At 64.2% G+C, this 56,644-nt stretch carries 54 protein-coding genes and 1 tRNA gene (2 of these 55 running past the window's edge); 24 read left to right on the forward strand and 31 right to left on the reverse strand.

Annotated elements, in window-relative coordinates; genetic code table 11:
• From WG908_RS11350 to WG908_RS11375, 6 genes are all read right to left on the reverse strand, one after another.
• A protein-coding gene (locus WG908_RS11350; RefSeq protein WP_340186692.1) for a phosphoadenylyl-sulfate reductase crosses the window boundary here: on the reverse strand, positions 1-575 show its 5' portion. 211 nt of this gene lie to the left of the window's left edge; only the first 575 of its 786 coding nucleotides appear in the window; the start codon lies at positions 573-575; the stop codon falls past the left edge of the window.
• Positions 568-1,008 carry a DUF934 domain-containing protein gene (locus WG908_RS11355; protein WP_340186693.1) on the reverse strand — a complete coding sequence of 147 codons (441 nt, stop codon included), beginning with the start codon at positions 1,006-1,008 and terminating at the stop codon, positions 568-570. Before WG908_RS11355 ends, WG908_RS11350 begins: the two co-directional genes overlap by 8 nt.
• Positions 1,001-2,632, reverse strand: coding sequence for a nitrite/sulfite reductase (locus tag WG908_RS11360; protein WP_340186776.1), 1,632 nt, complete (start codon positions 2,630-2,632; stop codon positions 1,001-1,003). Before WG908_RS11360 ends, WG908_RS11355 begins: the two co-directional genes overlap by 8 nt.
• Before the next feature lie 2 nt (positions 2,633-2,634).
• Positions 2,635-2,931: a DUF2849 domain-containing protein gene (locus tag WG908_RS11365; RefSeq protein ID WP_340186694.1), complete on the reverse strand. Its 297-nt coding sequence runs from the start codon at positions 2,929-2,931 to the stop codon at positions 2,635-2,637.
• Entirely contained in the window at positions 2,928-3,716 is a 789-nt protein-coding gene (gene cobA / locus WG908_RS11370) for a uroporphyrinogen-III C-methyltransferase (RefSeq protein ID WP_340186695.1), read from the reverse strand. Before cobA ends, WG908_RS11365 begins: the two co-directional genes overlap by 4 nt.
• 87 nt (positions 3,717-3,803) lie before the next feature.
• A complete protein-coding gene (locus WG908_RS11375; RefSeq protein WP_340186696.1) occupies positions 3,804-4,364 on the reverse strand; it encodes a nuclear transport factor 2 family protein in 561 nt (186 codons plus the stop codon).
• Between the two features lie 131 nt (positions 4,365-4,495).
• Between WG908_RS11375 and WG908_RS11380 the strand changes: the two genes are divergently transcribed.
• A complete protein-coding gene (locus WG908_RS11380; RefSeq protein WP_340186697.1) occupies positions 4,496-5,197 on the forward strand; it encodes an NAD-dependent deacylase in 702 nt (233 codons plus the stop codon).
• An 8-nt stretch (positions 5,198-5,205) separates the two neighbouring features.
• Here WG908_RS11380 and WG908_RS11385 read toward each other — a convergent pair whose 3' ends face one another.
• The 4 genes from WG908_RS11385 to WG908_RS11400 form a co-directional block, all read right to left on the reverse strand.
• Positions 5,206-5,391 (reverse strand): hypothetical protein, encoded by a 186-nt coding sequence (locus tag WG908_RS11385; protein WP_340186698.1) that lies wholly within the window; start codon positions 5,389-5,391, stop codon positions 5,206-5,208.
• 96 nt (positions 5,392-5,487) lie between these two features.
• A complete protein-coding gene (locus WG908_RS11390; RefSeq protein ID WP_340186699.1) occupies positions 5,488-6,501 on the reverse strand; it encodes a FecR family protein in 1,014 nt (337 codons plus the stop codon).
• Positions 6,425-7,024 (reverse strand): sigma-70 family RNA polymerase sigma factor, encoded by a 600-nt coding sequence (locus tag WG908_RS11395; protein WP_340186700.1) that lies wholly within the window; start codon positions 7,022-7,024, stop codon positions 6,425-6,427. Before WG908_RS11395 ends, WG908_RS11390 begins: the two co-directional genes overlap by 77 nt.
• 181 nt (positions 7,025-7,205) lie before the next feature.
• The gene (locus WG908_RS11400) at positions 7,206-7,400 is read right to left on the reverse strand and encodes a hypothetical protein (protein WP_340186701.1); all 195 of its coding nucleotides are present in this window, start codon (positions 7,398-7,400) and stop codon (positions 7,206-7,208) included.
• Positions 7,401-7,533: 133 nt separating this feature from the next.
• Here WG908_RS11400 and WG908_RS11405 point away from each other — a divergent pair.
• The 5 genes from WG908_RS11405 (at position 7,534) to clpX (ending at position 12,553) form a co-directional block, all read left to right on the forward strand.
• Positions 7,534-7,618 (forward strand) — tRNA-Leu (locus tag WG908_RS11405).
• A 72-nt stretch (positions 7,619-7,690) separates the two neighbouring features.
• Positions 7,691-9,283 carry a trigger factor gene (gene tig, locus WG908_RS11410; protein WP_340186702.1) on the forward strand — a complete coding sequence of 531 codons (1,593 nt, stop codon included), beginning with the start codon at positions 7,691-7,693 and terminating at the stop codon, positions 9,281-9,283.
• A gap of 157 nt (positions 9,284-9,440) precedes the next feature.
• On the forward strand, positions 9,441-10,427 hold the full coding sequence (locus WG908_RS11415) for a glycosyltransferase family 2 protein (RefSeq protein ID WP_340186703.1): 987 nt from the start codon (positions 9,441-9,443) through the stop codon (positions 10,425-10,427).
• Between the two features lie 92 nt (positions 10,428-10,519).
• Complete coding sequence (gene clpP / locus WG908_RS11420) at positions 10,520-11,152, forward strand: ATP-dependent Clp endopeptidase proteolytic subunit ClpP (RefSeq protein ID WP_340186704.1); 633 nt, start codon at positions 10,520-10,522, stop codon at positions 11,150-11,152.
• A 132-nt stretch (positions 11,153-11,284) separates the two neighbouring features.
• A complete protein-coding gene (clpX, locus tag WG908_RS11425; protein WP_340186705.1) occupies positions 11,285-12,553 on the forward strand; it encodes an ATP-dependent Clp protease ATP-binding subunit ClpX in 1,269 nt (422 codons plus the stop codon).
• Between the two features lie 149 nt (positions 12,554-12,702).
• Here the strand turns inward: clpX and mtgA are convergent, their stop codons facing one another.
• The 6 genes from mtgA to WG908_RS11455 form a co-directional block, all read right to left on the reverse strand.
• Entirely contained in the window at positions 12,703-13,410 is a 708-nt protein-coding gene (mtgA, locus tag WG908_RS11430) for a monofunctional biosynthetic peptidoglycan transglycosylase (RefSeq protein ID WP_340186706.1), read from the reverse strand.
• Positions 13,411-13,442: 32 nt separating this feature from the next.
• The gene (locus tag WG908_RS11435; RefSeq protein ID WP_340186707.1) at positions 13,443-14,735 is read right to left on the reverse strand and encodes an MFS transporter; all 1,293 of its coding nucleotides are present in this window, start codon (positions 14,733-14,735) and stop codon (positions 13,443-13,445) included.
• A gap of 163 nt (positions 14,736-14,898) precedes the next feature.
• Complete coding sequence (locus tag WG908_RS11440; protein ID WP_340186708.1) at positions 14,899-16,161, reverse strand: alginate export family protein; 1,263 nt, start codon at positions 16,159-16,161, stop codon at positions 14,899-14,901.
• 118 nt (positions 16,162-16,279) lie between these two features.
• Positions 16,280-17,083, reverse strand: a complete 804-nt coding sequence (locus WG908_RS11445; RefSeq protein WP_340186709.1) for an ABC transporter ATP-binding protein — start codon at positions 17,081-17,083, stop codon at positions 16,280-16,282.
• 11 nt (positions 17,084-17,094) lie between these two features.
• The gene (ntrB, locus tag WG908_RS11450) at positions 17,095-18,090 is read right to left on the reverse strand and encodes a nitrate ABC transporter permease (RefSeq protein ID WP_340186710.1); all 996 of its coding nucleotides are present in this window, start codon (positions 18,088-18,090) and stop codon (positions 17,095-17,097) included.
• A 21-nt stretch (positions 18,091-18,111) separates the two neighbouring features.
• Positions 18,112-19,371: a CmpA/NrtA family ABC transporter substrate-binding protein gene (locus WG908_RS11455; protein WP_340186711.1), complete on the reverse strand. Its 1,260-nt coding sequence runs from the start codon at positions 19,369-19,371 to the stop codon at positions 18,112-18,114.
• A 447-nt stretch (positions 19,372-19,818) separates the two neighbouring features.
• On the opposite strand from WG908_RS11455, the gene WG908_RS11460 reads away from it, so the two are divergent.
• Positions 19,819-20,082, forward strand: coding sequence for a hypothetical protein (locus tag WG908_RS11460; RefSeq protein WP_340186712.1), 264 nt, complete (start codon positions 19,819-19,821; stop codon positions 20,080-20,082).
• Between the two features lie 9 nt (positions 20,083-20,091).
• On the opposite strand, the gene pgl is transcribed toward WG908_RS11460, so the two are convergent.
• From pgl to WG908_RS11495, 7 genes are all read right to left on the reverse strand, one after another.
• The gene (gene pgl, locus WG908_RS11465; RefSeq protein WP_340186713.1) at positions 20,092-20,781 is read right to left on the reverse strand and encodes a 6-phosphogluconolactonase; all 690 of its coding nucleotides are present in this window, start codon (positions 20,779-20,781) and stop codon (positions 20,092-20,094) included.
• A gap of 1 nt (position 20,782) precedes the next feature.
• Positions 20,783-21,259, reverse strand: a complete 477-nt coding sequence (locus tag WG908_RS11470) for a YbaK/EbsC family protein (RefSeq protein ID WP_340186714.1) — start codon at positions 21,257-21,259, stop codon at positions 20,783-20,785.
• Positions 21,256-22,260 carry a UDP-glucose 4-epimerase GalE gene (galE, locus tag WG908_RS11475; RefSeq protein WP_340186777.1) on the reverse strand — a complete coding sequence of 335 codons (1,005 nt, stop codon included), beginning with the start codon at positions 22,258-22,260 and terminating at the stop codon, positions 21,256-21,258. The genes WG908_RS11470 and galE overlap by 4 nt, the downstream gene beginning before the upstream one ends.
• A gap of 166 nt (positions 22,261-22,426) precedes the next feature.
• Positions 22,427-24,604 (reverse strand): 3-hydroxyacyl-CoA dehydrogenase NAD-binding domain-containing protein, encoded by a 2,178-nt coding sequence (locus WG908_RS11480; protein ID WP_340186715.1) that lies wholly within the window; start codon positions 24,602-24,604, stop codon positions 22,427-22,429.
• 48 nt (positions 24,605-24,652) lie between these two features.
• The gene (locus tag WG908_RS11485; RefSeq protein ID WP_340186716.1) at positions 24,653-25,864 is read right to left on the reverse strand and encodes an acetyl-CoA C-acetyltransferase; all 1,212 of its coding nucleotides are present in this window, start codon (positions 25,862-25,864) and stop codon (positions 24,653-24,655) included.
• A 158-nt stretch (positions 25,865-26,022) separates the two neighbouring features.
• A complete protein-coding gene (locus WG908_RS11490; protein ID WP_340186717.1) occupies positions 26,023-26,622 on the reverse strand; it encodes a nucleotidyltransferase family protein in 600 nt (199 codons plus the stop codon).
• Positions 26,612-26,845: a hypothetical protein gene (locus WG908_RS11495; RefSeq protein WP_340186784.1), complete on the reverse strand. Its 234-nt coding sequence runs from the start codon at positions 26,843-26,845 to the stop codon at positions 26,612-26,614. The genes WG908_RS11490 and WG908_RS11495 overlap by 11 nt, the downstream gene beginning before the upstream one ends.
• Here WG908_RS11495 and folE point away from each other — a divergent pair.
• The 3 genes from folE (at position 26,840) to WG908_RS11510 (ending at position 31,215) form a co-directional block, all read left to right on the forward strand.
• Positions 26,840-27,421 carry a GTP cyclohydrolase I FolE gene (gene folE / locus WG908_RS11500; protein ID WP_445326712.1) on the forward strand — a complete coding sequence of 194 codons (582 nt, stop codon included), beginning with the start codon at positions 26,840-26,842 and terminating at the stop codon, positions 27,419-27,421. The genes WG908_RS11495 and folE overlap by 6 nt on opposite strands.
• A complete protein-coding gene (locus tag WG908_RS11505; protein WP_340186719.1) occupies positions 27,418-28,254 on the forward strand; it encodes an SDR family oxidoreductase in 837 nt (278 codons plus the stop codon). Before folE ends, WG908_RS11505 begins: the two co-directional genes overlap by 4 nt.
• A gap of 78 nt (positions 28,255-28,332) precedes the next feature.
• Positions 28,333-31,215, forward strand: a complete 2,883-nt coding sequence (locus WG908_RS11510) for a M16 family metallopeptidase (RefSeq protein WP_340186720.1) — start codon at positions 28,333-28,335, stop codon at positions 31,213-31,215.
• Between the two features lie 20 nt (positions 31,216-31,235).
• Here WG908_RS11510 and WG908_RS11515 read toward each other — a convergent pair whose 3' ends face one another.
• Positions 31,236-31,670, reverse strand: a complete 435-nt coding sequence (locus WG908_RS11515) for a cupin domain-containing protein (RefSeq protein ID WP_340186721.1) — start codon at positions 31,668-31,670, stop codon at positions 31,236-31,238.
• An 82-nt stretch (positions 31,671-31,752) separates the two neighbouring features.
• On the opposite strand from WG908_RS11515, the gene rnr reads away from it, so the two are divergent.
• Together rnr and ligA are read left to right on the forward strand one after the other, a co-directional pair.
• Positions 31,753-34,074 (forward strand): ribonuclease R, encoded by a 2,322-nt coding sequence (rnr, locus tag WG908_RS11520; RefSeq protein WP_340186722.1) that lies wholly within the window; start codon positions 31,753-31,755, stop codon positions 34,072-34,074.
• A gap of 31 nt (positions 34,075-34,105) precedes the next feature.
• Entirely contained in the window at positions 34,106-36,238 is a 2,133-nt protein-coding gene (gene ligA / locus WG908_RS11525; protein WP_340186723.1) for an NAD-dependent DNA ligase LigA, read from the forward strand.
• Positions 36,239-36,246: 8 nt separating this feature from the next.
• On the opposite strand, the gene yghU is transcribed toward ligA, so the two are convergent.
• Complete coding sequence (yghU, locus tag WG908_RS11530; RefSeq protein WP_340186724.1) at positions 36,247-37,119, reverse strand: glutathione-dependent disulfide-bond oxidoreductase; 873 nt, start codon at positions 37,117-37,119, stop codon at positions 36,247-36,249.
• Between the two features lie 349 nt (positions 37,120-37,468).
• Between yghU and groES the strand changes: the two genes are divergently transcribed.
• Together groES and groL are read left to right on the forward strand one after the other, a co-directional pair.
• On the forward strand, positions 37,469-37,756 hold the full coding sequence (gene groES / locus WG908_RS11535) for a co-chaperone GroES (protein WP_340186725.1): 288 nt from the start codon (positions 37,469-37,471) through the stop codon (positions 37,754-37,756).
• Positions 37,757-37,837: 81 nt separating this feature from the next.
• The gene (gene groL / locus WG908_RS11540) at positions 37,838-39,484 is read left to right on the forward strand and encodes a chaperonin GroEL (protein WP_340186726.1); all 1,647 of its coding nucleotides are present in this window, start codon (positions 37,838-37,840) and stop codon (positions 39,482-39,484) included.
• A gap of 79 nt (positions 39,485-39,563) precedes the next feature.
• Here the strand turns inward: groL and WG908_RS11545 are convergent, their stop codons facing one another.
• Entirely contained in the window at positions 39,564-40,244 is a 681-nt protein-coding gene (locus WG908_RS11545) for a GNAT family N-acetyltransferase (RefSeq protein WP_340186727.1), read from the reverse strand.
• A 128-nt stretch (positions 40,245-40,372) separates the two neighbouring features.
• On the opposite strand from WG908_RS11545, the gene WG908_RS11550 reads away from it, so the two are divergent.
• Positions 40,373-42,334 (forward strand): putative bifunctional diguanylate cyclase/phosphodiesterase, encoded by a 1,962-nt coding sequence (locus WG908_RS11550; protein ID WP_445326713.1) that lies wholly within the window; start codon positions 40,373-40,375, stop codon positions 42,332-42,334.
• 56 nt (positions 42,335-42,390) lie between these two features.
• Here WG908_RS11550 and WG908_RS11555 read toward each other — a convergent pair whose 3' ends face one another.
• On the reverse strand, positions 42,391-43,350 hold the full coding sequence (locus tag WG908_RS11555) for a crotonase/enoyl-CoA hydratase family protein (protein WP_340186729.1): 960 nt from the start codon (positions 43,348-43,350) through the stop codon (positions 42,391-42,393).
• A gap of 236 nt (positions 43,351-43,586) precedes the next feature.
• Between WG908_RS11555 and WG908_RS11560 the strand changes: the two genes are divergently transcribed.
• Both WG908_RS11560 and tgt read left to right on the forward strand, forming a co-directional pair.
• Positions 43,587-43,766 carry a hypothetical protein gene (locus tag WG908_RS11560; RefSeq protein WP_340186730.1) on the forward strand — a complete coding sequence of 60 codons (180 nt, stop codon included), beginning with the start codon at positions 43,587-43,589 and terminating at the stop codon, positions 43,764-43,766.
• A 72-nt stretch (positions 43,767-43,838) separates the two neighbouring features.
• Complete coding sequence (tgt, locus tag WG908_RS11565) at positions 43,839-44,981, forward strand: tRNA guanosine(34) transglycosylase Tgt (protein ID WP_340186731.1); 1,143 nt, start codon at positions 43,839-43,841, stop codon at positions 44,979-44,981.
• 3 nt (positions 44,982-44,984) lie between these two features.
• Here the strand turns inward: tgt and WG908_RS11570 are convergent, their stop codons facing one another.
• Both WG908_RS11570 and WG908_RS11575 read right to left on the reverse strand, forming a co-directional pair.
• Positions 44,985-46,487 (reverse strand): sensor histidine kinase, encoded by a 1,503-nt coding sequence (locus tag WG908_RS11570; protein ID WP_340186778.1) that lies wholly within the window; start codon positions 46,485-46,487, stop codon positions 44,985-44,987.
• Between the two features lie 87 nt (positions 46,488-46,574).
• A complete protein-coding gene (locus tag WG908_RS11575; RefSeq protein WP_340186732.1) occupies positions 46,575-46,769 on the reverse strand; it encodes a NepR family anti-sigma factor in 195 nt (64 codons plus the stop codon).
• 333 nt (positions 46,770-47,102) lie between these two features.
• On the opposite strand from WG908_RS11575, the gene WG908_RS11580 reads away from it, so the two are divergent.
• The 3 genes from WG908_RS11580 to WG908_RS11590 all read left to right on the forward strand — a co-directional run bounded on the left by WG908_RS11580 (position 47,103) and on the right by WG908_RS11590 (position 48,834).
• Positions 47,103-47,897 (forward strand): response regulator, encoded by a 795-nt coding sequence (locus tag WG908_RS11580; protein WP_340186733.1) that lies wholly within the window; start codon positions 47,103-47,105, stop codon positions 47,895-47,897.
• 66 nt (positions 47,898-47,963) lie between these two features.
• The gene (locus tag WG908_RS11585) at positions 47,964-48,095 is read left to right on the forward strand and encodes a hypothetical protein (protein ID WP_340186734.1); all 132 of its coding nucleotides are present in this window, start codon (positions 47,964-47,966) and stop codon (positions 48,093-48,095) included.
• A 124-nt stretch (positions 48,096-48,219) separates the two neighbouring features.
• Positions 48,220-48,834 (forward strand): sigma-70 family RNA polymerase sigma factor, encoded by a 615-nt coding sequence (locus WG908_RS11590; protein ID WP_340186735.1) that lies wholly within the window; start codon positions 48,220-48,222, stop codon positions 48,832-48,834.
• 20 nt (positions 48,835-48,854) lie between these two features.
• Here the strand turns inward: WG908_RS11590 and WG908_RS11595 are convergent, their stop codons facing one another.
• A complete protein-coding gene (locus tag WG908_RS11595) occupies positions 48,855-49,196 on the reverse strand; it encodes a hypothetical protein (RefSeq protein WP_340186736.1) in 342 nt (113 codons plus the stop codon).
• Positions 49,197-49,324: 128 nt separating this feature from the next.
• Between WG908_RS11595 and WG908_RS11600 the strand changes: the two genes are divergently transcribed.
• Genes WG908_RS11600 through WG908_RS11615 form a run of 4 tightly spaced genes read left to right on the forward strand, consistent with a single transcriptional unit; the run spans position 49,325 to position 56,202 of the window.
• Entirely contained in the window at positions 49,325-50,713 is a 1,389-nt protein-coding gene (locus WG908_RS11600) for a TIGR03013 family XrtA/PEP-CTERM system glycosyltransferase (RefSeq protein WP_340186737.1), read from the forward strand.
• Between the two features lie 13 nt (positions 50,714-50,726).
• Positions 50,727-52,808 (forward strand): XrtA/PEP-CTERM system histidine kinase PrsK, encoded by a 2,082-nt coding sequence (prsK, locus tag WG908_RS11605; RefSeq protein WP_340186738.1) that lies wholly within the window; start codon positions 50,727-50,729, stop codon positions 52,806-52,808.
• Positions 52,808-54,169, forward strand: a complete 1,362-nt coding sequence (gene prsR / locus WG908_RS11610; protein WP_340186739.1) for a PEP-CTERM-box response regulator transcription factor — start codon at positions 52,808-52,810, stop codon at positions 54,167-54,169. The genes prsK and prsR overlap by 1 nt, the downstream gene beginning before the upstream one ends.
• A complete protein-coding gene (locus tag WG908_RS11615) occupies positions 54,169-56,202 on the forward strand; it encodes a tetratricopeptide repeat protein (protein WP_340186740.1) in 2,034 nt (677 codons plus the stop codon). Before prsR ends, WG908_RS11615 begins: the two co-directional genes overlap by 1 nt.
• A gap of 120 nt (positions 56,203-56,322) precedes the next feature.
• Here the strand turns inward: WG908_RS11615 and WG908_RS11620 are convergent, their stop codons facing one another.
• On the reverse strand, positions 56,323-56,644 hold the 3' portion of the coding sequence (locus WG908_RS11620; RefSeq protein WP_340186741.1) for a GntR family transcriptional regulator. It continues 26 nt past the right edge of the window; 322 of the gene's 348 nt are visible here — the last part of the coding sequence; its start codon lies beyond the right edge, outside the window — the gene reads right to left on this strand; its stop codon occupies positions 56,323-56,325.

Genomic DNA, 56,644 nt, shown 5'->3' on the forward strand with positions numbered 1-56,644 from the left:
AACCAGGCTTCCAGATCGGCCTTGGTCCAGTCGCCCAGCGGATTGATCTTCAACCGTCCGTCCTCGACCTCGAAGCGCGGAATATTCTGCCGGGTAATCGACTGGAACGCCTTGCGTCCCGAAATCCAGCCATCCAGGCCATGTTTGGCGCGCGCCAGCGGCTCGACCTTGCGAATCTCGCAGCAACCGTCGGGATCGTAGGACCAACGAAGGCCGGTTTCGTCCCTGGCCGCCAGCACCTGGGCATCGGGCACCACCGTACGGCTGTCGGTAAAGCCCAGCCGCGCGATCAGCATGTCGCGATAATGCAGGGTTTCGGCGAACATTTTCCGCGTATCGACGAAGATCACCGGCACGTTCGGGTCGGCCTTCGCCACCAGGTCCAGCAGCACCGCGCTTTCCGTGCCGAATGACGAAACCACCGCCACGCGCCCCGCCAGCTTTTCGGCGAACACCGCCTTGAGCATGTCGAGCGGGCCGATCCCTTCGAACCGGGCGTTGAGCGCGTCGGCATCGGCCTGGCTATAGGCGGGCCGGGCGTCGATGATGTCGATCTTGCGGGCGGCTTCAGCCATCCGCCGGCTCCGGGTGGCGCTTGGCCCAGATCGGGCTGCGGCCGTCGGTCGTCTTTTGATAGACGTCTTGATAGCGGTCCAGCGCCCGTGCGACGGCGTCGTCGTCCAGCGCCTTGTCAGGGTGAAAGCTGTCGAAGCCGCATCGGCGCATCGCCACGATCTGGTCCACCAGAACGTCACCCACCGCGCGCAATTCGCCGACATAGCCCGCTTCGCGCAGGATACGCGCGGCCGAATAGCCGCGCCCGTCGCCAAAGCCGGGGAAATTCACTTCGATCATCGAAATCCGGTCGAGATAGGGCAGCAGTTCCCGCGCGTCGTCGCTCGGCTCGATGCGAACGGCGGTGGCGTTGGACTGGCCGGTGAAGGCTTCGACCGTCACGGCCGGTTCCTGGCCGGCATCGCCATCGCGGAAGGACAGGAACTCAACCATACAGGGCCTCCTTGAACGGCTTCATTCCGATGCGGCGATAGGTGTCGAGGAACCGCTCGCCCGCTTCACGCTCGGCCACATAGATGTCGGTGACCTTTTCGATCGCGTCGACCACGCCGTCCTCGGAAAAGCCGGGGCCGGTGATCTGGCCGAGCGAGGCATCTTCCGCACCCGATCCGCCCAGCAGCAGCTGGTAATTTTCCACGCCCCGCCGGTCGACTCCCAAAATGCCGATATGCCCGGCATGATGATGGCCGCAGGCGTTGATGCAGCCCGAAATCTTGAGCTTCAGTTCGCCAAGGTCGCGCTGCCGCCGCGTGTCGGCGAAGCGCTCGGCGATCTTCTGCGCCAGCGGGATCGCGCGCGCATTGGCCAGGCTGCAATAATCGAGGCCGGGGCAAGCGATGATATCGGTGATGAGATCGAGATTGGCCTCCGCCAGCCCCACCGCATCCAGCGCCTGCCAGATGGTGTAGAGATCGGCCTTCTTCACATGCGGCAGCACCAGATTCTGCGCATGGGTGACGCGCAGTTCGCCAAAGCTGTGCCGTTCGGCGAGGTCCGCGATCAGTTCCATCTGCTCCGCCGTCGCATCGCCGGGTATGCCGCCGGCGGGCTTCAGGCTGACATTGACGATCGCATAGCCCGGCTGCTTGTGCGCGGCGACATTCTGGTCGATCCACAGCGCGAACGCGGGATCGCTGCGGTCGACGGTGTCGCTCAGCCCGTCCTCATAAGCGGGATCGGCGAAGAAGGCGCGGATGCGCGCCAGTTCCTCGCGCGGCGGGTTGAGGCCCAATGTACGCATATGCGCATATTCTTCCTCGACCTGCCGCCGATATTCGTCCGCGCCCAGCTCGTGGACCAAAATCTTGATCCGCGCCTTGTACTTGTTGTCGCGCCGGCCATAGCGGTTATAGACCCGCAGGCACGCTTCGAGATAGGCGACGATCTCGTCCTCGGCGACGAAGTCGCGGATCAGCGGCGCGACCATCGGCGTGCGCCCCATGCCGCCCCCGGCATAGACTTCCGCGCCGATCGCGCCGTCGCGCTTGACCAGCTTCAGCCCGATATCGTGCAGCCGCATCGCCGCGCGGTCATCATCCGCCGCGATCACGCAAATCTTGAACTTGCGCGGCAGGTAGGTGAATTCGGGGTGAAAGCTCGACCATTGACGCAACAGCTCCGCCCAGGGGCGCGGATCGGCCACTTCGTCGGCGGCGACCCCGGCATATTGATCGGACGAGATATTGCGGATGCAATTGCCGCTGGTCTGGATCGCATGCATTTCGACCTTGGCCAGTTCGGCCAGGATGTCGGGCGCATCCTCCAGCTTGATCCAGTTATATTGCAGGTTCTGGCGCGTGGTGAAATGGCCATAGCCCTTGTCATATCTGCGCGCGATGCCGCCCAGCACGCGCATCTGCGCCGCCGACAGCGTGCCATAGGGGATGGCGACGCGCAGCATATAGGCGTGCAGTTGCAGATAGAGGCCGTTCATCAGGCGCAACGGCTTGAACTGGTCCTCGGTCAGCGCTCCGGTCAGGCGGCGCTGCACCTGGTCGCGAAAATCCTCGACGCGGGCGTCGACGATGGCCTGGTCATAACTGTCATAACGATACATGGTCAGATCACCCACTTGCCGATGTCGGCTTCGGTTGGTTGCGCCACCAGGTCGGGCCGGACGGTCGGGCCGAGCGCGCGGATACGGTCCTTGATATGGGCCGGACGGGGGCCTTCGTCGGTCAGGGTGGCGTCGATCACATAGGCGCCGACGACATGCAACGCAGCCTCCTGCGCGCGGGCCAGCTCGTCGCCCTTGTCGCCGACATCGCTCGCTTCGGCGACCAGGCGCGACCAGCCATCGCCGGCCCACCAGATCACGTCCCCCGTCTTAAGGTCATTGCCCGTCAGAATCTTCAACCCAAAAACTCCCCAAGAACTTGCGATGTCGCCGCCCACCCGGTCAGCATATCCTGTGCCCGCGCGTGGCGGACGACGTCTCCCACCACGATCAGCGCCGGGCTTTGCACCGCTTCCCGGTCGATCATGGCGCCCAGATCGCGCAACTGCGTGCGCAGCGTCCGTGCGTCGCGCCGTGTGCCCTTTTCCAGCACCGCGACCGGAACGGATGGCGACACGCCATCGGCGATCAGCTTGTCGGCGATATCGGTCGCCGTCGCAACGCCCATGTAGATAACGAGCGTGCGGCCCTTGCCGGCAAGGCCCGACCAGTCCTGATCCTTCAATCCCTTGCACTGGCCGGCGACGAAGCTGACCGCGCTCGAATCCGCGCGATGCGTCAGCGGCAGTTGCGCCGCCGCCGCGCAGCCGATCGCCGCGCTGATGCCCGGCACGATCTCGACCGGCACGCCCGCCGCGCGGCAGGCATCCATTTCCTCGCCGCCGCGCCCGAAGATGAAGGGGTCGCCGCCCTTCAGCCGAACGACATCGCGGCCCTCCAGCGCCAGTTGCACCAGCAGCGCGTTGATCGCGTCCTGCGGCATCGAATGGCGGCTGCGCTGCTTGGCGACCGAAATCAGCTCGGCGCGGGGCTGGGCAAGCGCCAATATGTCGTCCGACACCAGCCCGTCATGGACGATGACATCCGCCCCGCCGATCAGCCGCGCCGCGCGCAGTGTCAGAAGGTCGGGATCGCCGGGGCCGGCGCCCACCAGATGGACCGTCGCGGAAAGGGGATTCGCCATGCAGTGCAGATGGCCAAGACCCACACAAACTTCAATCGAGAATGGGTTGCCCGGCGGGTAGGAAATATTTCGCCCTTTGCCGCCGCCCTATTCGTGGGCAGCGTGGTGAAATGCCGGACGTGCGGTTGGCGGGCTGTCGAACCAGTCCTTGTATATCGGGTCCTCAGCCGATCGCAGCCCCCAGTTCGACATATAGGGCACACCCGAAATATCCCAGTTGGGGGCCGTCTTTCGGACGTCCGACCAATCCCAGATACAGGTGCGCCGCAAGACCTTCCATTCGCCGTCGCGCTTTTCGCACAGGTCGCGGTAACGGCCGCCGTGAAAGAATGTGACGTCCGGCTCCGTGAATACCGCAACGCCCAGGAACATGCTTTCACGCTTCGCCCTGTTGCCCTCGATTTCGCTCAGCACGTTCGTCACATGATGATTGCACGAATGCAGCCGGCCCCGATAATCGAAGATGGCGTCCGCCCACCCGTGACCGTCGCCGACATAGCTGCCATGATCGTCGAACGAGTCCGGCCAATATGTCGATTTGATGAGGTCGATGTCCAGCCTGTCCGCCCCCCGGCAATATTGCATCATGTTTTCATACAGGCATTGCTTGTCATGCAGCGCCGCCATCTGCGCCTGGCTTATCGTCATTGCGGGAATCCTCTCTCCTGAACGGCCATGATAACGCTCCTGTCGATCGGGCGGCGGCAAATGCGCCAGGCGCAGCATCCTGTCCCTTGGACCCATTCCCGCCCCGCGCCATCTCGGCTAGAACGCCCCGCATGAACCCCGATATCCGCACCATCGTCATCCTCACCGGCGCGGGCATTTCCGCCGAAAGCGGGCTTGCCACCTTTCGCGGGCCGGATGGGCTGTGGGAGGGGCATCGGGTGGAGGATGTCTGCACGCCGCAGGCGCTGCGCCGCGATCCCGCGCTCGTCCACCGCTTCTATGACGAGCGCCGCGCCCGATTGGCGCAGGTGCGCCCCAATGCCGCGCATGAGGCGCTGGCCGCGCTCGACCGCGCCTGGCCGGGCGAGTTGCTGATCGTCACCCAGAATGTCGATGATCTGCACGAACGGGCCGGCGCCACGCGACTGATCCACATGCATGGCGAGCTTCGGTCGGCGCTGTGCGCCGCCTGCGGCGCGGCGGTCGCGTGGGAAGCCGGCCTGCCGCCCGGCAGCATCTGCCCCGGCTGCGGCCAGCCCGCGCTGCGGCCTGACATCGTGTTCTTCGGGGAAATGCCCTATGACATGGACAGGATCGAAGACGCTCTCGCCCGCGCCGACCTGTTCGTATCGGTCGGCACGTCGGGCGCGGTCTATCCCGCCGCCGGTTTCGTCCAGACCGCCCGCCATTACGGCGCCCGCACGATCGAACTCAATCTCGACCCGTCCGCCGGCAGCATCTGGTTCGATGAAAGCCGGATGGGGCCCGCAAGCCTGCTGGTGCCGGCGCTGGTCCACGAATTGCTGGCGTAGCGCGCCGCCTATTCGTGGGGCAGCAGCGCGCGGTTGAGCCGGTCGGTCACTTCGGCGATCGGTTCGGTCACGGTGACGCTGCGCCCCTCGCCAAAGCGGATGCGGGTGCCATCGGTGACGGAAGACACGAACGTGACCTGGGCAGCGTTGACTGACGTTTCCGAACGATCGGCGCCTACGAACATGACCATCATCCCGACTCTCTCCTGCCTTTTATGAACAGGCAGCTTAGCTGTTCGCGCGGAACAGGCCAATATTTTCGCTGGGGGCGCCTATGGTGCGCAATCCGCTTAAATTCCGCTGTCCTCGCCCTCGTCGCGATACAGCAGCATCACCGATCCGTCCTGCCCGTGCACGGCGCGCACCGGCAGGCTCATTTGCAGGGCGGTCAGAAATTCCTTGCTGTCGGTCGTGCGAAAGCGGCCGCCGATGCGCAGGCTCGACACGCGGGTGTCGCCGATCAGGATCGGGGTCGCGCTGTAGCGGTTGAATTCCGCCGTCGCCTGCTCGATCGTCTCGCCGTCCAGTTCGACCATCTGTTCGCGCCACGCGGTCCGCTGGCTGACGATGCGCGGCCCCAATCGGGTCAGCGCGATTTCGCGCGGGCGGATCACCGCGCCGCTGCCCGCACTGACCTTGTCCACCATGTCGGCGCCCGACCGCACCGATACGCTGCCCTGGGTCACGGTCAATTCGATCAGCGCGTCGCGCATCCGCACGTTGAAGGCGGTGCCGGTGGCGCGGATCACCGCCGATCGCGCCTCCACATCGAACGCGCGCGCCAGGTCATGCGCCACGTCGAACGAAGCCTCGCCGCGCAGGATGCGCACCTTGCGGCCATTGTCGGTAAAGCGCACCTCGGCCTGGCTGTCGCTGTTGAGGTGCAGGGTCGATCCGTCCGACAGGGCGATGTCGCGAATTTCGCCCACCTGGGTTTCATAGCGGTCGATGCCGCTGAAGGTCCGCACGGTGACGATGGCGGCGACGATGAACAGCAGCACGGCGACGGCGGCGGCGACCATGATATTGCGCGACAGGCGGCGCTGGTCTTCCTCGCTGATGATCGCTTCGATGGGGGGCAGGCTGATGTCGGCGGCGCTCGATTTCAGCCGCTCGGTCGCTTCCCATGCGACTTCGGCGCGGGCGAAGGCGACGGCGTGGCGCGGATCGGCATCGATCCACGCACAGATCTCCGCTTCGTCGGCCGGGCTATGGTCGGCATGAAGCCTAGCGAGCCGGCGCGCGGCCTCCGCTTCGATCGCGTTCCCGTCCGCGCAGCTTGACTGTGGTCCCGACGCCTGCACGTTCGAAGTCCGTTTCCTCACGCTCTGCCCAGGCCCGCATAACTATCGCGATGGCTTTGGCCAGATGTTTTTCAACTGTAGAGACGGATAGCGACATGTCGTCCGCTATTTCCAGCATCGATTTTTCATGGACGCGGCGCAGGATGAAGACGCGGCGGCACTGGACCGGCAGCGAATCGACGATGGTCTGGACCTGGCGCAACGCCTCTCGCGCCTGCAACTGGGCCTCGACATTATTTTCGGCCTGCAACAGTTCAAGGTCGGCGATGGTTTCGAAGCTCACCACCTTGTTGCGGCGGGCGGCGTCGATCACCAGATTGCGGGCGATGGTGAACAGATAGGCCCGGCCGGTGGTGACATTTTCCCAGTTTTCAGTGGCGTAGGCCCTGGTCAGCACCTCGGCGACCATATCCTCCAACTCATGCCCGGACGGCAATATCCGGCGGAGGCGACCGCGTAGCGCGGCCTCATGGGGCAGGATGACGGTCTTGAACCATTCCAGCTTGGCGCGAACCCTTTGCACGTCGACCCCCTTATCTAGTCAGTCGCACCTCTCCGCCCGTTTCTTGTGTCTGTCACATTTCAATCATGATTGCAGGGACCTGTCCAGCGCCGCGCAGGACAAAATGAACGCTGCGTTTCGGGACGCGCGGCATTATCGTGAAAAGCTGTGGATATATCGCAACAGTGCGAAGCGGCCGGGGTCAGACGGGCGGCGGCACCTCGGACGGGCTGTTGTCGGGCTGGTCATAGTCGGGCGAGGGCGGGGCTATTTCCGGCGGCTCGCCCGCAGGCGCTTCATCCGGGCTGATCGGCGGCGGCGCTTCGGGCGGCGATTGCGGTTCGATGATGTCGGGCGCGGGTACGCCGTCGGGCGCGGGATCGGGCTGGGTCGCCATCGTCCATTCTCCTCTTGTCCTGCCCTACGCGCGGCGGGCGCGGCGGGTTCCAGGCGGCGCGCCACTATCCTTTGCCCTCTGGCCCTTGCCCTCGGGCACGCTTTTCTCTATGCCGCGCCGACCGGCGACCGATGCGGGCGTGGCGAAACTGGTAGACGCGCCAGATTTAGGTTCTGGTATCGCAAGATGTGGGGGTTCGAGTCCCTTCGCCCGCACCATTTTTGCCTTCGTCCCGCATCGCCACAAAGGCCGCCACCGAATTTCAGCTTTGAAAGCGTTAGAGAGAAGAAATGCAGACTGTCGAGACGTTGAACGAGGGCCTGAAGCGCGCCTATACCCTGACCATCACGTCGAATGATATCGACGCTCGCGTCGAAAAGGAAGTGCTGGCGATCGCACCTCAGGTGAAGATGCCCGGCTTCCGTCCCGGCAAGGTGCCGGCCAACCTGGTCAAGAAGATGCACGGCGAATCGCTGCAACGCGACGCGCTCAACAGCTCGATCCAGGATGGCGTGCAGAAGCTGATCGCCGACCAGAAGCTGCGCCCCGCGATGCAGCCTTCGGTCGAGCTGGATGAAGGCTTCGAGTTCGGCAAGGATGCGCAGGTCAAGGTCGCGCTCGAAGTGCTGCCCGAAATCGCAGCGCCCAGTGTCGATGGCATCAAGCTTGAGCGCCTGATCGCGGAAGTCGGCGACGCGCAGGTCGAGGAGGCTGCGGCCCGCATCGCCAGCCAGCAGGGCGCGTTCGACGCCCTTCCCGACGATCACGCCGCCGCTGACGGCGACACCGTCGTCATCGATTTCGTCGGCAAGGTCGACGGCGTCGCCTTCGATGGCGGCACCGGTGAAGACATGAAGGTCAAGATCGGTTCGGGCCAGCTCATTCCGGGCTTCGAAGACCAGTTGGTCGGCGTCAGGAAGGGCGACGAAAAGCAGCTCAACGTCAATTTCCCCGACGATTACGGCGCGGAGAACCTGGCCGGCAAGCCCGCGACCTTCGACATCACCGTCAAGTCGATCCTGGACAGCAGCAAGCCCCGGCTGGACGAGGATTTCGCCAAGTCTCTGGGCCTTGAGAGCCTCGATCAGCTCAAGGAACTGCTCAAGGGCCAGATCGAGCAGGAGCATAACGGCCTCACGCGCACCTATATGAAGCGCAAGCTGCTCGACCAGCTGGCCGCCGCCCATGATTTCGACGTGCCGCCCAGCATGGTGGAAGCCGAATTCGAGCAGATCTGGGCGCAGCTTCAGCATGAAGCGGGCCATGAGGAAGATCCCGCCGCCGCGCTGGCCGAAATGGAAGCGGAAAAGGAAGATTATCGCGCCATCGCCGTGCGCCGCGTGCGTCTGGGCCTCCTGCTGTCGGAAATCGGCCAGGCCAATGGCGTTGTCGTCAACGAACAGGAAATGAACCGCCTGATCATGCAGGCCGCGCAGCAATATGGTCCGCAGGATCGCGAACGCTTCGTCCAATATGTCCGCCAGGACCCGATGGCCGCGGCCCAGCTGCGCGCGCCGCTTTATGAGGACAAGGTCGTCGACTTCCTGTTCGAAAAGGCCGAGGTGACCGAGCGCACCGTCAGCCGCACCGAGCTGGAAGCGGCGATCGAAGCCGAGGAAGAGGGCGACATCAAGCCGCACGTCCACGGACCCGATTGCGGTCACGACCATCATGAGCCTGCCCCCAAGAAGGCGAAGAAGGCTGCTGCGGCAGAAGAGGCCGCGCCCGAAGCGCCCGCCGAGGATGCTCCGGCCGAAAAGCCCGCGAAGAAGGTCGCAGTGAAGAAGGCCGCGCCCGCTGAAGCCGCCACCGGAGATGCCGCCGCCGAAGAAAAGCCCAAGAAGAAGGCGCCCGCCAAGAAGGCTGCCGCCAAGGCTGAATAAGGCACGGCATCGACTGGCCTTTTAGGTAAGCGGTAATGCGCCCGTTCTCCCATCGGAGGGCGGGCGCTTTCCATTTCCGCCAGGTCGTGGCAGACGAAATGTTAATCATGGTGGTCCATGTCGCAGGATGCGTGAAGGGCAGCGGGATTTGGGGCGGATGAGGGAATTTCCGGCAGTGCAGACCGTGCAGGGCGGGGAGGGCGTCGCTGGTCCCCGCATCGCCGTCATCTTGCCCTGCTATAATGAAGCGGGCGCGATCGTGCAGACGGTGGCGGATTTCCGCCGCGCGCTGCCCCAGGCCGCCATCTACGTCTTCGACAATAACAGCAGCGACGGCAGCCGCGAACTGGCCGCCGATGCCGGCGCCATCGTCCGCCGCGTCAGCCAGCAGGGCAAGGGCCATGTGGTGCGTCGCATGTTCGCCGACGTCGATGCCGACATCTATATCATGGCCGATGGCGACGCCACCTATGAGGCCGCCGCCGCCCCGGCCATGGTCGGCGCGATGCTGGCCGACAATCTCGACATGGTGGTGGGATGCCGCAAGGATGAGGTGGAGGCCGCCTATCGCCCCGGCCATCGCCTGGGCAATGCGCTGCTGACCGGCCTGCTCAAACAGTTGTTCGGGCGCAGCTTCACCGACATTCTTTCGGGCTACCGCGTCTTTTCCCGCCGCTTCGTCAAAAGCTTCCCGGTGCTGTCGGCGGGTTTCGAGATCGAAACCGAAATCAGCGTCCATGCGCTCGAACTGGCGATGCCGGTCGCTGAAGTCGTCACCGCCTATGCCGCCCGGCCCGAAGGATCGGAAAGCAAGCTTTCCACCTGGCGCGATGGCTGGCGCATCCTGCGCACCATCATCACCCTGTATCGCATCGAGCGGCCGATCCTGTTCTTCGGCATCATCGCCGCGCTGCTGGCCGCGATGGCGCTGGGCCTGGCCGCGCCGCTGATCGTCACCTATGTCGAAACCGGCCTCGTGCCGCGCTTCCCGACCGCGATCCTCGTGACCGGCCTCATGATCCTTGCGACGCTCAGCGGCATGTGCGGGCTCATCCTCGACACGGTCGTGCGCGGGCGGCGCGAAGTGCGACGGCTCGCCTATCTGGCCTTCCGCGCGCCATCGGACTTTGGCGCGCGCGACTGATTTGGCGGTGCGCTCCTCAAACGCCCTCTTGAACCGCCAGCTTTTTGTGCCGATGTAGGCACTGGGCAAAAGCACCTGACTGAAAGAGTATAATGAGCAACATCATGCATGATCCCATGGCCGCGCTGGTTCCGATCGTCATCGAACAATCGAACCGGGGCGAACGCAGCTTCGATATTTTCTCGCGGCTGCTGCGCGAGCGGATCATCTTCATCACCGGCCAGGTCGAAGACCATATGGCGTCGCTGATCGTCGCCCAGTTGCTGTTCCTCGAATCGGAAAATCCGAAAAAGGACATCTGGATGTACATCAACTCGCCCGGCGGGGTGGTGACGGCCGGCATGGCGATCCACGACACGATGAAATATATCCGTCCCCAGGTCGGCACCGTCTGCATCGGTCAGGCCGCGTCGATGGGCAGCTTCCTGCTGGCCGCGGGCGAGCCTGGCAAGCGGATCGCGCTCAGCAATGCGCGCATCATGGTGCATCAACCGTCGGGCGGGGCGCAGGGCATGGCCAGCGATATCGAGATCCAGGCCAAGGAAATCCTGCGAATCCGCCGTCGTCTCAACGATCTCTATGTCAACTATACCGGTCGGACGCTGGAGGAGATTGAGCGGGCGATGGACCGCGACACCTTCCTCGAAGCCGACGAAGCCAAGGCGTTCGGCCTGGTCGATGAGGTGTTCGACAAGCGTCCCGCCCTGCCCGAAGCGGCCGACTGACGGGACGATGATAGCCCGGCGCGCCATATTCGCCCCTTGTGAAACCGGCGCGCCGCGGTCTAGGATGAAATTTGGACCAGCAAATCCCCGTCCCGACAGCAAGTTGTCAGGGCCGGGAAGGAAGAATGGCGAATGACTAAGCTTACGGGCTCCGATTCCAAAAGCACGCTCTACTGCTCCTTTTGCGGCAAATCGCAGCATGAGGTGCGCAAGCTGATTGCGGGGCCGACGGTATTCATCTGCGATGAGTGCGTGGAACTGTGCAACGACATCATCCGCGAGGAGACCAAGGGCGGTCTCGTCGGCAAGAAGGATGGCGGCGTGCCGACCCCGCAGGAAATCTGCGATGTGCTGGACGATTATGTGATCGGCCAGAGCCGGGCGAAGCGCGTTCTCTCCGTCGCCGTCCACAATCATTACAAGCGCCTCAACCATGGCAGCAAGCCGGGCGAGGTCGAACTGGCCAAGTCCAACATCCTGCTCGTGGGTCCTACCGGTTGCGGCAAGACGCTGCTGGCGCAGACGCTGGCCAAGACGTTCGACGTGCCCTTCACCATGGCCGACGCGACGACGCTCACTGAAGCGGGCTATGTCGGCGAGGATGTGGAAAATATCATCCTCAAGCTGCTCCAGGCATCCGACTATAATGTCGAAAAGGCGCAGCGCGGCATCGTCTATATCGACGAGATCGACAAGATCAGCCGCAAGGCCGAAAACCCCTCCATCACCCGCGACGTGTCGGGCGAGGGCGTGCAGCAGGCGCTGCTCAAGCTGATGGAAGGCACGACCGCCTCCGTCCCGCCGCAGGGTGGACGCAAGCATCCGCAACAGGAATTCCTCCAGGTCGATACGACCAACATCCTGTTCATCTGCGGCGGCGCGTTTGCTGGCCTGGAAAAGATCATCGGCGACCGGCTGGAAGCCAAGTCGATCGGCTTTGGCGCCTATGTCGCCGCGCCCGAAGAGCGCAAGACCGGCGAACTGCTGCGGTCGAGCGAGCCTGAGGACCTGCTCAAGTTCGGCCTGATCCCCGAATTCGTCGGCCGTCTGCCCGTCATCGCGACGCTGGAGGACCTGGACGTCGCGGCGCTGGTCAAGATCCTGGGGGAACCGAAGAACGCGCTGGTCAAGCAATATGGCAAGCTGTTCGAAATGGAGAATGTGGAGCTGAGCTTCACCGACGACGCGCTGGTCGCGATCGCGCGCAAGGCGATCGAACGCAAGACCGGCGCGCGCGGCCTGCGCTCGATCATGGAAGCGATCCTGCTCGACACGATGTTCGACCTGCCCTCGATGCAGGGCGTGGGCGAAGTCGTGGTCGACAAGGACGTGGTCGCCGGCAAGAAGGAGCCGGTTCGCGTGTTCAGCGAAAAGGAAAAGCGCGCCGAAGACGCGGCCTGATCCTCGCGGGACGTTGCCCGTCCTGTGGCGCTGTCCTACACGGTCTTTGAATGCTAACCCGCTTTCATCCGGTCGACCGTTCGCCCGGCAGGACGGGGCTGCGCAATTTTATTACATATCGGGCGTGAAAAGTGCGAAGTTAAGCCGGCTCAACGGATGCACGCATCCAGCCCGTCGCGCTGCACCACGCCGATCCGCGCCGCGATCGAATGGCCGTAGCGACGGGTAAATCCCGTGGGCGCCTTGGCCGCGCGCTTCTTGGGCAGCGGCAGGATCGCGGCGATCCGCGCCGCATCCGCCCGCGTCAGCCGCGACGCATCATGGCCGAAATAGCGCATCGCCCCGGCATTGACGCCATAGGTGCCGATCCCGGTTTCGGCGACGTTCAGGTAAACCTCCATGATCCGCCGCTTGCCCCAGAACGCTTCGATCAGCACCGTGAACCACGCCTCGAACCCCTTGCGCACGAACCCGCCGCCCTGGAACAGGAACACATTCTTGGCGACCTGCTGGCTGATGGTCGAACCTCCGCGAATGCGCCCGCCGCTGGCATTGCGCCGCATCGCCTGCGCGATCGCGACCGCGTCGAACCCGTGATGGCTGCAAAATTTGCTGTCCTCCGCCGCGATCGCCGCGCGCGCCATGTCGGGATCGATGTCGTCAAGGCTCATCCAGTCCTTGGTGATGCCGTTACCGTCCAGGATCATCGTCAGCGTCACCGGCGGCGGCACGAAGCGATAGAGGCCGACGAACAGCAGCGACAATATCACGAACCACACCAATATCTTGAACGGCACGCGCAGCCAGCGGGAGCGTCGGGCAGGGGCGGGCGGCGCAGCGGGGGCGGCTTTGGACATGGCGCAGCCCTACCGCGCCTTTCGCATCGGGATCAAGCGGCCGCCAGTTGCCGGCGTCCCCCGCCGCGGCCGATTGTCAGCACCGTCGCGGCGTCGGTCAGGCACAAAACCCCCGCCGCGACGAAGGCGGGCATATAGCTTTGCCACAATGTGCGCGAAAGGCCGCCGCCCAGCGCCGCGCTGGCCGCGCCCAACTGATGCCCGGCAAAAATCCAGCCGAACACGATATTGGCCTGGGCCGCCCCAAATCGCTGCGCCGTCAGCTTCACCGTCGGCGGCACCGTCGCTACCCAGTCGAGGCCATAGAACATCGCGAAGAGCGACAGGCTGTAGAGCGAAAAATCGCTGAACGGCAGGTAGAGCAGCGACAGGCCGCGCAGCCCATAATACCAGAACAGCAGCCAGCGATTGTCCACCCGGTCCGACAGCCAGCCCGAACCCAGCGTGCCGGCGAAGTCGAACAGCCCCATCATCGCCAGCATCGACGCCGCGCCGACCGCCGCCAGCCCATAATCGCCGCACAGTGCGATAAAATGGGTCTGGACCAGGCCATTGGTGGTCGCCCCGCATATGAAGAAGCTGAAAAACAGGACCCAGAAGGTCGGCACCTTCGCCGCGTCGCGCAGCACGACGAGCGGCGTCATCAGCAGCGCGCCAAGCGTCGCAGCCTGTGCCGGCGCGGGCTCGATCGCGTCGGCGCCATAGGGCGACAGGCCCACGTCCGCAGGCCGGTCGCGCATCAGCAGCAGCACGACAAGCGCCACCACCATGATCGCGCCGCAAACGATCAGCATCGCAGCGCGCCAGCCGACGCTTTCGCTCATCGCCGCGAGCAGGGGCATGAAGGCGAGTTGCCCGGTCGCGGTGCTGGCCGACAACAGCCCGATCACCAGCCCGCGCCGCTCGCTGAACCAGCGTGTCGCCACCGTCGCGCCCAGCACCATGGCGGTCAGGCCAGTGCCGATGCCGACGACGACGCCCCACAGCAGGAACAATTGCCACAATTGGGTCATGCCCAGCGACGCCAGCAGGCCGGCGATGACGATGCCGAGCGAAACCAGCATCATTCGCCGAACGCCGAACCGGTTCATGAAAGCGGCGGCGAACGGGCCCATGCCGCCGAACAATATGAACCGCACCGCGAGCGCCCCGGAAATATCGGCGGCGCTCCAGCCATATTCGGCCTGCAAGGGCCGAATGAAGACGCCCGGCGCGCCGACCGCGCCAGCCACCACCAGCATGGTCAGGAAGGTGACGGCGGCCACTACCCAGCCATAATGCCGGTCCTGGCGCCGCATCCTGGCGGCAAGGGCAGTGGACAACATGGCGGGGGTCCCCATTTGGCGAGAATGATCTTCACCGTTGATGGGAACAGCACCCCTGGGTCAAGGGGCCAGTCGCGCTCGGCTGGCCCCCATGCACCGGCCGCTCCTTGCGTCGGTGCGGCGGACGCTTGCTGCGCCCGCCGTCACCTCCCCTCCATAGCCGTCAAAGCGCGTAGTCGAGCTGCGCCCAGAGCTTTTTCGTGTCGGTCGCGAAAATGTCGGCCTCATAATCGGCATATTTGACCAGCGCCGACAGCCGCTTGTTGATCTTGAGGGTGGCCTGCGCGTTCCACTCGCTGCCATAATCGATGCTCAGCCGGTCGCTGTCATAGCGGTGATAGCTCAGCAGCAGGCCGAGCGGTCCCATCTTGCCAACCTTTGGCAGGGTGTAGCCGATGCTGCCATAGGCGTCGCGCAGGCCGTTGGGGGGCGTCACCAGGAACTTGTCGGCCCAGCCGTTGAACTTGTGCAATGTTGCCAGCGGCGTCTGGAGGCTGGCGACAACCGCCGCACCGCTGACCTTATTGGTGGCGGATGCGTCGGCGCCCAATACTTCATACCCCCCGGTCACGGTAAACCCCTTCGCCGAGAAACCGATTTCGCCCAGCCAGTAATCGGCGGAATAATCGATCCGGCTGCGGTGATAATCGGACTGGCGGGCATAACTGGCGAGCAGGTTGAGCTTGACCGCCTTGGACAGCGGCAGGCTGAACGCCGCGCGGCCGCCAAAGGTCTGGCTGGACATGCTGAAGGGCTGTGCCAGATATGTGACGGCCGCTTCGTCCTGATCGACGATATAGGCAAAGCCGGTGATGGTGCCGACCTTGAGCTTGTAGGACAGGTTGGCGAAGATATTGTCGCCGCTTATCGCCTGCTGCCGCGCGCCTGTGCCTTCGACGCCCCATATCGTGCGCTGGCTCCAGGCATAGGTGACATCCGCCTTCACATTCTTGATCCCGCTCCATTCGATCCGCGCCGCGTCGAAGGTCTGCTCATTCTGGCGCCAGGCGACTGATCCGACGAAGCGCTGGTCGTCCAGGTTGATGCGCTGGCGACCGAGTGTGATCACGGTCTTGGGCAGGCCCTTATATTGCAGCTGGATGCGGCTCAGTTCGACATTTTCGGGGTCGGCGACGATGGGATAGGCGGCCTTGCCGTTGACGCCGCTATTATATTTTTCCGACAGCGCCAGCGTGCCTTCTGCTTCGACCAGGAAGGAAAAATCGCCGCCAGTCGCTTCGACCCCGCTGCGCATCCGCATGGTCAGCGCGTCGGCGTCTTTCGCCAGCCCCGCCTGATCGACGCCCTCATAGCGCAACCGCGCATCCATGATCGGCTTGAGCTTCAGCGGACCCGCCATTGCCGGCTGCGCCGCACCCAGCGCCAGCATTGATGCGCCCAGGATGATTTTCAGCTTGTGGTTCATAGTCTCTACCCCCTTGTTGATATGTCGTTGTGTTCAGAACCGGGGCGCAGCCGCCGAGGGACGCAATGCCCTGGGGGATCGGCGGCCGCGCGACCGGAGTCATCATGATCGCAAGCGCTCAGGCGGCCTTGTCGAACGGGTTGGAATAACGCTGGTGCAGGAAGTGCAGCACCGCCTGCCGCGCATGGATGTAGGCGGGCGTCTCGGCCGCCTCGATCCGGTTGCGCGGACGCGCCAGGTCGATTGCCAGGTCCTCGCCAATGGTTGCGGCGGGGCCGTTGGTCATCATCACCACCCGGTCGGCGAGCAGTACGGCTTCGTCGACGTCATGGGTGATCATCACCACGGTATTGTTGAGCTTGGCCTGGATCTCCATCACCGCATCCTGCAGGCTGGCACGGGTCAGCGCATCGAGCGCGCCGAACGGTTCGTCCATCAACAGCACGCGCGGCTGCATCGCGACGGCGCGGGCGATGCCGACCCGCTGCTTCATGCCGCCCGACAATTCGCCCGGCCGCTTGGTCGCGGCATGGGCCATGTGGACCAGTTCCAGATTGTGCAGCACCCATTCGCGACGCTCGGCCTTGCTCGCGCCCTTCTTCGTCTGGTCGACGGCGAGGCGGACATTCTCCTCCACCGTCAGCCAGGGCAGCAGGCTGTGGTCCTGAAAGATCACCGCGCGGTCCGGGCCGGGCCGGTCGATCACGTCGCCGTCGAGCAACACCACGCCGCGGGTCGGCTTGACCAGCCCGGCGATGATGTTGAGCAGCGTCGACTTGCCGCATCCCGAATGACCGATCAGCGCGACGAACTGGCCCTTGTCGATGGCGAGGTCGACATTCTGAAGCGCGGTGAAGGGACCTTTGCGGGTCTGAAAAGTGACGCCGATGTCTTCGAGCGAAAGATAGGCTTGCTGTTTCATGGGGGTTCCTTTCAACCCTGGCGGGCGACGCGGCGGCCGATCCAGCCGACGATGCGGTCGAGGCTGAAGCCGACCATCCCGATCCAGATCAGCGCGACGATGGTGTCGGTAAGGAGCGAGCTGTTATAGCTGTCCCAGATGAAGAAGCCGATGCCGGTGCCGCCCTGCACCATTTCCGCCGCGACGATGGCGAGCCAGCTCATGCCGACGCCGATGCGCAAACCCGTGAACATGTAGGGCACGGTGGCGGGCAGCATGATGCGCATAAGGTAACGCAGGGGGCTGAGCGCCAGCACGCGACCGACATTGCGGTAGGTCGGCGGAATATTCTGCACGCCTGCCGCGGTATTGAGGATGATCGGCCAGATCGCGGTGATGAAGATCAGGAAGATTGCCGAAGGCCCCGCCTGCTGAAAGATGGCAAGGCTGATCGGCAGCCAGGCGAGCGGCGGCACGGTGCGCAGCACCTGGAACAATGGATCGAGCGCGCGGAAGGCGAACAGGCTCTGGCCGATCAATATGCCCAGCGCCACGCCGGCGACCGCCGACATGCCATAGCCGATGGCGACCCGCTCCAGGCTGGTCAATATATGCCCGGCGATGCCGACGTCGCCGCCATCCTCGATTTTCAGGCCCGACGAGTCAAAGGAGACCCCCTTCAGCGGGTGGACGATCACCTCGTAACTCTCGGACCACACACGGGAAGGGCTTGGCAGGTCTGACTCCTGCGTACTGCAACTGATTTCCCATACCGCCAGCAACAGCACCAGCATGAGGAATGTAGGCAATATCGACGCGGCGATGTCCCGCGCCCGCTCGAACAAGGGCGAAAGAGCGGGCGCGGGCGGCGCGGGGGAATTCCCGTCCGTCTCGGGAACCCCCCGCGCCGATGCGGGAATGCTGTCCGCAGAAGGGTTCATGGCGGGAACGCTTTCAGGCAGGGGGACCGAAGTGGGCGGCGATGCGCTTTCCTCGATCGCGGTTGCAAGGACGGAAGTGGCGGTCATCTCATGCTCCCTAGGGAAGGCTCAGCGCTTGATCGCAAGGCTGGCGAGGTAGGCGGCGGGATTGCCGGGGTTGAAAACCTTGCCATCGAAGAATTTTTCGACGCCGCGGCTGTCGCCCTTGGGGATCTGGTTGGCGGGCACCTTGGCCAGCGCGGCCGCCTTGCGCCAGATGTCCGACCGGTTGACCTTGGCGATCGCGCCGTTGGTGTTCAGCCCGGCGGGCAGCTTGCCCCAGCGCTTGTTCTCGACCAGGAACCACAGGTCATGGCTCTTGAACGGGAAGGAGGCGTTGGCGGCCCAGAATTTCATCTTGAACGGCGCGTTCTTGATGATGCGGCCATCACCCATGTTGAACGTGCCCGCCAGCCGATCCTGAATGTCGGCCGGCGCGACCTTCAGCCAGTCGCGGCCGCCGATCATCGCCGCCAGCTTGGCAGTGTTGGCCGGATTGTCGGCCCACCGCTGCGCGTCAATGATCGCGGCGGTGATGGCGATGGCGGCATTGGGATATTTCGCCACCCAGTCGCTGCGCATCGCGAAGCTCTTTTCCGGGTGGTTCATCCACATCTGGCCGGTCGACACCGCAGTATAGCCCAGACCCTGCGATATCAGCTGGTCGTGCCACGGTTCGCCCACGCAAAAGGCCTCCATCGTATTCGCCTTCATGTTGGCGACCATCTGCGGCGGCGGGATGGTGATGAGCTCCAGATCCTTGTCAGGGTCGATGCCGGCGGCGGCGAGCCAATAGCGCAGCCACAGGTCATGGGTGCCGCCCGGAAAGGTCATGGCCATGGTGATCTTGTTGCCGGCCGCCTTGCGCTTGGCGATGATGCCCTTCATCTTCGCAGCGTTGATGTCGGCCTTGGCGGACAGATATTCCTTCTCCACCGAAATGCCCTGGCCGTTGACGTTCAGGCGAGCCAGGATGCTCATCGGCGTCGCCTTGCCGTTAACGCCCAGCGTCAGGAAATAGGGCATGGGCGTCAGGATATGCGCGCCGTCGATGCCGCCGCCGCCTGAACCCAGGACCAGATTGTCGCGCGTCGCCGCCCAGCTTGCCTGCTTCGTCACCTGCACGTCGGGCATGCCATATTTGGCGAACAGCCCCAGCTCCTTGGCGACGATCAGCGGTGCGGCGTCGGTCAGCGCGATGAAACCGAGCTTTGCGCCCTTGACCTCGGGCGCGCCGCCCGCCGCCAGCGCGCCGGACGGCAGCAGGGCACTGGCCGCAGCCAGCGTCGCGGCAGTGCCGCCCAGTTTGAGGAAACGTCTGCGCTGCATTGCAGCATCGTTATCACGGCGATCGTCGGCCATAAGTCCCCCGGATTTCAAACACGAAAAAGCCGCCTCGAACGGCGACCATACGGGGTCGGTTCGGGCGGCGACATTGCCATCGGGCCGCGCAGTTCGCTGGCCCCGCAGCCTGCCTCATCGTTGAGACCGGCCGCCTATCTCGTGACACATCAGTGTGTCGACGTCATAAAGCTGACATTTATGCAGGGTGTCCGCAAGACGAATAATGCGGCAGTGCAAAATAATTTTGCGATCGAAATAATATCCTGTTTTCAAAGGGTATAGGTTGAGCGCGCGGCGGCAATGGCCATCACACGCGCGCACGCCATACAAATTTCAGCCCCGCTCGCCGGCCGATTCGAATCGTGCAGGAACCATGGCGCCGGCCAGCCATTATCTGCACCTCAATTCCGATCCCTGACCTGAGAGGCACCCATGAACCAGACGCTGCTCGACGGGTTGCAATATTATGGTGCAGGCGCCGCCACGCTCGCCGCGCTGATCGTGTCGCTCAATATCGGCCGGCGGGTCACGGGCTGGGCCTTCGTGATCTTCGTGACCTCGTCGATCGCGCTCATCCTGTGGGGATTTCTTGCGGAAAACAGCGAAGGGATCGGCTTCCAGAACGTCGCGCTGCTGGCGATCAACATCGTGGGCGTGTGGCGCTATCTGATTTCGAAGCATGCGCCGCGGGCATGATGCGCACGCTTACGCGCTGATCCACACCTCGACGGGGGTGCGATGCTGCAACAGCACGGCGCGGATCGGCATGGCTTCCACCGGCCCGCCGGCCAGCGCGGCGCGATAGACCGCTTCCTTGGCGGCCCCGCCGATCTGGAGAAAGATCGCCTGGCTATCAAGGATCGCGCTGAGGCTGAGCGACAGGCGTGGGTGCGGCGCAGCTGGCGGGGTCACCGCCAGGGTCAGCGCCCGCGTCGTCAGTCCTTGGGCCAATTCAGCGGCGTCGGGGAACAGAGAGGCGGTGTGGCCATCCTCGCCCATGCCCAGCAGCATGACATCGAACGGGCGGGGGATCGCGGCGATCGCCGCTTCGCAAGCGGGCTGGCCGCGATAGGGATCGGGCGCATCATTCTTCATCGGTATGAAGGTCGCGGCTGCCGCCCGACCTTGCAACAGCGTCTCGCGGACCAGCCGTTCATTGCTGTCGGCATGGTCGGGCGCGACCCAGCGTTCGTCGACCAGCGTGACGATCAGCTTGTCCCAGTCCAGCGCCTCGTCGCGCAACGCTTCCAGCATGGCGCGGGGGGATCGGCCGCCCGACAGCGCCATCGTCGCGACGCCGCGCGCGGCCATCGCGCGGGCCAATCGGCCGGCGATGGCGTGGGCCAGGTCGACAGCGGCGCCGGCCGGGTCGGTGAAACGATGTTCGGTCGGCACGTCAGTCGCCATCCTGCGGCAGGGTGCAGATATCGATCCACTGCGCGCCGGTCAGCGCCGCCAGCCGGTCGGGCGTCAACTCAACCGAGGCGGTGCGCGATCCGGCGGCGGGATAGACGGTGGCGAAGGCCTTAAGCGACAGGTCGCAATAGACGGGCAGCGGTGTCGCCAGACCGAATGGGCAGACGCCGCCCACCGGATGGCCGGTCAGCGCCTCCACCTCGTCGGCGCTCAACATTCGCGGCTTGGTCCCCAGCGCGGCCTTTGCCTTGCCATTGTGCAGCCGCGCGTCACCGCGCGTCACCACCACGACCACCCGGTCGCCCGCGCGCAGCGACAGCGTCTTGGCGATCCGCGCCGGCTCGACGCCCAGGGCCTGCGCCGCCTGCGCGACCGTGGCGGTGCTCACGCCCTGATCGATGATCGCAAGGTCGGGCGCGTGCGCGGCGAGGAAGTCGCGGGCGCTCTGCGCGCTCATGCGCCGCCCCGCTCGCTCAGCGTGCGTTCCCATGCCAGCGCATGGCCTACGATCACGTCCAGGTCGGCGTGGCGCGGCGTCCAGGGAAAGGCCGCCATGATCGCGCGATTGTCGGAAATCAGCGCATCGGGGTCGCCGGCCCGGCGCGGGGCCATGGTCCGCCTGACCGGATTGTTGGTGATCCTGTCGACCGCGTCGAGCACTTCGAGCACGGAAAAGCCCCTGCCATAGCCGCAATTGAGCAGGTGGCTGCGAGCCGGTTCGGCGATCAGCGCTTCGAGCGCCAGCACATGCGCCGCCGCCAGGTCCGACACATGGATATAGTCGCGCACGCCCGTACCGTCGGGCGTATCGAAATCGGTGCCGAACACCGCCACGCCCTCGCGCTTGCCCAGCGCTGCTTCGACAGCGACCTTGATAAGGTGGGTCGCGCCTGCGGTCGACTGGCCGCTGCGCCCTTGCGGGTCGGCGCCCGCGACGTTGAAATAGCGCAGCGCGCAATAGTTCATCGGATGCGCCGCCGCGACATCGCGCAGCATATATTCGGTCATCAGCTTGGACATGCCATAGGGATTGATCGGCCGCTGCGGCGTATCCTCCCGCACCGGGCTTTCCTCCGGGATGCCATAGGTGGCGGCGGTCGATGAAAAGATGAAGTGCGGCACGCCCACCGTCACCGCGCTGTCGATCAGGTCGCGGGTCTTGGCGCTGTTGTTGTGATAATATTTGAGCGGATTTTCGACCGATTCCGGCACCACGACGGAGCCTGCAAAATGCATGATCGCCCTGATGTCATGCCGGCGCAGCGTCGCCTGCACCAGCGGCTGATCGGCGATGTCGCCTTCGACGAACGGCACGTCGTCCGGCACTGCCCATCGGAAGCCGGTGACCAGATTGTCGATCACCACGACGCCATAGCCTGCGTCGCGCAGCGCCAGCACCGCGTGGCTGCCGATATATCCCGCCCCGCCGGTCACCAGGACTATCGGCTTGTCGGTCACGGTCATAGGGTCTCCCTGGCAGATGAAAATTCAGGTCGTCATGCTGAATTCGTTTCAGCATTCATTTTGCCGCAATGGACGGTGAATCAGGAGGCGGGATAAACCCTGAACCACGCCTGGGCGACCCAATTGCCCTAGCTCAGCGCCGCGTCGATTGACAGCCTCCTCATGCTGCGGCGCGGGACGGGGCGGGGCGATAAAAGGTCCCGTTGCTCGCCGCCATGTCCCGCAACTGCGCGGTAGGCGCGAACCGGTCGCCATGACGTTCGGTCAGCCGGTCCAGCACCGCCACGACCTGTGCCGCGCCGATGGTGTCCATGTGGCTGAACGGCCCGCCGGTATAAGGGGCAAAGCCCCAACCGAAGATCGCGCCGATATCGCCATCTTCGGGCGTTTCCAGCACGCCTTCGGCAAAGCAGCGCGCACATTCGATCAGTTGGCGATAGAGCAGCCGTTCCTTGACCGCTTCCACATCCGGCTGGTCATCGGCGCGGGGGAACAGGTCGTTCAGGCCCGGCCACAGGGCCTTTTTGCCGCCGTCGGGATAATCATACCATCCCTTCGCGCTCTTGCGACCAAGCCTTCCCAGTTCCACCATCTGCGTCATCACATCGTCCGACCGCTGCGGCACATAGGCGTCACCCAGCTCCTTGCGCGCGGCGACCATGATCTTGTGACCCAATTCGATCGACACCTCGTCGCCCACCGCCAGCGGCCCCACCGGCATGCCCAGCTGGCGCCCCGCATTTTCGATGAGTGCGGGATTGATGCCCTCGGCAACCATCTCGACGCCTTCCTGCACATAGGTGGCAAAGCAGCGAGAGGTGTAGAAGCCGCGACTGTCATTGACCACGATCGGCGTCTTTCGGATCTGGCTGACGAAGTCCAGCGCCTTGGCGATTGCCGCCGGCCCGGTTCGCTCCCCCAGGATAATCTCGACCAGCGGCATTTTCTCGACCGGCGAGAAGAAATGGATGCCGATGAAATTGTCGGGCTTGCTCCACGCTCCAGCCAGTTTGGTAATCGGCAGGGTCGATGTGTTGGACCCGAAGATCGTATCCGCGCCCAATATCGCTTCGACCTGCTTTGTCACCTCCGCTTTGACCGCGACGTCCTCGAACACCGCCTCGATCACGAAATCGGCTCCTGCCAGATCGGCATAGTCAGCGGTCGGCGTGACCAGAGCCAGGGTGGCTTCCATCTTCTGGGGCGTCATGCCTTTGCCCAGCCGCTTGTTCAGCACCGCCTCGACATGCGCCTTGCCCTTCTGCGCGTAGGCAATGTCCCGGTCGAACAGCACGACCCTGATCCCCGCCTGCGCGGCGACGGTGGCGATGCCGGCACCCATCATGCCCGCGCCCAGCATCGCGAGTTTGGCGGTCGGCGCCCTGGGTTGGTCCTTGGGTCGGCGGGCGCCCCGCTCGGCCGCGTTCTTGTTGACGAACAGGCTGCGGATCATGTTGCCTGCCTGCGGGTCGGCGGCGATCTTGGCGAAATATTTGCTCTCGACGCGGATCGCCCGGTCGAACGGCAGCAGCGCACCTTCATACACTGCCGACAGCAAGGCGACCGGGGCGTTCATGTTGCGCTGGGCCTGTTTCAGCGTCATCGGCAGCGCGCCGGCCATCGTCTGGACGAAGGCGGGGTTGAAACCACCCGCGCCGCCCGGAAATTTGAAGCCCTTTACGTCCCACGGCTGGGTCGCCGCTGTCGGGTTCGCCTTCACCCACGCTTTCGCCCGGTCCAGTGCGCCGCCTTGCGGCACGACCTCGTCCACGACCTTGAGCATCGCCGCTTCGGCGGGGCGGAACAGCTTGCCTTGCAGCATATACATCAGCGACGACTGCACCCCCATGATGCGCGGCAGGCGCTGCGATCCGCCGCCGCCGGGGAACAGGCCGATCAGGATTTCCGGCAGGCCAAGCTGCGTCCCGGCGCTGTCGCCGACCACCCGGTGGTGGCAGGCGAGCGCCAGTTCGAACCCTCCGCCCACGCAGGTGCCTTCAATCGCGCAGGCGACCGGCTTGCCGCAGGTTTCGAGGCGTCGGAACAGCTGGTTCAGGACGAACACCTTGTCGAAGATCGCGGCGGCGGAGGGGCGTTCTCCACCGGCGGCGGCCAGCATCGACCCGAAATATTTAAGGTCCATGCCGGCCATGAAGCCGCTGTCCTTGCCCGACGCGATGACCGCCCCCACGATCGCGTCCTCAGATCCGATCCGCGAGATCGCGGCGTCCAGGTCGGCGATGAAATCCGGGCCGATGACGTTCATCGACTGGCCGGGAACGTCGATGGTCAGGGTGGCGATGCCGTCGGCGTCGATATCGAAGCTTATGGTCTGCATGACTTGCTGCCTTTGGTTTCGTTCAGGCTTTGGCGAACGGGGAAGGGGTCAAATACGCTCGATGATCGTGCCGGTGCCCATGCCGGCGCCCACGCACAGGTTGATAAGCGCGGTGCCCTTGCCGGACCGCTCCAGTTCGTCGAGCGCGGTGCCCAGCACCATCGCTCCGGTCGCGCCCAGCGGATGCCCCATGGCGATCGCGCCACCATTGACGTTGATCTGGCTGTGGTCGAGCTTCATGGCCTGCATGTAGCGCAACACGACGCTGGCGAAGGCTTCGTTCAACTCCCACAGGTCGATGTCGGCCACGGACATGCCCGCCCGCGCGAGCAGCTTGCCCGCGACGAATTCCGGCCCGGTCAGCATGATCAAGGGTTCGGACCCGATCGAGGCCATGGCGCGGATGCGGGCGCGGGGTTTCAGGCCGTATTTCTCGCCGATCTCCCTGCCGCCCACCAGCACCGAGGCGGCGCCATCGACGATGCCGCTGCTGTTGCCGGCATGGTGAATATGGTTGACGCACTCCAGTTCAGGATAACGCAACAGCGCGACCGTGTCGAAGCCCGGCATCTCCTCGCCCAGTGCCGCAAAACTGGGCTTGAGCGCGCCCAGCGACTGCATCGTCGCTTCAGGGCGCATATGTTCGTCATGATCCAGCACGACCTGGCCGATCACATCCCTGACCGGGACGATCGAGCGGGCAAAGCGGCCTTCATCCCAGGCCTGCTTGGCGCGACGCTGGCTTTCGACCGCATAGGCGTCGGCATCGTCGCGGCTGATGCCGAACTTGGTGGCGATGACGTCGGCGCCTATGCCCTGCGGCGCGAAATAGGTCTTGAATGCGACCGCCGGGTCCATCGCCCAGGCGCCGCCATCCGACGCCATCGGCACGCGGCTCATCGATTCGACGCCGCCGCCGATCGCGAACAGCGCTTCGCCGGCCATCACCTTGGCAGCGGCGATATTGACCGCTTCCAGGCCGGACGCACAGAAGCGATTGATCTGTACCCCTGCGGTGGTCTGCGCATAGTCGGCATTGAGCGCGGCGACGCGGGCGATGTCCGCGCCCTGTTCTCCCACCGGCGTCACGCAACCCATGATGACGTCGTCGACGTCGGCGGTGTCGATGCCGCTGCGGTCGCGCACGGCTTGCAGCATCTGGGTGGCAAGCTGGATCGGCGTGATTTCGTGCAACGATCCGTCGCTCTTGCCCCGGCCGCGCGGCGTGCGAACAGCGTCGTAGATATAGGCGTGCGTCATGTGATCCTTCTCCATCGCCGCTATCGAACGCGGTCGAGATAGGCGTCAAATGTATTTACGTTTACGTAAAGTGCAAGGGTATTTTCCGGCTTTGCCCGACCGTCGCAATGCCGTAGCGTCAAAGCCGGACCAGGACTGATGCCGCTTGAACGATGGGACTATTCAGGCGTCGTCGGCCGCACGTCCAGCAGGTCCTCGGGCGTATCGACATCGCGCAATACGCTGCCACTCGTCTCGATCTGTACCCCATGGCTCAGCAGCGCGCGCGCGCCCTGGTCGCCGCGCAGCGCCAGCAGCTCGTCGAAATGCTTGCGGCCGATGAAGGCGGGCGGAGAGGAGGAGAAGCCGTCCGTGCTGGCCACCACCGACCGTATGTCCTCGGCCGCCAGGCAGATGCGGTTATAATGTGTCTGCGGCACGTCTGGCATGTCGGCCAGGCAGATGAGGATGCCGCGCACCTTGCTCATCGGCATGACATGGCGCACCGCCTGCACGATGCTGCTGGAAATCCCGTCCTGGGGGCGTTCGTTGACCAGAATGGTATAGCCGCGCCGGTCCAGCTTGCGATGGATGACGGGGGCGAGCGGCAGCGGTCGCGCTACCGCGATCAATTCGCCAAAAGCCATGGACGCCACGGTTTCCAGCGTATGCGCGATCATCGGCTTGCCCCGCAGGTCCGCCATCAGCTTGTCGTCCTCGCCAAAGCGTGACGACGCGCCGGCCGCCAGCAGCACCGCTGCGATCCGTTCAGTGCGCATGGGCAAGAACCAGGTAAAGGGAAGGATCTGTCATGAACATTGCGGCGGCCCATGCGCCCTCTTGCGGGTTGATGTCGCGCACCGCGATGATGTGCCATTGACGCGGCAAACTGTCCATAGCCGCTGGGGGCTGGCAATCGCCGCGCACTCTCTCCATATCGATCGGGTCAACAACAGGGGGAGCCTGCCGATGGCCAATGCCGTGGACCACGAACTTATGCACGCGCCCGCCAAGGCGCCCGTGCCCGCCGAAGTATCGGAGGCTATCCGCACCCTGATCCGCTGGTCGGGCGATGATCCCACGCGCGAGGGGTTGATCGAGACTCCCGAGCGGGTTGCCCGCGCCTGGCGCGAATATTGCGAAGGTTATAGCGAGGACCCGGCCTATCATCTGTCGCGCATCTTCCACGAAGTCGGCGGTTATGATGAGATCGTGCTGCTCAAGGGCATCCCGTTTCAGTCGCATTGCGAGCATCACATGGCCCCCATCGTCGGCAAGGCGCATATCGCCTATCTGCCAAACGAATATGTGGTGGGCATTTCCAAGCTCGCGCGCGTTCTGCAAGCCTATGCGCGCAGGCTTCAGGTGCAGGAGCGCCTGACCGCCGAAGTTGCCGACTGTATCTGGGACAATCTGCATCCCCAGGGCGTGGCCGTGGTGATCGAAGCCACCCATGGCTGCATGACCGGACGGGGTGTCCGCACGCCCAACGTCATCATGAAGACCAGTCGGATGATGGGTGTGTTCCGCGAAGATGAAAAAGCGCGCAAGGAAGTGCTGAACCTGATCGGTCTATGAGCGAAACGCCAGCACCCCTGCCGCTGCGTGCGTCGGCGCAGCAAGCGCCGCCATCAGGCGGTCGACCGATGTCGGGCAACCGCCTGGCGCTGGTGACTGGCGGCCATCGCCGGCTCGGCGGCGCGATCAGCGCGGCGCTGGCGGGCGCGGGTTACATGCTGGCGATCCATGGCAGCCATGACACGCGGCTGGATTCGTCGCTGGCGCTGGCGCTGGAGGCCAATGAGACGCCCTGGCACGGCTTCGTCTGCGATTTCACCGATCCTGAAAGCGCCGAGGACCTGATCGCCGCCATCTCCACGCATTTCGGCCGGGCGCCCGACCTGCTGGTCAACAGTGCCGCCATTTTCGGGCAGGACCGGCTGGAGGATGTGACCGCGGACGATCTGGCCCGCCATTATGCGGTCAACTGCATCGCGCCTGCCCTGCTCACCAAGGCGTTCGCCACCGTGCCGGGTGGCGGGGTGGATCGCTGCATCGTCAACATCCTTGACCAGCGGGTCGACCATCCCCATGGCGATCAGTTCGCCTACACCCTGTCGAAAATCGCGCTGGCCGGGCTGACGCGGATGACCGCGCGCACGCTGGCGCCGCGCGTGCGCGTTAACGCCGTCGCGCCGGGCCTGACCATCGCAACCGCCGACTATGACGACGATCAGATGGAAAGGCTGGCCGGGGCGATGCCGCTCGACCGCCTGCCATTGCCCGAACAGATCGCCGAGGCGGTGCTGTATCTGGCGAACGCGACGGCGGTGACTGGCCAGACCGTCTATGTCGATGGCGGCGCGCACCTGCGCAGCTATGACAGGGACTTCATGCATATCCGTCCCTAGCGACCCGGTCACGGCGGGATCGGCATTCCCCGTCATTGTCAGTGGTCATTCATGAAAATGCCGCTAGGTTGCCCGCCCATGAGCTTTTCTCCCCGGCGCACCGCCGCTTCGCTAGTCGTTCTTTCGCTGCTGATCGCCGCTCCGGCCTCCGCTGCCCGCGACGCTCCTTCCGCGCCCGCCATCGCGTCGGGAAGCCAGACCCAGCTTCGCCCCTGGCTCTATGAAAATAGCGATGTGCCGATCGATCCGGCCTGGCGCTTTGGCGCATTGTCCAACGGGCTGCGCTATGCGGTGCGGCGCAATGGGGTGCCGCCGGGGCAGGTCAGCATCCGCCTGCGCATCGACGCCGGATCGCTGATGGAGCAGGCGGACGAACTGGGCTTTGCGCATTTCATGGAGCATCTGACCTTCCGTGGTTCGCGCCATGTGCCCGACGGCGAATCCAAGCGCATCTGGCAACGGCTGGGCGTTACATTCGGCAGCGACAGCAATGCTCAGACGACGCCGACCGGCACCACCTATGCGCTGGATTTGCCCCAGGCGACGCCGCAGGGGCTGGGCGAAAGCATGAAGATCCTCGCGGGCATGATGGCGGATCCCAATATCGTCGCCAGCGCGGTCGAGGCCGAACGGGCTGTGGTGCTCGCCGAAATGCGCGAATCTTTCGGCCCGCAATTTCGCCTGTCGGAAATCACGCGCCAGCATTTCTTTGCCGGCCAGCCGCTCGCCGATCACAGCCCCATCGGCACCGTCAAGACGCTGACCGCCGCCACCGCCGATCGGATGATGACCTTTCACCAGCGCTGGTATCGTCCCGAAAACGCGGTGATTTCGATCGCGGGTGACATTGATCCCGCCGCTGCCGAAAAGCTGATCAAGGATCATTTCGACAGCTGGCAGGGCGCGGGCAAGGGCGCAGCGGCCCCTGACTTCGGGGAACCCGATGCGAAGGCGTCGGCCACGCGGGTATTTGTCGAACCCGGCCTGCCGACCGGCATTTCCATGGCATGGCTGCGGCCCTGGAAGCCGCGCGCCGACACCATCGTCTACAATCAGGACAAGCTGACCGACATGCTGGCGCTCCAGATCGTCAATCGACGGCTGGAACAGGCGGCGCGGGCCGGGGGCAGCTTTCTCCAGGCCAGCGCCGAGCAACAGGATGTCAGCCGTTCGGTCGATGGCACCTTCCTGTCCATCGTGCCAACGGGCGAGGATTGGGCGAAGGCTTTGACCGATGTCCGCGCGATCATCGAAGACGCCAAGGCGACCCCGCCCAGCCAGCAGGAAATCGACCGCGAATATGCGCAGTTCGACACCGCGTTGATGGTGCAGGTCGAAAATGCCGACACCGAAGCGGGAGCCAAGCAGGCGAGCGACCTGGCCAGCGCCGTCGACATCCGCGAAACGATCGTCAGCCCGCAGGCGGCGGTCGACATTTTCCGCGCCGGCAAGCCCGCCATGACGCCGCAAAAGATGCAGGCATCGACTCGGCGCCTCTTTTCCGCCGGCGTGTTTCGCGCGTTGCTGATGACCGGCAAGGCGCAGCCCGATTCAGAGGCCAGGCTCGCGGCCGCGCTCGCCGCCCCCGTGGCGGCCGCGACCAACGCACGCCTTGCCGACGGCACCGTGACCATGGCCGACCTGCCGGCGCTGGGTGCGCCGGGCAAGGTCGTTTCGCGCACGCCGGTCGGCATGTTGGGGATGGAAACCATCACCTTTGCCAATGGCGTCAAGATGACGTTGTTCGCCAATGACGCTGAAACCGAAAAGGTGCGGATCAATGTCCGCTTCGGCTACGGCCAGCAGGCATTCTCTCCGACCAGGGCCGTGCCCAGTTGGGCAGGAAACTATGCGCTGGTGGCGAGCGGCATCGGCAAGCTTGGACAGCGTGAACTGGACGATTTGACCAACGGCCGGCGCATGGGCTTTGATTTTTCCATCGACGATGATGCATTCGAACTGGCGGCGGTCACACGCCCTGCGGACTATAAGGACCAGTTGCGCCTGTTCGCCGCCAAATTGGCCGCGCCCGGCTGGGACCCGGCGCCGATTGCGCGCGTCAAGTCCGGGGCGGGGCTTGCCTATGACGCCCTGTCGCGCTCGCCCGACGCCGTGCTTGGCCGCGATCTCAACTGGTTGCTGCGCGATAAGGACGCGCGCTACCGCACCCCCACGCTCCAGGAGATCAATGCGCTGACCCCGCAGAGCTTCCGCGAGACATGGGAACCGCTGCTGGCGTCGGGACCCATCGAGGTGCAGATTTTCGGACAGGTAAAGGCCGATGACGCTATCGCGGCGGTGGGTGAAACCTTTGGTGCGCTCGCCCCGCGTCCTGACCGGCCCGTGCCGGCAGCAAACAAGGCGATGCGCTTTCCCGCGCCCGCGCAAACGCCCGTCATACTGCGTCACAAGGGCGACAAGGAACAGGCCGCGGCCGTCATGGCATGGCCCACGTCGGGCGGCTTCGATGCCATCAAGGAATCGCGCCAACTCGAAATTTTGACCCAGATCTTCAATGATCGCCTGTTCGACAAGCTGCGCTCGGCCGAAGGCGCGGCCTATTCGCCCAGCGTCCAGAACAGCTGGCCGGTATCCTTCGACAGTGGCGGCTACATCCTCGTCTCCAGCCAGGTGAAGCCGGAAAAGATCAACGTCTTCTATGGCCTGGTCAAGGATACCGCCGCCGATCTGGCCAAGACCCCGATCAGCGCCGACGAACTGCAACGCGCAGTCGCGCCGATGCGGCAGATGCTTGCCCGCGCCAGCACCGGCAACGCCTTCTGGATGAACCAGATGGAAGGGGCGACGCACGATCCCCGCTATGTCGGCGCGATGAAATCGATGGCGGCGGATCTGCTGCAAGTGACCCCGGCAGAGATCCAGAGCCTTGCCGGCAAATATCTCCGCATGGACAAAAGCTGGTCGGCGGTGGTGCTGCCCGAAGGCGTGACGGCGAAATAGGGGAAGGCCCAGCGAACCGCTTACTGCGCGATCGCGGCGACCTCGACCCGGTCGCCATGGCTCTTGGGTGTGGAATTGACCAGCATCTCGACCGGCACCGATCCCAGATTCTGCGCCTGGTGCACCATGCCCGGTGGGATTTCGATGCCTTCCCCGGCTTTCAGCAGGGTGACTTCGCCATTGGCCTCCATCGTCAATTCGCCCGACAGGACATAGAAGAACTGTCGCGCCTTGCGATGCATGTGACGGATTTCCTTGGTGCCCGGCTGCATCCGTTCCTGGATGACCGACATGTCGTCGGTGCGGACCAGATGCCATCCGTCATTGCCTTCGCCCCAAGCATAATGTTCCGCGCCTGGCTTGTCGATCATGAAGGCCGGATAGACCGGCGGGCCGGCCATGGCGGGCGCGGCGAGCAGGAAGGGAAGGGCTGCGAGGGCGAGCGATCGGATCATCCTGTCCATCATCAACGGATGGCAGGCATGATTTCCGCCATGCACACTGGCGGGCGCGCGCCGGGCTTCCTATAGCTGGGCGATGGCATCACCCCCCAAGAGCAAGTCTCCCCCCGCGAAGAAGTCCGCAAAGGTCCGTCCCGCCGGCATGCCGACGCGCGATCAGGTGATGGATTTCATCACCACGTCGGACCAGCCCGCCGGCAAGCGGGAGATCGCGCGCGCCTTTGGCCTCAAGGGGCAGGAAAAGATCGCGCTTAAGGCGCTGCTCAAGGACATGGCGGACGAAGGCCTGCTCGATGTCGGCCCCGCCCGCGCCTTCCACAAGCTTGGCGGCGTGCCCAAGGTCACGGCGCTGCGCATCGTCGATGTCGAAGACACCACGCTCATCGCCACGCCGGAGCGGTGGGAGGCCGAAGGCCAGCCCGCGCCCCGCATCCGCATCGTCGAGCGGGGAAAACGGGGAGCGCTCACCATCGGCGACCGTATCCTCGCGCGCACCGAGGAAGCCGGCAAGGGCTGGCTTGCCCATCCGATGAAGAAGCTGGGCCGTGCGATCGAGATGCTGCTCGGCGTCGTGGAGGTGGGAGATGGCGGCAAGCTGTGGCTTCGCCCCGTCGACAAGCGCATCCGCAAGGACACGCCGATCAGCGACGCGGGCATCGCGAAAAAGGGCGACCTCGTCCTTGCCGAACCGGTCGGCCGCCCGCCGCGCATATCCGCCCGCGTCACCGACATATTGGGCGATCCCTTCGCCCCCCGCAGCTTCAGCCTGATCGCCATCCACAAGCATGGCATCCCCAATGTCTTTCCCGAAGCCACCGAGGAAGAGGCGCTGGTCGCCGCCGCCCAGCCACTGCACGAGGACAAGCGCGAGGACCTGCGCCACCTGCCGATCATCGCCATCGACCCCAGCGACGCGCGCGACCATGACGATGCGGTCTGGGCAGCCCCGGACGACGACGCCGCCAATCCGGGCGGCTACAGGGCGATCGTCGCCATCGCCGACGTCAGCTATTATGTCCGCCCCGGAAGCGCGCTCGACCGCGAAGCGCGCAAGCGCGGCAACAGCGTCTATTTCCCCGATCTCGTCGTGCCGATGCTGCCGCACCAACTGTCGTCGGACATGTGTTCGCTGCGCGCGGGGCAGGATCGTGCCGCCATGGCCTGCCATCTCGTCATCGACCAGGCCGGCAAGGTCATATCATGGCGCTTCACCCGCGCGGTGATCCGCGTCGCGGCGGTGCTCGCCTATGAAGACGCGCAGGCGGCGATCGACGGCGAAACGGATCATGCACTGCTCGAAACCGCCCTCAAACCGCTTTGGGCCTGCTGGGCGCTGCTGCGCCAGGCGCGCGAAAAGCGCGATCCGCTGGGTCTCGACCTGCCCGAACGCCGCGTCGTGCTGGACGAATGGGGCAAGATCGTCAGCGTCGCGGTGCGCGAGCGGCTCGACGCGCACATGCTGATCGAGGACTATATGATCGCCGCCAATGTCGCGGCTGCCAAGGCGCTGGAAGCGAAAAAGGCGCCGGTCATGTACCGCGTGCACGAACCGCCCAGTCGCGAAAAGCTGGTCGCGCTCAAGGAATATCTCGCCACCTTCGACATCGACTTCGCGTTGGGTCAGGTGATCCGACCGACCACCTTCAACCATCTGATCAAGCGCACGCAGGAATCGGAGGAAAGGGAGCAGATCATGCTCCAGATCCTGCGGACCCAGACCCAGGCCTATTATGCCCCGCAGAATATGGGCCATTTCGGCCTGGCGCTCGGCTCCTACGCCCATTTCACCTCGCCCATCCGCCGCTATGCCGACCTGCTCGTCCACCGCGCGCTGGTGGGCGCGTACGGGCTGGAAATGCCAAGGCCCAAGGGTGGCGCGCTGCCCGACAAGACCTCGCTCAGCGTCGAGGACTATGAGAATATGGGCCGCGTCGGCGAGCTGATCAGCCAGCATGAACGCCGCGCGATGGAGGCCGAGCGCGACACGATAGACCGCTATGTCGCCGCCTTCCTGGCCGCGCGCGTGGGCGAAATCGTCCAGGCGCGGATTACCGGCGTCCAGAATTTCGGTTTCTTCGCGACGGTCGAGGGGCTGGGCGGCGATGGCCTTGTCCCCGTCTCCACGCTGGGCGCGGAACGCTTCTTCTTCGACGAAGCGGGCAAGGCGCTGGAGGGCGTGGAAAGCGGCGATCGCTATACCGTCGGCCAGCGGCTCGACCTGCGGCTGGAGGAAGCCGACCCGATCAACGGCGCGCTGCGCTTTGCGCTCCCCGATGCGCCCACAGGGCGCCGGCCCCCGCCAGGCCGACAGGACCGCACCCGCCCCGGCACCCATCGCGGCCGCCCGATGAACATCCGCCACATCGGCGGCGCGAAGGGCAAGCACAGGAAGAAGTGACGGGGGCGGAGCGAGTGGCTAGGAAGCAGCTATGACCGACGCCGCTACCCTATCCGAAGCCGAAGCCGCCAACCGCCTCATGCGCCTCGCGAAGGTAATCGCGCGGCACAATCGGCTCTATCATGATGAGGACGCGCCCGAAATCAGCGATGCTGACTATGACGCCCTTATCCGCGAAAACAATGCGCTCGAAGCGGCGTTCCCGCACCTGATCCGCGCGGATTCCCCCAACGGCCAGGTCGGTGCGACGCCGACAAGCGCGCTCGGCAAAGTGCCCCATGCCGTCCGCATGATGAGCCTCGACAATGGCTTTGCCGACGAGGATATCGCCGAATTCATCGCCCGCGTCCGCCGCTTCCTGGCGCTACCCGAAGACGCGGCGGTGGCGCTGACCGCCGAACCAAAGATCGACGGGCTTTCATGCTCGTTGCGTTATGAAAGGGGCGAGCTGGTGCTTGCGGCCACTCGCGGCGACGGCCAGACGGGCGAGGACGTGACCGCCAACGTCCGCACCATCGCCGACATCCCTGACCGGCTGACGGGCAATGCACCCGATATTTTCGAGGTGCGCGGCGAAGTCTATATGGCCAAGAGCGATTTCGCAGCGCTCAATGCCCGCCTGCTCGCGCAAGCCGACGACCCGGAAAAGGCGCGCCAGTTCGCCAACCCGCGCAATGCCGCCGCCGGATCGCTGCGCCAGAAGGACGCGAGCGTCACCGCCAGCCGGCCCCTGCGCTTCCTCGCCCATGGCTGGGGCGAATATAGCGCATTGCCCGCCGACACCCAGCTGGGCATGATGCGCGCGATCGCCGGGTGGGGGCTTCCCGTCTCCGACCTGCTGACCGGCGTGAATGATTTCACCGCGCTCATCACCCATTACCGCGCCATCGAAGCCGCCCGCGCCGACCTGCCCTTCGACATTGACGGCGTCGTCTACAAGGTCGACCGGCTCGACTGGCAGCAGCGGCTGGGCTTCGTGGCCAAGGCGCCCCGCTGGGCCATCGCCCATAAATTCCCCGCCGAGCGGGCGCAGACCACGCTCGAAACCATCGACATCCAGGTCGGCCGCACCGGCAAGCTGACCCCTGTCGGCCGGCTGACCCCGGTCACCGTCGGCGGCGTCACGGTGTCCAACGTCACCCTCCACAATGCCGACGAGATCGCGCGCTTGGGAGCCCGCCCCGGCGACCGCGTCGTCATCCAGCGCGCCGGCGACGTCATCCCGCAGGTGGTGGAAAATCTGACCCGAGACGAGGATCGCCCGCCATTTGCCTATCCCGGCCATTGCCCCGCCTGCGGTTCCGAAGCGGTGCGCGAGGAAGGCGAAGTGGATATCCGCTGCACCGGCGGCCTGATCTGCCCGGCGCAGCGTTTCGAACGCCTTCGCCATTTCGTCAGCCGCGCCGCGCTGGATATCGAGGGGCTGGGCGAAAAGACGATCCAGGAATTTCTCGATCTGGGCTGGATCATCGAACCCGCCGACATTTTCCGCCTTGCCGACCATCGCGCCGATTTGCTGGGGCACGATGGCTGGAAGGAAAAGTCGGTCGACAATCTCCTCGCTGCGATCAATGCCAGGCGCACCATCGACGCGGCACGTCTCCTCTTTGGCCTCGGCATTCGCCATGTCGGCGCGGTGACGGCGCGCGATCTGCTCAAGCGCTACACGAGGCTGCCCGCCATACGCGCGCTGGCCGAGCAGGTCATCGCCCTGCGCGAGGCCACGCACCGGCAGGACGAGGAAGCCGAGCATCGCTTCCACAACCGTCTGGCCAAGGCGATCGCCGAATTGATCGGGGTCGACAATATCGGTGCCGCAGTCGGGCATGCGCTCGCCGACTTTTTTCACGAGCCGCACAACCAGCGCGTCTGGGACGATCTGCTGGGGCAGGTCAGCCCACCTGATTATATCGTGGCAACAAAGTCCAGCAGCGTCACCGGCAAGACCGTCGTCTTCACCGGCAAGCTCGAGACCATGAGTCGCGACGAGGCCAAGGCCCAGGCCGAGCGGCTGGGTGCCAAGGCAGCGGGATCGGTCAGCGCCAGGACCGATCTGGTCGTTGCCGGTCCCGGTGCAGGCTCAAAGCTCAAACAGGCAGCGGCACTGGGGATCGAGGTGATCGACGAAGCGGCCTGGGCGGAGATCGTCAAAGCGGCGGAATAGGCGCGCCCTTACCCCGCGCTCTCCAGCTTGTCCTGCGTCCGCATGTCGAAATCGCTGGCGTCGTGCCGCTCGTGGAGCTGTTCGTTCAGTTCGCCAAAGGTCTTGTTGACGATGCGCCCGCGCTGCACGGCTGGCCGCGCGGCGACCTGTTCCGCCCACCGCACCAGATTTTTGTAGCTCCTGACGTCCAGAAATTCGGTCGCGTCATAGATATTGGCAAGGACGAGACCGCCATACCAGGCCCAGATCGCGATGTCCGCGATCGTATATTCGCTGCCCGCAATATAGTCGTTGTCGGCAAGCTGGCGATCCAGCACGTCCAATTGACGCTTTGCTTCCATCGCATATCGATCGATCGGATATTGCCATTTTTCCGGCGCATAGGCGTAGAAATGGCCAAAACCCCCGCCCAGCAGCGGGGTAGCGGCCATCTGCCAGAACAGCCAGGACAGCGTCTCGGCGCGCGGGCCTGCATCGGTCGGCAGGAACGCGCCGAACTTTTCGGCGAGATAGAGGAGGATCGAACCCGATTCGAACACGCGCTGCGGCGGCGAAACGCTGTGGTCCATCAGCGCCGGGATCTTGCTGTTGGGATTGGCCGCGACAAAACCGCTGCCGAACTGGTCGCCTTCCTGGATGCGGATCAGCCAGGCATCATATTCCGCGCCTGCATGTCCTGCCGCCAGCAGTTCTTCCAGCAGGATCGTCACTTTCTGCCCATTGGGGGTTGCGAGCGAATAAAGTTGCAGCGGATGCCTGCCGATCGGCAGGTCCTTGTCATGCGTCGGCCCGGCGATCGGCCGATTGATATGCGCGAACGGCCCGCCATTCTCCTTGTCCCAGGTCCAGACGCGGGGCGGGGTATAGGGCATGTCGGTCACGGGCAGGTCTCCAGCGGTGGTGCGAAGGATATAGGTGGCTGTTTGCAACCCTGCAACGCAGGCTCGGCTAACGGCTGCCTATTTGCCTATATGCGGGCGGTTTGCATGGCTCTGCTCTGCGTTCTCGATCATGTCATGAAACTGGTCGGGGCCGCCCGAATAATTGGCTTGTGGCTCTTGACCTTCCCCAACGGACGGCCATATGTAGCGCCGCTAGCACTCTCGATGGGTGAGTGCTAACAGATCATGGTTCATCGGGAGAAGGATAAGGCGGGCACTATTTCGCGAGGGATGTCCTTGCGGAGGCCGTGCCGGACCGGTTCCCGGATATTGAGGGAAGGCAAACAACATGGCATTTCGTCCGTTGCACGACCGTGTTCTCGTCCGCCGCGTAGAGGCAGAAGAGAAGACCGCTGGTGGCATCATCATCCCCGACAGCGCCAAGGAAAAGCCGCAGGAAGGCGAAATCGTCTCCGTGGGTTCGGGCGCCAAGGCCGAAGATGGCAAGGTGACTCCGCTCGACGTCAAGGCCGGCGACCGCATCCTGTTCGGCAAATGGTCGGGAACCGAGATCAAGGTCGACGGTGAAGACCTGCTGATCATGAAGGAATCGGACATTCTGGGCATTGTTGCCTGATTTGTCGGTTCGCGGATTTCACACCCAGTGACGGTGTGAACTTCGCAATTTTACACATTCTCGATAGAAGGTATTAAGACCATGGCAGCGAAAGACGTAAAGTTTTCCCGCGACGCGCGTGAGCGCATTCTGCGCGGTGTCGACATCCTGGCCGACGCGGTCAAGGTGACGCTCGGTCCCAAGGGCCGCAATGTCGTCATCGACAAGAGCTTCGGCGCCCCCCGCATCACCAAGGACGGCGTCAGCGTCGCCAAGGAAATCGAACTCAAGGACAAGTTCGAGAATATGGGCGCCCAGATGGTGCGCGAAGTCGCTTCGAAGACCAACGACATCGCCGGTGACGGCACCACCACCGCGACCGTGCTGGCCCAGGCCATCGTTCGCGAAGGCATGAAGTCGGTTGCCGCCGGCATGAACCCGATGGACCTGAAGCGCGGCATCGACCTTGCCGTGATCAAGGTCGTCGAGGACCTCAAGGCCCGCTCCAAGCCGGTTTCGGGCACCAAGGAAATCGCTCAGGTCGGCATCATCTCGGCCAACGGTGACACCGTGGTCGGCGAAAAGATCGCCGAAGCGATGGAAAAGGTCGGCAAGGAAGGCGTCATCACCGTGGAAGAGGCCAAGGGTCTCGACTTCGAACTGGACGTCGTCGAAGGCATGCAGTTCGACCGTGGCTACCTGTCGCCCTATTTCGTGACCAACCCGGAAAAGATGCAGGTCGAGCTTCAGGATCCCTATATCCTGATCCACGAAAAGAAGCTTAGCAACCTCCAGTCGATCCTGCCGATCCTCGAAGCGGTCGTGCAGTCGGGTCGTCCGCTGCTGATCATCGCGGAAGATATCGAAGGCGAGGCTCTGGCCACGCTCGTCGTCAACAAGCTGCGCGGCGGCCTCAAGGTCGCAGCGGTCAAGGCGCCTGGTTTCGGCGATCGTCGCAAGGCGATGCTGGAAGATCTCGCCGTCCTCACCAAGGGCGAAGTGATTTCGGAAGACCTCGGCATCAAGCTTGAAAACGTGACCCTTGCCATGCTGGGCACCGCCAAGCGCGTCACCATCGACAAGGACAACACCACCGTCGTCGACGGCGCTGGTGATGCCGACGCGATCAAGGGCCGCACCGAGCAGATCCGTGCGCAGATCGAGACGACCACGTCCGACTATGACAAGGAAAAGCTGCAGGAACGTCTGGCCAAGCTCGCCGGTGGCGTTGCGGTCATCAAGGTCGGCGGTGCATCGGAAGTCGAAGTCAAGGAGCGCAAGGACCGCGTCGACGACGCGCTGCACGCGACCCGCGCGGCTGTCGAAGAAGGCATCGTTCCCGGCGGCGGTACGGCGCTGCTGTACGCCACCAAGGCTCTGGAAGGCCTCAAGGGCGCGAATGACGACCAGACTCGCGGCATCGACATCATCCGCAAGGCAATCGAAGCGCCGCTGCGCCAGATCGCCCAGAATGCGGGGGTCGACGGCGCCGTCGTGGCCGGCAACCTGCTGCGCGAAAATGACGAGACCCGCGGCTTCAACGCTTCGACCGACGTCTATGAAAACCTGGTGGAAGCCGGCGTTATCGATCCGACCAAGGTTGTGCGGGCCGCGTTGCAGGACGCCGCTTCGGTGGCCGGACTGCTGATCACCACCGAGGCTGCGATCTCGGAAATGCCTGCCGACGACAAGGCGCCGATGGGCATGCCCGGCGGCGGCATGGGCGGCATGGGCGGCATGGACTTCTAAGTCCTGCCTTCCTGACGGCAATGGGAAAGGCCGGCGGAGCGATCCGCCGGCCTTTTTTTGGCTGGCCGCCCTTGCCAGATCAGGTCCGGGCCATCACGCTCAGTTGCATGTGCGCGCGCACTCGAAACCCAAGTGTCTCATAAAGCGCGATCGTCGCCTCATGGGCGGCATAGGCATGAAGAAACGGGGTCTCGCCCCGCGCCTGCATTGCCCGCATCACATGGCGCATCAGCACCCGGGCGTGGCCGCGTCCGCGATGATCGGGGTGGGTGCACACGCCGCTGACCTCGGTCAGCCCAGACATCCGCATCCGCTCTCCCGCCATCGCGACCAGGACGCCCTTGTCACGGATGCCTATGAAACGGCCCAGTCTGTGGGTGAGGGGATGGAACGGGCCGGGCCGGGTCAGCAGCGCCAGAGCACGCATGTCATCCGCATCCTGGTCGGTCAGCAGCAACGGGGTGCCCGGCGGCGCCTCATCGGGCACCGTGTCGGCGACCATCTGTGCCAGGCCCGCCTCCCGCACCAGGCATAGGCCCGAAGGCGGGGAAACACCGGGTCGCTCGACGATCCATAATTCGCCGCTTTTCGGCGCCAGCCGCGCAAGCGCCGCCTTCGCCGCGTCACCGTGGTCGGCGCTCGCACCGAATGGACCATATTGTGCATCGATCCTGCGTGCCTGATCGTCGCCCTGTGCAAATGCCGACCATCCCGTGGCGAGCGCATTCCAAACGGGCCGATCCAGGAGCGAATAAGGCATGGCGCGATCTCTTCGGTGACGTGAGGACAAGCCGATCCTTGCATAGGGCTGTATCGGAATTAACCAAAAACTAAGCGAAAAAGACGATCAAGGCTGTCGGGAACCGGAGACCCTACTGTTTGCTCGACATTTGGCTATCTCTAAAACGGCGTTTCGCGCAGCGTACGGCACAGGAGGCCGACGTACGGCGGAGCCTTGTCGAAACGCTTTACGCTTCCCCCGCATCGCTGACGATCGGCGCCGTGACGGGCATTGCCGTCGGCATCGTCACCAGCATCCTGTCGGATGACCACTATATCGACGCCGTGGTCGCCACCCTGTGTCTGGTCGGAACCCTGCGCGTCATATCGGCCATCTTTTTCCATCGCCAGCAGGTGCTCGGAACCGCCAACGCCTCGCGCAATTGGGAACGCGCTTACGAATTGGGCGCATGGGCCTATGCCGGATTGCTGGGCCTGATGGGCATAGTGACGCTGCTGCGCTCACAGGATGCAGTGATCCACATGCTCAATGTGGCGATGGCGGCCGGCTATGCCGGTGGCATTTCCGGGCGCAACGCCGGGCGCGTGCGGATTGCGGTCGGCCAAGTCTGCCTGGCGCTGGGTCCGACCGCGACGGGTCTGTGGCTGGAAGGATCGATTGGCTATCGGGTGTTGTCGGTGGCCATGGCGATGATGATATTGGGCCTCGCCGAAATCAGTTCCACCACGCACCGCATCGTCGTCCAGGCGTTGATCGGCAAGCGTGACAAGTCGCTCCTTGCCGAAAAGTTCGAGCGGCTGGCGCGTTATGACAGCCTGACCGGCCTCGAAAACCGCATGGCTATGCAGATGCGCCTGCGCGAGATTTTCGAAAACAGCCACAAGTCGAACGATGCCGCCGCGATTCTGTGGATGGATCTTGATCGCTTCAAGGAAATCAACGATTCCCTCGGCCATATGGTCGGCGACCAGTTGCTGCGCACCGTTGCGGAGCGGCTGCATGAAGTGTTGCACGGCCGGGGCCATATCGCACGCTTCGGTGGTGACGAATTCGTTCTCATCTGTCCCAACACCGATCGCGTCACCGCGCAGACTATCGCGCGCGAGATCATCGACTATTTCAGCTATGGCTTCGACGTGGGCGACCATCATCTCCAGGTGACCGCTTCTATCGGCTATGCGGTCGCGCCGCAGGACGGGCGCGACATGGACGAGTTGATGCAGCATGCAGATCTTGCGCTCTATGAAGCCAAGCGGGCCGGCCGCAATCGCGCCGCCAGCTTCACCTGGTCGCTCAAGGAGCGCTTCAACCGCGTGCACGAGATTGAAACCGGGCTACGCCGTGCGATCGAAATCGATGAACTGAAACTGGCGTTTCAGCCCATCGTCGATCTGGCGAGCGGCCGTATCGATGCGTGCGAAGCGCTGCTGCGCTGGGATCACCCGACGCTCGGGCCTGTCTCTCCCGCCGAATTCATCCCGATAGCCGAAGGCATGGGGATGATCGAGCCGATGACCGCCTGGGTGTTGCGATCGGCCTGTTCGGCGGCAGCATCCTGGCCGGGGGATGTGCGGATCGCTATCAATATTTCGCCCGCATCGCTCAAATCGTCCGATTTGCCAGCCAATGTCATCGCCACGCTGTTGGAAACGGGCCTGTCGGCCCGACGGCTGGAGCTTGAGGTTACCGAATCGATTTTCCTCGACGACAGCGGCCAGACCAACGCCATCCTGCGCGAATTGCAGCGCATCGGCCTGCGGCTGGCCCTGGACGATTTCGGCACCGGCTATTCGTCCCTCAGCTACCTGCGCTCCTATCGCTTCGACACGCTCAAGGTCGACCAAAGCTTCATGGCCGGGGTGCAGGATAATCGGGAAGACCGCGCGATCGTCCACGCGATCGGCCATCTGGCGCGCGCTCTGGATATGGATACGGTGGCTGAAGGCATAGAAACCGAGGATCAGTTGATGCACGCGCGTCAGGCGGGTTTCACCAATGTCCAGGGCTATCTGCTCAGCCGACCGATCGATCGCGACGCGATCGGCCGGCTGATCGCCGCGGGGCCGCTGCTTCCGATGGCCGTGCCGGTCGGCATTCGCACCGCCTGAAGCGCCCGCGCTTTGCCCATCGCAGCGGTCGTCGCAAGATGACGCACGCAGCGGCGCTAAGTGCCGCGCAGCCGCATCTGCGCGGAAGCCAGCCGCCGCATCATCCGCAAATCCCGGTCGGACAGGGACATGGCGGTGTCCGCCCAGGTTTCGACGATATCAGTCAGTTCGCTCAAGGTCAGCGGATTGACTCGCCTGCCGGCGCGATTGATACCGACATAACCGGCATGATGAGCACTATGGTCGGCGATCCATTGGCGCGTTGCCGCTTCGCCTTCGCCCGTGTCGACGACCCGCGACACGATGCCCATGTCGAACATTTCGTCGGCACTGTAAATGCGGCCTTCGGTGATCATCTGCCGGGCGATCAGCGGACCGACCCGGCGTGACAGGATCGAATAGGCGCCCATGCCGGGGAACAGGCCGAACAGCACTTCGGGCAGGCCGAAGCGTGCCTGCCGCTCGGCGATGATGACGTCGAAACACATCAGCGCCTCAAGCCCCCCACCCAGCGCGTCGCCCTGCGCCAAGCCTATATTGATGATCGGCATATCGTTGCAGTGCCAGATGCGATCGACGATTTCGACGCAGGCGACACCATATCGCACCAAAGTCGCCCGGTCTCGCCGCTGTATGCATTCGGCGAACATTTCAAGATCGCCCCCGAGGTTGAAAATGCCCGGAAAGCGCGAGCCCAATATCATGAACTTGAGCGGCCCGGCATCCGCGCCGAACATCCGGCGAGTCTCTCGCTGCCACGCCATCGTGTCGCGAATCAGGCTCAGGCTGGAATTGGGGCGTTCATGCGGGGTCATGAAGGCCCAGAGCGCTCCTTGTTCCGCATCCCACCGAACGTCGATCTGCCCGAGGTCGAACAGCGTCGATCGCCTGAGTCGATGCTCCAGGCTGTCGTCAGGGAAGGAGATCTGCGAATGGCCGTCATCCTGCCCGTCGTCCAGGAGCGGTTCGACTTCCATCCTGCCGTCGACCGGATTAAACCGCCCGGAATCAATCATCTGCGCCCCCAAATTTTGGATCGATCAGAAGAGAACAGGCTCGCTGCGGCTATGCAATGACTGAGCGGCGATTTTCACGATGTTAACCCTTTTCGGGTCTGACTGTTGCGTTCTCGCATCCAATATATCGCACAAAATGGCGATGTGATGCAAATCAGCCACATCTGGCGATTTCTTGCAGACTGTCAGCCCCGGCCGTAAGGCCGTTGTTAACCTTTATTAATTACGTCGGGCGCATGACCTATGATCGATCGAGCGGCGCCCGCGTCACATTGATGCTCCAGGATGGCGAAGGTCAGGCCTGGCCGTTTTCGCTGTCTCGCGACTGCCTCTGCTTCATAGGACGCTACAAGCGCGTCGACGGGTTTCGGATCGACCCCGCGCTGCTGTTCCAGGGCGCTGCTCGCCGCTATTGACAGCCTTGCTGTTCTCCTGATCTCGCGCGCCTGTCTTGTCTATGGAACGTCGGCGTCCTACACGCCGCCGCCATGATCCGTCCCCGTTTCCAGTTTTCGATTTCCGCCACAGACGGCGCGGCCAGGGCGGGTGTCATCGCCATGCGCCGTGGCGATATCCAAACCCCGGCCTTCATGCCGGTCGGTACCGCCGCCACCGTCAAGGCGATGCGGCCTGCCGAGGTCAGGGCATCGGGCGCGGACATCATCCTTGGCAATACCTACCATCTGATGCTGCGGCCGGGCGCGGAGCGCGTGGCCCGGCTGGGGGGGCTGCACGGCTTCATGGGGTGGGACCGGCCCATTCTGACCGACAGCGGCGGCTATCAGGTAATGAGCCTGTCGGCGCTGACGAAAATGAGCGAACAAGGCGTCGCCTTTTCCAGCCATCTCGATGGGTCGAAACATATGCTCAGCCCGGAACGGTCGATGGAGATCCAGCGGCTGCTCGACAGCGACATCGTCATGGCTTTCGACGAATGTACGAAAAACGGCTGCTCCCATGAAGAAGCCGGTCGGTCGATGGAGCGGTCGATGCGCTGGGCGAAGCGGTCGCGCGACGCGTTTGACGCAGGGGGTGACCATGCGGGTCGTGCCGCTCTATTCGGCATCCAGCAAGGTTCGCTCGACCGGAGCCTGCGCGCGCAATCGGCACAACAACTGATCGATATCGGCTTTGACGGCTATGCTATCGGCGGTCTCGCGGTGGGCGAGGGGCAGGACGCGATGTTCGCCACGCTCGACTTCGCGCCCGATATGCTGCCCGTCGATCGGCCCCGCTATCTGATGGGGGTGGGCAAGCCCGATGACATCGTCGGCGCGGTTGCACGGGGGGTCGACATGTTCGATTGCGTGCTGCCGACGCGTTCGGGTCGCAACGGCCAGGCGTTCACCTGGGCCGGCCCGCTCAATATCCGCAACGCCCGATTTGCCGAGGATGGCGATCCGCTGGATCCGCGCTGCGCCTGTCCGGTATGTACAGGTTGGAGCCGTGCCTACCTCCATCACCTCGTTCGGTCGGGCGAGATGCTGGGCGCCATGCTGATGACGCAACATAATATCCACTTCTACCAGGCGCTTATGCAGTCGATGCGCGACGCGATCGGTGCAGGAAGGTTCGCTGCGTTCGCCGCCGACTTTCGCCGCGATTATGGGCGCGTGGGATCGGTTGCTTGACCGCTACGGCACCGCGCTGATGGCAATGGCATAGGAACCGGCTTCCTCGTCTCTCTCCAGCGGCGCTCGCAACTGGCGCGACAGGCCGGTCAGCACCCGGTCGAACCGGTCGTGCAGCGGATCGGTGACCAGCGTGCCCGTCAGGGCGCTGGATGCGACCGTCAGGCACGCCCGGCCGGGCGTGTCTATCTGGCGGACAGTGATCCGCATTCCCGCGGACGGGCCGGCCAGCATTGCCAGCTCGACCAGTTCGGTCACCAGGAAAGCCACCGGCACGGCGACATCCTGCGTAATGTGCAGATCGTCGCTGTCGATCTGGATGCCGAATTTGCGCGCTGCCTCGGGCGCCGTGGCGCGCAGGCTCGCCGATAATTCGCTGATCAGCGCGCGCACGCCGACGCCGCGATTGTCTTCCAGCTCGGCGAAATGATTGCGGTGAACGACGGACAATGCATCGACCCGCCGCTGGATCGACGCATAGGCCTCGATCGCTTCATCCGCGGTGGCGGCGCGGGCGTGCAGATTGATCAGGCTTGCGATGATCTGTAGGTTGTTCTTGACCCGATGATGTACCTCGCGCGTCAATTTGCGCTGATTGTCGAGACTGGCCGCCATTTCGGCCTCATGGCTCGCCACATCCTCGGTAATCGCGCGAAAAGTATCCCCCAGCGCCGATATTTCCATGGCCGGCGTGCGGACGCGGGTCATCGGCTCCAGCACCTCGCCAGGATGATAGGCCTCCACTGCGCGCCGCAGCATGACCAGGGGGCGGATCAGCAGCCGGTTCACCACGAACCAGCCGATCGCGGCCGCCGCGAACCACATCACCATCGGCAGGAACAGCGATAATGTCCGGGCCAGTGTCGCCGGTGGCTCGCGCACCGACATGACAAGCGCCAGCCGGTCGATCCCGACCGCCGCAGACACGCGGTTCATTTCGCCTTCGCCGGTCAGTCGGGTGTCGCTGATCGGAAGCACCTGCTCGTCCTGCCGCAAAGCGATCCGCCGGTTTTGCAACGCTGCGGTCGAATCGGCGATCCTTTCCAGATGGCGCATGCCATAATAGGTGATCGCAACGATGGCATCGTTACGGCTGATCGTCCGTCGCGCGAGATAGTTCGAGTTGGTAAGAACCGCGCTGTCCCCCGGAGCGAAACGTTCCGCAGGATCGATTCCCACGGGTTCGCGGCTATGGCTGCTGCACAAAAGGTGCCCTTGCCGATCATAGATGAAGAACAGGGCGTCGTGATTGGCGCGCGACGTCATGAATGACCTGGCACGCGGGCAAATGGTCCTGTCGGTCGTTCCCTCGGCAAAAGCATCGACGGTAAGTTGCAGCGCCGCCTGATCAGCCATCAGTTCGGCGGCGAGCTTGCGCGCGCTCTGCGTCACCGCCATGCGCAGCAAGGCTTCCCTTTCAAGATCGGCGGTCTCTATCGCCTGCAAGGATGCGACCAGGGCAATCCCGCCCAGCGGGAGCAAAGCGAGAGTCAGGATCAGGAACATCTTGACGCCGGTCGAACGCGTCAAATCCCTGAATGACTGATATGCCTCCGCAGCGGCCTGCATCATGGCGGCAATATCCTGATGAGATCAGCCCAGCTTGCTGAGCAGGTCAAGCATCTCGGCCGGAATATCCTCGTTCACTGTGCGCTGATAAACGCTGCGCAGCACATCACCCACATGCCCGTCATCGGCCGCTTTGGTCCGCTTCCTGGGGCGGGGGGCATTGGGACGCTTTTCGGGCGCGGTGCTGGAATCGCTGGAATTGACGACGTCTGTCTTCATGTCCGGTCGCATTTCGGAAGAAACCAAAACCAGTCCCTCTGCCTTGTCATCATGTGCAAGCTACTTACCCATTGCCGTTTCGTATCCTGACGTCAATTCGGTTCACGATGGGTTAACCATGGGAATAGCGTTTTGACGAAAAAACCGAACGGCAGTGAAACAAATCCTGTCATTGATGGTTCCGTGGTCGAGCCTTTTTCTTTTCCGTCCGGCGGGAAGGGGGAGCAGGGGGATCGGACGGGGGCTTGCCATCAGGGTTTCGCCGCTTCATCTGTCCTGTCTCAGGGATGCTCATGATCAGATCGCCTTTCGGGGCAGGGAGAAGTTCTAAACATGTCGCTTGGACAAAAGCTGCACCCCCACCTTCCGTTTCTTCGCCGTTATGCGCGCGCCCTGACGGGAAGCCAGTCGCATGGCGACGCCTATGTTCGCGCGGCGCTGGAGGCGATCGTTGCTGCGCCAGATGAATTTCCCAGCGATGTGGACCCGCGTCTTGGCCTCTACCGGATATTTCACGCCATCTGGTCTTCGTCGCATCTGGAAGATGGCCCAGTTCTGGATGTCGGCGAATCCCCTGAAGCGGTCGCCCATGCGCGCCTCGCCCGCCTGACCCCGCTTCCTCGCCAGGCGCTGCTGCTGACCGCGCTCGAAGGCTTCACGAGCGAGGATACCGCCTATCTTATCGACATGACCACCAGCGATGTAGACGCGCTGGTTCAGGAGGCGCTGACCGAGATCGAGGCACAGACACATGCCAAGGTCCTGATCATCGAGGATGAGCCGATTATCGCGATGGATATCGAGACGATCGTGCGCGACCTGGGGCATGAAGTCACAGCCATTGCCGTCACGCGGGAGGATGCGGTTCGCGAAGCGATGGCCGAACGCCCCGGCTTGGTCCTGGCCGATATTCAATTGGCTGACGATTCCAGCGGTATCGACGCGGTTAAGGACATTTTGGCGGAATTCGCGGTGCCGGTGATTTTCATCACCGCTTTCCCCGAACGCCTGCTGACCGGAGAGCGGCCCGAGCCGACCTTCCTCATCACCAAGCCGTTCCAGCGCGCGACCGTCAAGGCGGCCATTGCCCAGGCGCTGTTTTTCGACCAGGCAACGGCGCCTGCCTGACCGATATAGGACGGAACCCGCTTTGCTTGATCGCGTTATTGATGCGTAACGATCGGGAGAATTGCCATGGCGGAACCGGAACAGCACATCTCGACGGATGATGCGCGCAGTGGTTCGACTCCGCACATCGTCCGTTACGTCCTCGCAATTTCACTTGGCCTTGCGATTGTCGGCATGCTCGTTGTGCTTTGGCAGTGATTTCCAGGGATCAGACAGGATTGGTGGTTAGTGGGTGACAATCTATTGTGGAACGGACGCGGTTGGCGCTACGGCGGCATCTGTCTCGCGTTCGCGTGCGTTGGCATCTGGGAAGGTCGCCTGGATGGCTGAGGATTTGCCGGATCAGGAACTGCGCGAAGCGCTTTCCGATGCCGATTTCAAGCGTGAGTTGACGACCGTCATTCCGCATTTGCGTGCGTTTGGCCGTTCCCTGTCGGGAAATCGCGACGTCGCCGACGATCTGGTGCAGGAGACCCTGCTCAAGGCCTGGGCGGCGCGTCACCGGTTTCAGGCAGGGACCAACATGCGCGCCTGGACGTTCATCATCCTGCGCAACCATTATCTTTCGCAGATGCGCCGCTCGCGCTTCCGGGGCGAGTGGGATGACCTGACCGCCGACCGCCTGCTCGCGGCCCCCGCCGGGCAGGACAAGCATGTCGAACTGAGTGACATGCAGCGCGCGCTTCTTCAACTCCCCCAACCCCAGCGAGAAGCACTGATCCTGGTGGGAGCGGGGGGCTTTGCCTATGAGGAAGCTGCGGAAATCTGCGGCGTCGCCGTGGGTACGATCAAAAGCCGGGTTGCGCGCGGTCGCACGGCGCTGGAGCAAATATTGCAGGGCGGCGACCTGCCGTCGCGTCGCGGCCATGAAGTATCGCAGGCTGGCGTCCTGAGCGAAATCATGGAAGATGTGGATCGGCTCAGCCGGGGGCGCTGATCGACGGAACATAGCCCGATTCATGCGGGTTGATGTTCTTTGAATGGCCGATCACCAGGGGAGGCCGTAACGGTCGACAGCAGCAATAACAACCGCCGCGCCGGCAACGGCGGGGTAATCTTTGCCATCATCGCATTGGCGCTTGTCCTCGCGATCGGTTTTTTCTTTCTGGTCGAACGCGCGGATAATTCCGATCCTGCCGAGGCCGTGACGGAGGCGACGCGATCGATCGACGACGGCGCACGAGTCGTTGGCGATGCCGCACGCAATGCGGCAGATACCCTACGCCGTCGCGACTGACGCGGTGTGCGCCGGCCTTTCTGGCCGGCGGCATCCATCTGACCGGCTCGGTCCTTCAGCATTTATTTGCTATTTTGAGGCAGCATCGTCCTACTGTCGGAAATGCTTACACGCGCTGTAAGGCATGACGACGGCGTAAAGGCCCGTCGCGTCTCCGCAATGGAGTAGCGGGCGAAACAAGTGCGGGACGATGATCAGGCTGTTCAAACATTATGTGCCGCATGCCGTGCTGCTGCTGGGCCTGCTCGACCTGGTACTGCTGCTGTGCGCGGCGGAAGCCGGCTGGATATTGCGCGCGCGCGAAATCGGCATGGACATAGATCATGTCATGACCCGAATGGGTCCCTTGCTCAGTTTCGCCGTCGCGCTGCAAACCGCGATGATCGCGGTGGGCGTCTATGGCACCGAATCGCTTCAGTCGATCCGCTATGCGCTGGCGCGGCTGATGGTAGCGATTTCGCTCGGCGTCATCTTTTTGTCTGTCATGCACTTCCTGCTGCCGAGTATGACCTTGTGGCGTTCCAATTCACTCTACGCGATGGGGCTGGCCTTCTGCCTGCTGGTCGCGGTGCGGTTGCTGCTGGGCTCGATGCTGGGGGGCGAAGCGTTCAAGCGACGACTCATCGTGCTCGGCGCGGGCAACCGCGCCAACCGCATAAAGGATCTGGAGCTGCGGCCCGGATCAGGCTTCCTGGTTGTCGGTTATATCGGCATGAGCGATGGCCCTCATGTCGTGCCCGAAGCGATCAATCGCAGTGCTATCTACAATCTCGCCGACTTCGTGGTGAAGCTGGGGGCCAGCGAAGTGGTGCTGGCGCTGGAGGAGCGGCGCAATGCGTTGCCGCTGTCCGACCTGCTGCGCATCAAGACCACCGGCGTCCATGTCAACGAGATATCGACCTTTCTGGAGCGCGAGACCGGCCGGGTCGATCTCGACAGCGTTAACCCCAGCTGGCTGATCTTTTCCGATGGTTTTTCCGCCGGACGTCGGATTTCCAGCATCGCCAAGCGCCTGTTCGACATCGCTGCCAGTGCCCTGCTGCTGGCGCTGACCGGCCCTGTCATCCTGATCGCCGCCATCCTGGTCAAACTCGATTCCAAGGGCCCGGCTTTCTATCGCCAGCAACGGGTGGGCCTGTTCGGCCAGGAATTCTGGATCGTCAAGCTGCGCACCATGCGGCAGGACGCCGAGGTCGAAGGGCAGGCGGTCTGGGCCGAGCAGGACGATCCGCGCATCACGCGCCTCGGCTATTGGTTGCGAAAGCTCCGCATCGACGAACTTCCGCAGACCTGGACCGTGCTCAAGGGCGAAATGAGCTTCGTTGGTCCACGGCCCGAGCGCCGCCAGTTCGTCGATGATCTGGAACAGCATCTGCGCTATTATGCCGAGCGCCATATGGTGAAGCCGGGCATCACCGGCTGGGCGCAGATCAACTACCCCTATGGCGCTTCAATCGAGGATTCGCGCAACAAGCTCGAATATGATCTCTACTACGCCAAGAATTACACGCCCTTTCTCGATTTCCTGATCCTGATCCAGACCGTTCGCGTCGTGCTCTGGCCGGACGGCGCGCGCTGAGGACGGGGCAGGCATGAGCGCCCTTCTGCAATTTGTCGGCAATGGCGGCCATGCGCTGGCGGCGGCGCTGTTCGCGGCGCTTGGCATCTATGCGCTGCGCCGGGGGCATGGAACGCCCGAACGCACGCTATTGTCCGCCGCTTTGCTGCTGACCGCCTGCTGGGCGCTGTACATTGCCTTTGGCGGCGTGGAAAAGCCGCTGTCCGGGCTGATGGAAAGCGTCCGCAACGTTGCATGGCTTTTGTTGATGTTCGTCATGCTGCGGCGCGGGGAGGGCGCCCGCTCGGGGCGTCTATGGGCGATCAGCGCGGTTTATGCGGTTCTGGCCGGCCTGATCGCGACCCAATGTTTCATCGATGTCATCTGGCGCCAGCTCGATCCGCTGGGAGACCTTCATCGTTCGCTCGTCACCGTTTCGCTGACACTGCGGATGATGACGGCGATTGGCGCGCTTGTCCTGGTCCACAATCTTTTCAGCGTGTCGGCACCCGAAGGACGATCGCGCATCGCCCTGTTGATGGGCGCGCTGGCGGCGATGTGGACCTATGATCTCAACCTCTATGTGATCGGCTATCTGGCTATCGAGCGCGCCAACGAACTGTACGCGCTGCGTGGCCTGGTCGTGGCGATGCTCGCCCCGGTCCTGGCAATCGGCCTGCACAAGGATGTGGCGGGCCGCCTTCGCCTGTCGCGCACCGTCACCTTCCGGTCGCTGTCGGTGGTCGCGGTCGGCCTGTATGTGATCCTGCTCGCAGCGGCGACGGCCTTGATCGAACTGGTTGCCGGCCCCTTTGCGCGCCTGATCGAAATTGGCGGCCTGTTCGTCATGGCAGTGGCCGGCCTGTTGCTGCTACCCTCGCGCCGGCTGCGCGCCTTGGCCAAGGTGCAGGTCGCCAAACATTTCTTCCAGCATCGCTACGATTATCGCGCTGAATGGATGCGCTTTGGCGATACCATCGGCCAGCCCGGCGACGATGCCGCCCCCCTGGGCGTGCGAGTGGTCAAGGCGGTTGCCGATATCACCGAATCCCCGGCGGGCATGCTGCTGCTGCGCGACGACACGGGCGCGCTCTCGCTGGAAACCCAATGGAACTGGGTGGGCGATCTACCACCGTCGCCCTCCATGTCGGACAAAGACGCGCAAATTCTGGAAGACAGCGGCTGGATCGCCGATCTCGATGGCCTGGCGGCAGGGCGCGGCAGGATCACGCCGCCCGGCTGGATGGTTGCCGATCGCCGGATATGGGCGCTGGTGCCGCTCATTCATTTCGGCCGGCTCACCGGAGTCATCCTGCTGGCGCGGCCCGCCGTCGACCGGCGGCTCGACTGGGAGGATTTCGACATGCTGCGCGCCGCCGGCCGGCAAGCGGCCAGCTATATCAGCGAAGCGCAGGGGCAGCAGGCGCTGGATGACGCGCAGCGCTTCGAAGAATTCAACCGCCGCTTCGCCTTCATCATGCACGACGTCAAGAATCTGGTCAGCCAGATTTCGCTCGTTGCCCGCAATGCCGAACGCCATGCCGATAACCCTGCCTTTCGCGCCGACATGGTGCTGACACTCAAGGATTCGGTCGGCAAGATGAACGAATTGCTCGCCCGGCTGTCACAGCATCATCGCGTCCGCCCGGCCGATCCTGTACCCATGTCGCTTCGCGATGTCGCCGCCGTGGTGATCGCGCGTGCCCGCCAGCATCGCGTCACCCTGTCGGGCGATGCGCCGCTGGTGCTCGCTGATCCGGCTCGCGTCGAACAGATCCTCACCCACCTGATCCAGAATGCGATCGACGCCAGTGCAGGCGGCCATCCTGTCGAGGTGCGGCTGGGGCGGGAAGGAAGGCAGGCCCTGGTCGATATCATCGACCAGGGTTGCGGCATGAGCGCGGAATATATCCGCCGCGAACTGTTCAAGCCATTTTCCTCCAGCAAGGCCGGCGGCTTTGGCATCGGCGCGTTCGAGGCGCGGTCGCTGGCGCTGGCGCTGGGCGGCGGCATCGACGTCGAAAGCCGACCGGACGCGGGAAGCCGTTTCACCCTCCGCCTGCCGCTCGCTGCTGCTGATCTCGACGCCAAATCCACCGAAGTGAAGGCCGCCTGATGACCGACACGCGCCCCAAATTGCTGATCGTCGAGGATGATCCCGGTCTGCAGCGGCAGCTGCGCTGGGCCTATGACGATTACCAGTTGTTCATCGCCGGCGACCGCGAGGAAGCGATCGAATTGCTGCGTGCTCATGCCCCCGACGTGGTGACGCTCGACCTTGGCCTGCCACCCGACCCGGACGGCACCAGCGAAGGCTTTGCGACGCTGGCTGAAATGCTGCGGATCAAGCCCGACATCAAGGTCATCGTCGCATCGGGCCACGGCGCGCGCGACAGCGCGCTCAACGCCATAGCCGGCGGCGCCTATGACTTCTATCACAAGCCGGTCGACATCGACGAGCTTGGCCTCATCGTCCGGCGCGCCTTCCATGTGCATGCGCTTGAACGTGAAAACGCCCGCCTCGCCGACACCGCGCCGGACGATGCCAGGGTGCTCGGCAGCCTGATCACCGCCGCGCCCGAAATGCTCAAGGTCGCCCGCACCATCGAACGGGTGGCCAGCGCGCAGGTCTCCGTGATGTTGCTGGGCGCCAGCGGCACGGGCAAAGAACTGCTCGCGCGCGGCCTGCATGACGCCAGCCCGCGCCGCGACGGTACCTTCGTCGCGATCAATTGCGCCGCCATTCCTGAGGCATTGCTCGAATCAGAACTGTTCGGGCATGAACAAGGCGCCCGCGGCGATGCGGTCAGGACGGTGCCGGGCAAAATCGAGCAGGCGCAGGGCGGCACGCTCTTCCTCGACGAGGTCGGCGACATCCCGCTGCCGCTTCAGGTCCGGCTGCTGCGCTTTCTTTCGGCGCATGCGATCGAGCGCATCGGCGGCAGCCAGCCGATCGCCATCGATACGCGCATCGTCTGTGCCACTCATCGCAACCTGCCCGAAATGATCGTGGCCGGCACCTTCCGCGAAGATCTCTATTATCGCCTTGCCGAGATCGTGGTGCGCATACCGCCGCTGCGCGACCGCCCCGGCGATCCCGCGCTCCTCGCCCGCCATTTCCTCACCCGCTTCGCCCGCGAAATGAACCCGCAGGTCAAGGGCCTCGCCCCCGATGCCCTCGCCGCGCTCGACGGCTGGACGTGGCCCGGCAATGTGCGCGAACTGGAAAACCGGATGAAGCGGGCGGTCATCATGGCTGACGGCAAGCTGGTGACAGCCGCCGACCTCGACCTTGAAGGCCAGGACGACGGCGGCGACATGATCAATCTCAAGGCTGCGCGCGAAAGCGCCGACCGCCGCGCCATCCGCCGCGCCATTGCCCGTACCCAGGGCAATATTTCCGGCGCGGCCAAGATATTGGGGATCAGCCGCCCGACCCTCTACGACCTGCTCAAACAATATGAGTTGCAGGCCTGATGTCGCGCAAGCGGATCATCCTGCTGGCTGGCCTGGTCGCCCTGCTGCTCGGCGTGGCCGCCATATGGCAAACGACCTTGCGGCTGTCGGACGGGCGCGGCGCTTACGCGCGGGCGATCTCCGCGCTGGATGCAAGCGATCCCCGGACCGCGCGGGTCGAACTGATGAACGCGATCAAGGCCGATCCCCGCTCACCCACCATTCGTATCGCGCAGGCCCGCGCGCTGCTGGCGCTTGAGGACGGCGAGGGCGCCGCCGTCGAAATAGACCGCGCGATCCAGCTTGGTGCGCCGCGCGGCGGGACCCGGCTGCTCATGGCGCAGGCGCAGTTGCTTCAGGGTGACGCCGACGCCGCCCTGCGCCAGCTCGCCGCGCCCGACCGCCAGCAGGATCAGCCGGCTCTTGCCGCCCGGCTGGAGGGGCGCGCAGCATTGATGCTCGGTCGCCTTGCGCAGGCGCGCGCCGCCTTTAATCGCGCGCAGCACCTCAGCCCGTCCGATGCCGAAACATGGGTCGATATCGGCCGCTATTACATCGCTGCCGGCGATCAGGCAGCGGCGATCGCGGCCGCCGACCGCGCGGTCGCGCTCGCGCCTTCCAACGTAAAGGCGCTGACCCTGCGCGCCGAACGCACCCGCGATCAATATGGCCTTGCCGCCGCGCGTCCGTGGTTCGAACGGGCACTGGCGATTGATCCCGCCGCTGTGCCCACGCTCATCGAATATGCCGCGACGCTGGCTGACATGGGTGAAGCGCGCCACATGCTCAGTGTCTCGCGCCGCATCCTCTCGTTGCAGCCCGATAACCCGCGCGCCTGGTTCATGCAGGCGGTGCTTGCCGCTCGGGCCGGGCGCGAAGATCTTGCGCGCGGGCTGCTCGCCCGTACCGAAGGGCGGCTCGACAATCAGCCCGCGACCATGTTGCTGCGCGGTGTGCTGCACCTTGCGGGCGGCAACGGGGTGCTGGCGGCCGAAAGCCTTGAAAGGCTGGTCGCGCTCCAGCCCGATAATGATCAGGCCCGCCTGCTGCTGGGACGCGCCTATCATGGCGCAGGGGACCAGGACGCGGCCGCCGCCACGCTGGCCCCGCTCGTCGTGCGCGCCGATGCCGACCCCTATGTCCTGACCCTGGCTGCCAGGGTGCAGGAAGCGCGGGGCGACCGCTCCCTCGCCGCTGACATGCTGAACCGGGCCGCATGGCCCGCACGCGCCTCGACCAGCCCCTTGGGCAGCGACGGGCGAATCCTTGCTGCCGGACCGCCTGCCAGCGCCGCGACCGCCGTCGACAATATTCCGTATATCCGTGCGTTGCTGAACGATGGACAGGCTGGGCAGGCGGTCGATCGTGCGCTTCTGCTGGCGGCGGCCAATCCCGGTGCTCCCGCCGCCCTGATCGTGCTGGGCGATGCCCTCGACGCTGCCGGCCGCCCCGCGCAAGCCGCCCGTCGCTATGAAACCGCCGCGAACATGCGGTTCAGCCAGGATGTCGCCATTCGCCTCGCGGCCGCGTGGCAGCGTGCCGGCGATCCGGCACGCGCGCGGCAGGTGCTCGACCTGTTTCTGGGTCAGAATCCTGCGAGCCTGCCCGCGCAGCGCCTTGCGGCCGCGCTCCGCCTCGATGCGCAGGATTGGCGTGGCGCGCGCCGAATGCTGGAGGGGGTGCGCGCCCGGATCGGCAATCAGGATGCGATGCTGATGGCTGATCTTGCCCGCGCCACGCTGGCCATGGGTGACCGTCCTCGTGCGCTTGCCTATGCCGCTCATGCCTGGCGGCTGATGCCCGCCAGCCCGATGACCGCCGACATTTATGGCTGGGCGTTGACCCAGGCCGGCGGGAACGGCCAGCGCGCCGTCGACCTACTCGAACAGGCCCGCGCCATGGCGCCCGGCCATCCTGTTATCCAGCTTCATCTGGGGCAAGCCTATGCGGCGATGAGGCGCCGGAGCGAGGCGCGGACCGCTTTGGCCCGCGCGGCCGCCGTACCTGCCTTTCCCGGCCGTGCAGAGGCGGTGGCGGCCCTGGCCGCGCTATAGCATGATCCGAATGTCACGCTCGCGCAGACCGTTCCGAACGATCTGAAATTCACTGCCATTTGTAACGCCCGCGCGTGGTGCGAGACGTCAGTGCCAGATATGCTGTCGAATTGCCCCGACTCAGGCCTCCAGCCGCTCGGTCAGTTCATCCAGCCCGATTCCGAGCCGCTGCATCTGGGCCGCGACCGGTGGCCACACCGTCTCCATGAAGCGCGCGCGTTCATGGTCGCGCAGCCGCCGGGTCGCGCCGGGCGCAACGAACATGCCGATGCCGCGCTTGACGATCACCAGCCCGTCATCCTGAAAACTCTGATAAGCCTTGGCCACCGTCAGCGGGTTGGCGCCCTGCTGCGCAGCGAATGCGCGAACCGAAGGCAGGAGATCGCCGTCGTGAAATTCGCCGTCCAAAATGGACGCAGCGATCGTTTCACGCAGGCGCAGA

It is taken from the genome of Sphingobium anseongense, from assembly GCF_037725245.1.
Classification (GTDB): Bacteria; Pseudomonadota; Alphaproteobacteria; order Sphingomonadales; family Sphingomonadaceae; genus Sphingobium.

Coding starts and splice junctions, on each gene's coding strand:
- rnr (WP_340186722.1), top strand. CDS start 31,753: ATGGCATCACCCCCCAAGAGCAAGTCTCCCCCCGCGAAGAAGTCCGCA.
- cobA (WP_340186695.1), bottom strand. CDS start 3,716: ATGGCGAATCCCCTTTCCGCGACGGTCCATCTGGTGGGCGCCGGCCCC.
- WG908_RS11515 (WP_340186721.1), bottom strand. CDS start 31,670: ATGATCCGATCGCTCGCCCTCGCAGCCCTTCCCTTCCTGCTCGCCGCG.
- WG908_RS11490 (WP_340186717.1), bottom strand. CDS start 26,622: ATGCGCACTGAACGGATCGCAGCGGTGCTGCTGGCGGCCGGCGCGTCG.
- WG908_RS11415 (WP_340186703.1), top strand. CDS start 9,441: ATGAGGGAATTTCCGGCAGTGCAGACCGTGCAGGGCGGGGAGGGCGTC.
- WG908_RS11575 (WP_340186732.1), bottom strand. CDS start 46,769: ATGAAGACAGACGTCGTCAATTCCAGCGATTCCAGCACCGCGCCCGAA.
- groL (WP_340186726.1), top strand. CDS start 37,838: ATGGCAGCGAAAGACGTAAAGTTTTCCCGCGACGCGCGTGAGCGCATT.
- WG908_RS11400 (WP_340186701.1), bottom strand. CDS start 7,400: ATGGCGACCCAGCCCGATCCCGCGCCCGACGGCGTACCCGCGCCCGAC.
- ligA (WP_340186723.1), top strand. CDS start 34,106: ATGACCGACGCCGCTACCCTATCCGAAGCCGAAGCCGCCAACCGCCTC.
- WG908_RS11355 (WP_340186693.1), bottom strand. CDS start 1,008: ATGGTTGAGTTCCTGTCCTTCCGCGATGGCGATGCCGGCCAGGAACCG.
- WG908_RS11570 (WP_340186778.1), bottom strand. CDS start 46,487: ATGTTCCTGATCCTGACTCTCGCTTTGCTCCCGCTGGGCGGGATTGCC.
- prsK (WP_340186738.1), top strand. CDS start 50,727: ATGAGCGCCCTTCTGCAATTTGTCGGCAATGGCGGCCATGCGCTGGCG.
- WG908_RS11485 (WP_340186716.1), bottom strand. CDS start 25,864: ATGACGCACGCCTATATCTACGACGCTGTTCGCACGCCGCGCGGCCGG.
- clpP (WP_340186704.1), top strand. CDS start 10,520: ATGAGCAACATCATGCATGATCCCATGGCCGCGCTGGTTCCGATCGTC.
- WG908_RS11595 (WP_340186736.1), bottom strand. CDS start 49,196: ATGCTGAAGGACCGAGCCGGTCAGATGGATGCCGCCGGCCAGAAAGGC.
- WG908_RS11445 (WP_340186709.1), bottom strand. CDS start 17,083: ATGAAACAGCAAGCCTATCTTTCGCTCGAAGACATCGGCGTCACTTTT.
- WG908_RS11440 (WP_340186708.1), bottom strand. CDS start 16,161: ATGAACCACAAGCTGAAAATCATCCTGGGCGCATCAATGCTGGCGCTG.
- WG908_RS11615 (WP_340186740.1), top strand. CDS start 54,169: ATGTCGCGCAAGCGGATCATCCTGCTGGCTGGCCTGGTCGCCCTGCTG.
- WG908_RS11590 (WP_340186735.1), top strand. CDS start 48,220: ATGGCTGAGGATTTGCCGGATCAGGAACTGCGCGAAGCGCTTTCCGAT.
- clpX (WP_340186705.1), top strand. CDS start 11,285: ATGACTAAGCTTACGGGCTCCGATTCCAAAAGCACGCTCTACTGCTCC.
- WG908_RS11380 (WP_340186697.1), top strand. CDS start 4,496: ATGAACCCCGATATCCGCACCATCGTCATCCTCACCGGCGCGGGCATT.
- WG908_RS11560 (WP_340186730.1), top strand. CDS start 43,587: ATGACCTATGATCGATCGAGCGGCGCCCGCGTCACATTGATGCTCCAG.
- tgt (WP_340186731.1), top strand. CDS start 43,839: ATGATCCGTCCCCGTTTCCAGTTTTCGATTTCCGCCACAGACGGCGCG.
- ntrB (WP_340186710.1), bottom strand. CDS start 18,090: ATGACCGCCACTTCCGTCCTTGCAACCGCGATCGAGGAAAGCGCATCG.
- tig (WP_340186702.1), top strand. CDS start 7,691: ATGCAGACTGTCGAGACGTTGAACGAGGGCCTGAAGCGCGCCTATACC.
- WG908_RS11580 (WP_340186733.1), top strand. CDS start 47,103: ATGTCGCTTGGACAAAAGCTGCACCCCCACCTTCCGTTTCTTCGCCGT.
- folE (WP_445326712.1), top strand. CDS start 26,840: ATGCACGCGCCCGCCAAGGCGCCCGTGCCCGCCGAAGTATCGGAGGCT.
- groES (WP_340186725.1), top strand. CDS start 37,469: ATGGCATTTCGTCCGTTGCACGACCGTGTTCTCGTCCGCCGCGTAGAG.
- WG908_RS11375 (WP_340186696.1), bottom strand. CDS start 4,364: ATGACGATAAGCCAGGCGCAGATGGCGGCGCTGCATGACAAGCAATGC.
- WG908_RS11480 (WP_340186715.1), bottom strand. CDS start 24,604: ATGCAGACCATAAGCTTCGATATCGACGCCGACGGCATCGCCACCCTG.
- WG908_RS11545 (WP_340186727.1), bottom strand. CDS start 40,244: ATGCCTTATTCGCTCCTGGATCGGCCCGTTTGGAATGCGCTCGCCACG.
- WG908_RS11385 (WP_340186698.1), bottom strand. CDS start 5,391: ATGATGGTCATGTTCGTAGGCGCCGATCGTTCGGAAACGTCAGTCAAC.
- WG908_RS11455 (WP_340186711.1), bottom strand. CDS start 19,371: ATGCAGCGCAGACGTTTCCTCAAACTGGGCGGCACTGCCGCGACGCTG.
- WG908_RS11510 (WP_340186720.1), top strand. CDS start 28,333: ATGAGCTTTTCTCCCCGGCGCACCGCCGCTTCGCTAGTCGTTCTTTCG.
- WG908_RS11555 (WP_340186729.1), bottom strand. CDS start 43,350: ATGATTGATTCCGGGCGGTTTAATCCGGTCGACGGCAGGATGGAAGTC.
- WG908_RS11585 (WP_340186734.1), top strand. CDS start 47,964: ATGGCGGAACCGGAACAGCACATCTCGACGGATGATGCGCGCAGTGGT.
- WG908_RS11435 (WP_340186707.1), bottom strand. CDS start 14,735: ATGTTGTCCACTGCCCTTGCCGCCAGGATGCGGCGCCAGGACCGGCAT.
- WG908_RS11600 (WP_340186737.1), top strand. CDS start 49,325: ATGATCAGGCTGTTCAAACATTATGTGCCGCATGCCGTGCTGCTGCTG.
- mtgA (WP_340186706.1), bottom strand. CDS start 13,410: ATGTCCAAAGCCGCCCCCGCTGCGCCGCCCGCCCCTGCCCGACGCTCC.
- WG908_RS11470 (WP_340186714.1), bottom strand. CDS start 21,259: ATGAGCGCGCAGAGCGCCCGCGACTTCCTCGCCGCGCACGCGCCCGAC.
- WG908_RS11360 (WP_340186776.1), bottom strand. CDS start 2,632: ATGTATCGTTATGACAGTTATGACCAGGCCATCGTCGACGCCCGCGTC.
- WG908_RS11505 (WP_340186719.1), top strand. CDS start 27,418: ATGAGCGAAACGCCAGCACCCCTGCCGCTGCGTGCGTCGGCGCAGCAA.
- prsR (WP_340186739.1), top strand. CDS start 52,808: ATGACCGACACGCGCCCCAAATTGCTGATCGTCGAGGATGATCCCGGT.
- WG908_RS11460 (WP_340186712.1), top strand. CDS start 19,819: ATGAACCAGACGCTGCTCGACGGGTTGCAATATTATGGTGCAGGCGCC.